Here is a 57,671-nt window from a genome sequence, read left to right on the forward strand (position 1 = left end):
AATCAAACCTAAATGGCTGTGCTGTTGTTGCGCCTACACAAGATATTAACGCCTTAAATGTTTTAGCTGTTGATGTATTAAATCAAAATAATATAACCCCGCGCTTTATTCAGCGTGATTCAAACTATACATTGCTATTAACAGATCAATTAATAGACAGCGATGTGCTGAGTTTATTGCACGAAAAGCTCATTAACAAAGGCCAAGAGATTGCATTAGTGGTAGCGGGCTTAGGTAATGTAGGTGATGAATTTTTAGCTCAGCTAAATGATCAATTTAAGCGTATTTCAGGTGATTATAGTTTAAAGCTGGTGGGCTTAATTCGTTCAAGGCATATGTTATTTAATGCCAGTGGTATTAATGTATCGCAGTGGAAAACCCAGTGGCAACACGAAGCGCGTACTTACCAGCAAAGTGATTTATTAGCGGCGCTTGGTGAGCTTGATTATGAGCATAAAGTGGTGATTGATATTACCGCAAGTGAGCAATTTAGCCAGCTATATACTGATTTTGTAACGCGGGACTGCCATTTAATTAGCGCAAATAAATATGCGGGTACAGCGCCGTCAGCTTGGTATAATGCACTGCGTGAAAGTATAAATGAGCGAAACCTACACTGGCGTTATAACACAAGTGTAGGGGCAGGTTTACCTGTTAACTTTGCACTTGCAGATTTACAAAACAGCGGTGATAAAATTACGCGAATAGAAGGGATTTTTTCGGGGACGCTTTCTTGGTTATGCAGTAAGTACGATGGCTCGGTCGCGCTTTCTGATTTGGTGCTACAAGCACAGCAAATGGGTTTTACAGAGCCCGATCCGCGTGAGGATTTATCGGGGCGCGATATGCAACGAAAGCTGCTTATATTAGCTCGTGAGCTTGGTATTGAGTTAAACCTTGAAGATATAAGTTTAGAGGCGCTAATGCCTGCTGAGTTAGCGCAAGGCACCTGGGATGACTTTTTAGCGAGCAAAGAGAGCCTTAATTCTTTTATTAAGAACCACGCTGATGCTGCAAGTGCTCAAAACGCAGTGCTTAGGTACACAGGTTTACTCGCATTAGAGCAAGGCAAGGTAACTGCTAAAGTAGGTATTACTTACGCGCCACAAGGTGATGCACTTGCTAATTTAACGCCAGGCGATAATATTTTTGTAATTAACAGCCAATGGTATAACGAAAACGCATTAGTTATTCAAGGACCAGGCGCAGGTAAAGAAGTAACCGCCGCTGGGGTGCACTCTGATTTATACTGGCTAGTTAAAAACTTAAAATAAAACTATGAAAATAAAAAAGGCAGCTTATATAAGCTGCCTTTTTTATTTAGATTCAAGCTGTAATTAAAACAACTCTTCCTCTGTTTTTGTATCTTCTTCAAAAATGTCAGTAGGCTGCGACAGTACATACTTTGTTGGCGCAGTGCCTTTTTCAAAATATTCAAAACGACTAGTGTAATCGTTTTTATGGCTCAGTAAGCCAGTTTTTAAATCAATACGAATAGAAACTAGCCCCTCAGGTGGTTCTATTGGTGCCTCAGGCTTGCCCTCAAGTGCTACTTTCATAAAATCAACCCATGCAGGTTGCGCTGTTTTAGCACCTGACTCAGCTCCTGAAATTTGGCCGCTGTCTAGGTTGTTGTTGTATGTTGAGCGTCCTAATGAATTACCCGGGTTATCAAAACCAACCCACACTGAGGTGACTACATTTCGATTAAAGCCACTAAACCAGGTATCAACAGAGTCGTTAGTAGTACCTGTTTTACCAGATAGATCGCGGCGGTTTAATGCCTGAGCACGCCAACCTGTACCACTCCAGCCCGTTTTATGGGTCCAGCTACCACCACCCCACACAGCACTGTGCATTGCATCAGCAATTAAAAATGCATTTTGCTTAGAGATAACACGTGGCGCACATTGCAAAGCGGGCGCAGATTCAATATCTACATCACTTTGCGAGCTGTTATCTGCATAGCTGTTTGAAGGTGTAACGTTTAAGGCATCTGCTTCATCGCAGGCAAGGGCAGGGTTTGCTTTAAATAGTACATTGCCATACGCATCTTGAATCTCAGAAATAAAGTAAGGTTCAATTAAGTGGCCTCCATTTGCAAACGAGCTCATGCCGCGGGCAAGCTCTAGTGGCGTAATAGATGCGCTACCTAGAGCTAGAGATTCACTGCGATTTATATCAGCGTCTTTAAAGCCAAATTTTAGTAGATGATCAGCTGTGCGCTGCAAGCCTACACCTCGTAATAAGCGAACTGAAATTACGTTTTTAGATTGCGCTAGGGCACGACGAATTCTAATTGGACCGTTGTAAACAGCTGGGCTGTTTTTTGGACGCCAAGCGACACCTAGGCTTTTATCCCACTGGTTTATTGGCGCATCGTTTAAAATAGAAGCTAACGTATAACCGCGCTCAAGAGCTGCAGAGTATATAAATGGCTTAATATTTGAGCCCACTTGGCGCTTAGCTTGTACTGCTCGATTATATTGGCTTTGCTCAAAGCTATAGCCGCCAACAATGGCTTTTATGCGGCCATCTTGTGGATCAAGTGAAACAAGTGCACTTGCAGCTTCAGGTATTTGGCTTAATAAGTATGAATCGTCTTTATTTTTGCGCACCCATACTTGCATGCCAGGGGTTAAAATATCGGTAGCGGATTTTGGCGCAAAGCTTTGGCGATAACGCGTAATATATTTGCGAGCCCACTTTAAATTATCCCAATCAAGGGTCGTCAGCTGACCATTTTTTAAAATAACTTCAGCAGTTTTATCATCAACCTTTAAAACTACCGCAGCGTTTAAATCGCCAAGCTCTTTAACTGGTTTGAGTTTTTCTATTATTTGCTGCTGTGTTAGAGCTGGTTGAGTTTCTGGGTCCCATAAAACGTCAACAGGGCCCCTAAAACCATGGCGCATATCGTAATTGTGTAGATTATTAACTAAGGCCGTTTGTGCTGCTTTTTGAACTTTTGACTCAACCGAAGTAAATATTTTAAACCCTGAGTTATAAGCTTTATCTACACCATAGCGTGCGACCATTTCAGCGCGAACCATTTCAGATATGTATGGTGCATATAAATCTATTTCAGCACCATGAAAATAAGCAGTAATAGGCTGGCTTGACGCTTCGTCGTATTGGCTTTGCGTTATATAGTTCTCAGTTAGCAAGCGACCTAATACAACATTACGGCGTGCTTTAGCACGAACAGGGTTTCTTATTGGGTTAAGTGCAGAAGGGGCTTTAGGTAAACCTGCAATCATAGCCATTTGTGCAAGGGTTAGGTCTTTTAGCTCTTTACCGTAATAAACCTGTGCGGCGGCGCCGATACCAAATGCGCGGTTACCTAGTTCTATTTTATTAAGATAAAGCTCTAGTATTTCGTCTTTGGTTAATACATTTTCGATATGCAGGGCGATAAATATTTCTTTAACTTTTCGAATATATGCTTTTTCGCGAGTTAAGAAAAAGTTACGAGCTAGCTGCATGGTAATAGTACTGGCACCTTGCTTTTTTTCACCTGTTGAAATTAATACAATAGCAGATCGCACAATACCAATTGGGTCTATACCTATGTGGTCATAAAAGCGGTTATCTTCTGTTGCTAAAAAAGCATCAATTAGAGTTTGTGGTATTTCGTCTATAGTTGCTGGAATGCGTCGCTTTTCGCCAAATTGGTTAATTAAAAGTCCATCTTTAGTGAACACTTGCATAGGAGTTTGTAATTGCACGTCTTTTAAAACTTGCACACTTGGGATATCAGGTTTAACGTAATAATAAAGGCTGATTAATGTTATCAGACCAATTAACGTGCAAATGATAAAAAATTGTAATGTTCGTTTTAATAAAATCACTTATATTTCCCTAAATGGACTCCCAATTGCGAGTTTAGACTGCTAGTATATATTGATTAAAAAATGAATAATATTTTTTACTATAAAAATTATAACTTGTTTATTATTAAAACAAAGGCCAAGTTGCAAACATGCTAAGTCAACTATTTCAAAAGCCATCTTCTGCGATGGTAGGAATCGATATTGGATCGCACTCTATCAAAGCAGTGCTTTTAAGTGAAATTGAAACGGGATTTCGACTAGAAGCACTTGCAATTGAGCCTATGCCAAAAGGCGCTATGAGCGAGCGCTCAATCCAAGATATTGAAGCGATTGGTAACATAATTACAAAATTAAAAAGAAGGTTACCAAAATCGTTAAAATCGGCAGCCGTTGCTGTATCGGGCCAAACCGTTATTACTAAAGTTATTTTTATGGATGTTTCATTAAGTGACGCTGAATTAGAGTCACAAATAGAAATAGAAGCCGACAGCCTTATCCCGTATCCCCTTGATGAAGTCAGCCTAGATTTTGAAAAACTTTCAACTAATGAAGCCGACCCTAGCAAAATGAACGTGTTACTTTCTGCTGCTCGAACAGAAAGCGTTGAAGCGCGCGTTGGTGCATTAGAAGCTGCCAATTTAAACGCGAAGGTAGTAGACGTTGAAAGTTATGCCTTAAGCAGAGCGATGGATGTTTACTATCAACAATTACCCAGTGATGCGTTTAACAAATGTGTGGCTGTGGTAGATATTGGCGCTGTATTAACGCTAGTAAGTGTGGTGCAGGCGGGTGAAACGATATATACCCGTGACCAAGTGTTTGGAGGCGATCAGTACACTAACAGTATTGTATCGTACTATAATAAAGGCTTTGATGAGGCCGAAATAGGCAAAACAACAGGTGACCTGCCACCCAACTACACCTTTGAAGTTTTAGCTCCTTTTCAAACGTCATTACTGCAACAAGTGCGCCGTGCGGTACAAATGTTTTTGACCACAACGGGTAAAGACCAAGTGGATTATATAGTGCTAACAGGTGGGACTTCGATGATCGACGGGCTCGATCGTTTATTAATAGAAGAGCTGGGTATACATGCTGTTGTAGCTGAACCATTTGCAAATATGGAAATTTCACCAAAAGTAGATAGAAATATAATGCAGCGAAATAGAACACAGTTTGCAATTGCTACTGGTTTGGCATTAAGGAGCTTTTCATCATGCCACATATAAATCTACTGCCTTGGCGCGAGCTGCAACGTGAAGAGTCTAAAAAGAAATTCATCACAATTTTAGTTGCAGTGGTTATTTGTTGCTTTGCAATAATGTACTTACTCAGTTCATTTTATGCAGGCTTAAAAGTTGGTCAAAATTTAAAGAACAACTATCTCAGCTCAGAAATAAGCATGCTTGATAAAAAAATCAGTGATATAAGAGATTTAGATAAAAGAAAAGAAAATTTACAACAACGGATGCATTTGATTGAAGAGCTACAAAGCAGCCGTAATTTGGGCACTCAAATTATGGATGAGGTTGCTAAAATTGTTCCACAAGGCGTTTTCCTAACTAAGTTAGAACGTCGAGGTAGTCAGATTCATGTACTAGGACGCAGTGAATCAAATAATCGTTTATCAACTATGTTACGTCAGGTACAAAACTCTTATTTACTAGAAAGACCCACCATGCAAGGTATTGTTGCAGGGGATCAAGCATCACGGTTACTCAGTGATTTTAATATGGAATTTTACGTAAAACCATTTGATGAAATTGGTGAGGTAAGTTATGAGCCTTGATTTTAAAGCTTTTAATGAAATAGATTGGAATGAAATTGAGTTAGATAATATTGGTGATTGGCCCGTAGCAGTAAAGCTAATTTGTTGTGCTTTTATTGCAGGCTTAGTACTGTTTTTTAGTTACAGCTTATTAGTTTCTGACGAAATAGACAATTACCACAGTGCAGTTGCTAAAGAAGTGGAACTTCGTACAACTTACAGAACCAAGTATGCAGTTGCGAGCAAGTTAGATATTTATCGCCAACAAATGGTGGAAATGGAAGACAAGTTTTCTCAGTTATTAAAGCGCTTACCTACCTCTAACGAAACCCCTGGGCTACTTGACGACTTATCTTATGTTGGTACTACAAGTGGCTTAACCTTTTTAAAAATTGGTTGGTTGCCAGAGGTAGAAAAAGAGTTTTATACAGAGCTTCCCATTAAAATAGAAGTAATTGGTACGTACCATGAGTTTGGGGAATTTGTCGGAAAAGTAGCCCAATTACCACGAATTGTAAGTTTACACGACTTTTCGATTGTATCATCTGGCGAAAAGCAACTAACATTCAGTGTAGTAGCAAAAACATATCGTTATGAAGAAGGGGTTAAAAAGTGAGATTAGTCCCTTTGTTTTCATTAGCAGTTCTGTTTTTGGCTGGGTGTAATGATGATACATCTGAGCAAAAAGAGTTTATTGACCAAGTTAAAGCAAGTACAACAGCAAAAGTGGATGAGATTCCTGAACTTACTAAGTTTGAATATTTTGAATATGATGCGGCTCAATTACGAAGCCCGTTTGTTGCACCGCAACCTGAAATTATTCAAAACAAACTGACACAAATTAAAAACTGCTTGCACCCAGACCCCGACAGAGTAAGACAGCCATTAGAGAAGTACCCGTTAGACAATCTGGCTATGAAAGGGACTATTGGCTCAAATGGTCAAACGTGGGCACTTATTACCGCAGCTGATGAAACGTTACACCGAGTAACGGTAAATAACTACTTAGGTACGTATGATGGCAAGGTTAAAACGGTAAGTAGTGATTTTGTTGAACTAGTAGAATTAATCCCTGATGGGTCTGGTTGTTGGAAAGAGCGGCTGACTAAATTAGAAATGTTAGAGGCGGCAAGCAATGGCGCAAATTAATAATAAAAAAGGTAAATCAAACATGCATAAGGATGTACTTTGGCATCATCGAATTCAATCGGTGTTATTTGTCATGTTGGCTCTTTTTGTTGTAAAAACAGCGACTGCCGCGCCATTACTTTATGATGTACGTTATAACCCTTTACTCAAAGGTGAAACCGAGTTACAGCTAGTTTTTGACGAAGAGCTAACTATACAACCAACAATTCAAGTTCATAATACGCCAGCGCGTATTGAAATGCTTTTTGATGGTGTTGAGTTAGACCAAGGCCTTGAAAATGTACCAGTAGATCACGCCGGTATTACTAGCGTAAGCAGTGTGGTTACCGATCAAGGTCTAAAAGTTACAGTAAATTTAGAGCGTCTAAAAATTTACGAAACACAAGTAAATAATAACCTTGTGTCGCTGCGTGTTTCTGACAACCCGCTTGTTGAGCAAGCAGGTGATGAAGTAAATGATGGCTACGAGACCTCAAGTGCCTACATTAACCGTATTCAATCTATTGATTTTCGCCGTGGAGAAAAAGGTGAAGCAAAGGTACTCGTATTTTTGCAAGATACACAGGCGGCAATAGAGGTTCATGAAAGCGGCGGTAAGATTATTGCTGAATTTCATCATACTGATATTTTAGATGACTTACTTTATGAATTGGACGTACTGGATTTTGGTACCGTTGTAAGTACCATAGAAACGTTCAAAGAAGACAATTTGAGCCGAGTAGTTATTGAGCCAAATTCAGCTTTTACTTTTACTTACCAGCAGATTGATAGCATTTTAACGCTAACAATTGAAAAAGATGAAACGCAAACAGCGTATCTTGATGGCGGTAAAGAGTATCAAGGTCGCCCAATGACGTTAAACTTTCAAGATATTTCGGTGCGTGCAGTACTGCAAATTATAGCTGGGTATAACGAATTTAACTTAGTAACGAGCGACTCAGTGACCGGTAATATAACACTACGTTTAGATGGCGTACCGTGGGATCAGGCACTTGATGTAGTACTGCGTATTAAAGGGTTAGATAAGCGCATGGACGGCTCTATATTAATGGTTGCTCCAGCGGAAGAACTTGCAGCTCGTGAAGCTAAGGATTTATTAGCTAAGCAAAAAGTAGAAGATTTAGAGCCGCTTTACAGTGAGTATATTCGTTTAAATTACGCAAAAGCAGAGAGCTTTGCAGATTTACTAAAAACAGACACAAACAGTATTATTTCTGCCCGTGGCAGCGTATCAGTTGACCAACGTACAAATACGTTGCTAATAAAAGATACCGCTAAAAGCATTGAAAGCATTCGCCGTATGATTGAAACCCTTGATATACCGGTTCAGCAAGTAGTTATTGAATCTCGCATGGTAACCGTAACAGATAACGTAACAGAGGACTTAGGTGTACGTTGGGGGTTTAGCGATCAGCAAGATAGTGATGGCATTTCTGGTTCATTAGAAGGCGCAGAATCTATTTCAAACGGCACTGTTCCTGATTTATCTGATCGTTTAAATGTTAACTTACCTATTACCAACCCAGCGGCGAGCATTGGTTTACATATAGCCAAGTTAGCTAATGGGACATTAATAGATTTAGAGCTAAGCGCACTTGAAGCTGAAAACAAAGGCGAAATTATTGCCAGCCCGCGTATTACCGCTGCCAATCAGCAAAAGGCACGAATTGAGCAAGGTACTGAAATACCTTACACCGAATCAGCCTCAAGCGGCGCGACAACGGTAAGCTTTAAAAAAGCTGTGTTAAGCCTTGAAGTGACTCCGCATATAACACCAGATAACAAAGTAATTTTAGATTTGGTAATCACACAAGATACTCGTGGCGAAACGGTACAAACAGGAACTGGTGAAGCCGTTTCAATTGATACACAGCAAATAGAAACACAAGTGCTTGTAGAGAACGGCCAAACTGTAGTACTTGGTGGTATTTTCCAGCAGCAAATTATAAATACGACCAATAAAGTACCTGTGTTAGGTGATATTCCTTATGTTGGACGCTTATTTAAAAACACCAGTGAGTTTAACGAGAAGCGTGAATTGCTAATTTTCGTGACACCGAAAATACAAATAGACTAAAATTTAGTGGTTTTATGTTAACCAACGAGCCTTTATTGATAATAATTGCTCGTTATGTGGCTTTTTATTGTAATAGACTTGAAATACCCGGCCAATTACTGAGATAATCCCCTCCTTAATTTTGGGGCCAGGTCGTTAGGCGGGGTTTTATTTCAAATTTTAGAGTTCGTTTGTACTAAAAGATATGGCTGAGAAACGTAATATATTTCTAGTTGGCCCCATGGGGGCTGGCAAAAGCACGATTGGTCGTCACATCGCTGACCAATTACACCTTGAATTTGTCGATTCTGATCAAGAAATCGAACGCCGTACCGGTGCAGATATTGCCTGGGTGTTTGATCTTGAAGGTGAAGAAGGCTTTAGACTTCGTGAAGAATCTGTTATTGGCGACTTAACCGAAATGCAAGGTATTGTACTTGCAACCGGTGGTGGTTCAGTAATGAGTAAAGAAGTTCGAAACAAGCTTTCTGCTCGCGGTATCGTTGTATACCTAGAGACACCTATAGAAAAGCAAGTTGCACGCACGCAACGCGATAAGCGTCGCCCATTACTGCAAACTGAAGAAGCACCTCGTAATGTACTAGAGCGCTTAGCAGAAGAACGCGAGCCACTATACAAAGAAGTTGCCGATTTTGTTGTACGCACCGATGAGCAAAGCGCTAAAGTTGTTGCTAACCAAATCATCGAGAAATTAGATTTTTAAAAACCAATAATAAAGGAAATAACAAAGCATGCTTGAATTAACTGTTAATTTGGACGAGCGAAGTTATCCTATTTTTATTGGTCAATCTGCACTTCAAGATAATGGCCGCCTAATTCACCATATTGGTGATTGTCGGCCTATCATCATTACTAACGACACCGTAGCGCCTTTATATTTACAAGGTTTGCTTGATTCGTTGGCTGAACTGAATCCTCTTTCTTTTATCATTCCTGACGGTGAACAATATAAATCACTTGATTGGTTTGAAAAAATATCTGCGTTTTTATTGCAAAATAATTGCGGCCGAGACACCTGCTTAATTGCATTAGGTGGCGGCGTTATTGGCGATTTAACCGGCTTTGTTGCTGCGTGTTATCAACGTGGTGTGCCGTTTATTCAAATACCTACCACGGTATTGTCGCAAGTAGACTCGTCAGTAGGCGGTAAAACAGCAGTAAATCATCCACTAGGTAAAAATATGATTGGGGCTTTTTATCAGCCACAAGCTGTTTTTATTGATACTAATACACTGCACACTTTACCTATGCGAGAATTTGCAGCAGGCATGGCAGAAGTTATTAAGTATGGATTGATTTATGATACCGAGCTATTTGCTTACATTGAGCAAAACGTAGAAAAACTGCAGCAATTAGATGAAGCGAGCTTACAGCATATTATTTATAGATGTTGTGAAATTAAAGCGCTGATAGTTGCACAAGATGAAAAAGAAAATGGATTACGCGCACTACTTAATTTAGGGCATACTTTTGCGCATGCTATTGAAGCGCAAATGGGTTACGGCGTATGGCTACACGGTGAAGCGGTAGCGACCGGTATGGTATTAGCTGCTAAGTTAGCACATACTCGTGGTGACTTATCGCAAAGTGAAGTACAGCGAATTGTAGCACTACTTGAGCTGTATAATCTACCTACTGAAATCCCTAATGAAATGACTTCTGATCAGTTTTTAATGCACATGCGTAAAGACAAGAAGAATAAAAAGGGCACGATTCGCTTTATTTTGCCTACTCAATTTGGTCAATGTGCATTAGTGGGTGATGTGTCAGACGACCAAGTTAGAGCGTTAATCGAGCAATAATGCAGGCGCAAACTTTACCAAGCCGCGCGGCATTGGTGGATAGGATAGCTCTGCAATTTGAATACGGGCAAAACTTAATTGTTTTACTGGGCACCTCAGGCCTTGGTAAAAGTTATATGCTCGAAACCTTCATTACCGATAAATACAACAGCTTTAACAAAGCATTTGTGCAAGTTAGTGCCAACGTTAACGACGTATCGCTAATGAGCGATATTTTAGAGCAAAGCTTTAACTCCCCACTCATAGACCATAACTTAACACTAAGCGAAAACTTTTATCAGCTTTTACAGCAGCAACCCTGTGACGCGTGTTTATGGGTGCTAGACAGTGCTAGGCACTTGTCAGAAGAAATACTTCATGAGCTTGAGCTACTGGCTAAAAATAGCCCTGTAACGCTTTATATAATGCTAGCCTCCCAATCAAAACTGCCCATAAATAATGCGGTTGAAATTTACTTAGAGCCTTTATCTACCCGCGAATCAAAGCAGTTAATGAGCTGGTATTTTCCTGATTTACCGTATGACGAAGACCCTGTATTTACTGCGTTTTTAAATGAAGCAAAAGGGAATCCAAGTTTGTTATTAGCTTGGCAACCTAATGAACATGTTGCTGATGTGGTAAAAAAAGACAAGGTATCGTGGCGAGTACATTTAATCTCATTATTGATTATTATTATGCTGCTAATTATTGGCATGCTTTACAAAAGTGATATGACTCAGTGGTGGCAAGCGTATTATCAGCAAGAGCAAAACCAAGCTGTTAACACTGCGATACCAACCTCTAAAATTATTGCTAAAAACACTGATAATATAAAGCCAAGCCAAAATAACGCAACTAATGACGCCTCATCTGAGCTTCAAAAAAGCAGTGAGGATGTGAATGAACCTACAGTTCACAAAAATGATGTACCAGCAATTATGCAAAGCCTGACCACTGATAAGCAAGTTCGCTCTGAAGTTGAGCAAAGTGCAGTTGATAATAAAGTAGCGTCAAATAACGAAAGTAAACCAGTACCTACTATCACTGAGAACCCTACAAAAGAGGTTGAATCGCCTGATAAGCTAAGCGGAAACGCTTGGTATTTGGCACAGCCAAGTACTAACACTACTGTGCAGTTACTCGCTGTAATAAAATCGCAAATCAGTTCAGAGTTTATCGCTCAACATGGCTTAAGTGAAAGCGCACATGTATATCAAACTAAGCGAAATAATAAATTGTGGTGGGTGGTAACATCGGGTAGCTATGCAAAACTTGCAGATGCTAAAAAAGCGCTTACAGCCTTGCCAAGCGCCGTTAGAAAAAACAAACCTTTTTATAAAAAAATCAGCAAAATAAAGCAAGAAATTGCATTACTTGATCAGTAAACTGATTCACTTTAGTGTAAAATCGCGCTACAGCAGATTGAAGTTAAGAACCAATGCAGCAAAAGAGTAGAGCCTTCCTTAAATGGGCTGGCGGTAAATACAGCCTAGTTGAAGACATAAATGCGCGATTAACCAAGGCCAGCAGGCATGCTGACACCCTGGTAGAACCTTTTGTTGGCGCAGGTTCGGTATTCTTAAATAGTAATTTTAAGCACTATTTATTGAATGACATAAATGCTGATTTAATTAACTTATACAAAGAGTTAAAGCGCTCGCCTGATGAGTTTATCAGCGATGCTAAAAAGCTATTTGTAGATTTAAATAATCACTCTGACGCCTACTACGAATACCGTGTTCAGTTTAACCAAAGTAGCGATGTATATGAGCGCGCCATGCTTTTTTTATACATGAACCGCCACGGTTATAATGGGCTGTGTAGGTATAACTTAAAAGGTATTTTTAATGTACCTTTTGGTAAATATAAAAAGCCTTACTTTCCTGAAAAAGAAATGTACTTTTTTGCAGAAAAAGCCCAAAACGCTACTTTTACCTGCTTAGGTTACGACGACGTTTTTAAGCTAGTACCCAGTAACTCTGTTATTTACTGCGATCCACCTTATGTGCCATTAAGTAAAACGGCTTCGTTTACCTCGTACGCTAAAGGAGGGTTTAATTTAGACGATCAGGCTAACTTAGCTAATTTGGCAGAACAGGCCGCATTTGAAAATAATACTCCTGTGCTTATTTCGAATCACGATACGGTTTGGACGCGTAAAATTTATAGCCAAGCATCGCTTGATAAAATTCAAGTAAAGCGGACTATTAGCCCTAAAGGCGGATCACGAAATAAAGTAGATGAGTTAATGGCTATGTATTTAGCACCATCGCTACAACAGCGTAAATTGCCACCACAAATATAATAAATAGCGCCACAGCTATTAAAATAACTAAAAGTGGAGATCGCTGTTTAAAGTCAGATTGACGTTTTTGCTCTGATTGAACACCAAAAAATGCTGCTAGCACACTTTGCAACGCGCTAATAAAGTGCAGCATTATTTAAAATAAAGGTGTTAACGAAGGAGGGTTTTTAGACTCATCAGAACTAGTTAATAGCTCTAATAAATCAAGGTAATGAAACTGCGCACTTCGGCTATCGCCCGTTAACCACGAAAACCAAGAAGAGTCTTCTTCAACTTTTGCACACGCTATAGCATTTTGTGTATTAACGCTTGTTACCTGATGCTGACAATTACTAACTAAGCTTAAATCTTGCTCAGAACTCGGCGCAAAACTAAATGCCCCAATAATTAATAATGCCACCGCAATTAAGATCCATGTTTTAAATGCACGCATAATATTAGCCTAAAAATTAGTTACTCCTTTAATAATAACAAAAGCTGTATAAATAACAAACTAATATTTACCTATAATAGCTAAAACCCTTTATTAATAAATACTTATATTATCAACACAGAGTTAAAAATGATGTGCCATTTACTTTGTATTACTTGGGAAACGTCAGCAATTACGTTACATTAGAGCCATACTTAACTGATTGACGGATTACTATGTTAAACCCTGAACAAAAATATTTAATAGCGCCTTCAATTTTGTCAGCTGATTTTGCAAAACTAGGTGAGGACGTAGATAAAGTGCTCGCTGCAGGTGCTGATGTAGTGCATTTTGATGTAATGGACAATCACTATGTACCTAACCTCACCATAGGCCCTATGGTGTGTAAAGCGCTTAGAGATTACGGCATTACAGCACCAATAGACGTACATTTAATGGTTAAACCTGTAGATAGTATTATTCCGCAGTTTGCAGAGGCGGGGGCTTCTATTATTACTTTTCACCCCGAGGCCAGCGAGCATATAGACCGTACAATACAGTTAATAAAAGATCACGGTTGTAAGGCCGGTTTAGTATTTAATCCTGCCACTAGCCTTAGCTACCTCGATCATGTCATCGATAAACTAGATACTATTTTACTTATGTCAGTAAACCCGGGCTTTGGCGGGCAAAGTTTTATACCACACACGCTTGAAAAGCTTGCGCAAGCTAAACAGCGTATTGTTGAATCGGGCCGCGATATTCGTTTAGAGGTCGACGGTGGCATTAAAGTCGATAATATAGCTGCAGCGGCACAAGCAGGAGCAGATATGTTTGTAGCAGGTTCTGCAATTTTTAATCAGCCTGATTACAAAGTGGTTATTGATCAAATGCGTGAGCAGTTAGGAAACGTAAAGTAATGAAATATGATGTAGCTTTGTTCGACCTTGACGGCACACTCGTTGACAGCGTTTACGATTTATACCTAGCAGTAAACTTAACCTTGAGCGATTTAGCGTTTCCTATTGTAAGCCAAAGCTTGGTTGAAAGCTGGATAGGCAACGGTATTGAAACCTTAGTGAAGCGTGCGCTCAGCGGCGATATGCAAATTAGCGAGCATTTAGACGAAACGCTTAGTGCAAAAGCCATTGCTTTGTTTTACCAACATTATGGGCAGCTAGTGGGCGAGTATAGTGTGTTATACCAACATGTAGAAACAGGACTCAGTGCTTTGCGCGGCATGCCAAAAGCACTCGTGACTAATAAAGCGCGCATATTTACCGAAATCCTACTTGATAAGCTTTCTCTTACGAGTCACTTTGAAGTGATAGTATGCGGCGACGATATGGCTAAAAAACCATCACCAGCGCCATTACTTTATGCGTGCAACCAGCTGAATGTGGAACCGAGTAAGGCTATTATGATTGGCGATTCAAAAAGCGATATATTAGCAGCACATGCCGCTAAAATAGATGTAATAGCGGTAGATTATGGTTACAACCAAGGTGAAAATTTAAGCGACTTTAATCCGCAGTACCTATGCGAGAATTTCTTAGATATAATACCCACACTTACACAGCGTTAAAATTTTTAATTAACTAAACACTAAAGGAAAATCATGAGTAAACCAGTAGTTTTAAGCGGCATTCAGCCAACCGGTGGTATGACAATAGGCAACTATGTTGGCGCTATTAACCAGTGGCTAAAGCTACAGGAAGACCACGAAAGTTTCTTTATGCTTGTTGATTTACATGCAATTACTGTTCGCCAAGAGCCTGAGCTTCTTCGCTCTCGCGTTTTAGACGGTATAGCTTTATATGCAGCTTGCGGAATCGACCCTGAAAAGTCTGCGCTTTTTGTACAATCACAAGTGCCTGAACACGCACAGTTAGCGTGGGTACTAAATTGTTACGCACAAATGGGCGAGCTTAACCGCATGACCCAGTTTAAAGATAAGTCATCTAAGCATGCTAACAATGTAAACGTCGGTTTATTTTCTTACCCAGTATTGCAAGCAGCCGATATTTTATTGTATCAAGCTGATCAAGTGCCAGTAGGGGACGATCAAAAGCAGCACTTAGAACTAACGCGTGACATAGCTACTCGCTTTAATAACTTGTACGGCGACGTATTTAAATTACCTGAGCCATATATTCCAGAATTTGGCGCACGCGTAATGAGTCTTCAAGATCCGCTTAAAAAGATGTCTAAGTCTGACGAAAACCCAAATGGTTACATCATGTTATTAGATGAACCTAAAAAGATAGAGAAAAAGCTTAAAAAAGCTGTAACCGATTCAGACGAACAAGCGCGTATTTACTTTGATCGTACAGAAAAACCAGGTGTTTCTAACTTACTTACTTTATTAAGCGTAGCCACTAAGCGCTCAATTGAAGATTTAGTGCCAGAGTTTGAAGGTAAAATGTACGGCCACCTGAAAAAAGACACTGCCGATGCGGTAGTAAATATGATTGAGCCAATCCAAGCACGTTTTAAAGAGATAAGAGAAGATCAAAACCTACTTGATAGCATCATGAAATCAGGTGCAGAAAAGGCCAGTGTACGTGCAGAGAAAACTCTTAAATCAGTTTACGATGCACTAGGGTTTATTCCTCGTACATAAGTTGTTTTATTAATATTTGTGAATAAAAAATGCCGCTATATTTAGCGGCATTTTTGTAACTTTTTAGAAGTACTTTTTATTAAGCTATATTAAAGCAATGGCTTTAGGTAATGCCCTGTGTGCGATCGTTCACATTCGGCAACTTCTTCAGGCGTTCCTGCAATGAGTATTTCGCCGCCGCCAGCGCCCCCTTCAGGGCCTAAATCAACCACCCAGTCTGCGGTTTTAACCACATCTAAGTTATGCTCAATGACCACGATGGTATTACCATGATCTCGCAGGCGATGTAATACAACAAGTAGCTGTTCAATATCGGCAAAGTGAAGGCCGGTTGTTGGCTCATCAAGTATATAAAGTGTTTTACCTGTGTCTCGTTTAGAAAGCTCACGAGCTAGTTTTACACGCTGAGCTTCACCACCAGAGAGAGTGGTAGCAGCTTGTCCTAAACGAATATAAGATAAACCTACATCCATTAGCGTTTTAAGCTTACGCGCAATTGCAGGTATTTTATCAAAGTAGTCGTGCGCATCTTCAACGGTCATTTCGAGTACTTGATGGATGTTTTTACCTTTGTATTGTACTTCTAAGGTTTCGCGGTTGTAGCGCGCGCCCTTACATACATCACATGGTACATATACATCAGGTAAAAAGTGCATTTCTACCTTAATTACGCCATCACCTTGGCAGGCTTCACAGCGCCCACCTTTAACGTTAAAGCTAAAGCGACCTACTTTGTACCCGCGAGAACGTGATTCTTGTGTTCCGGCAAATAACTCACGAATGCCCGTAAAAATACCGGTATAAGTTGCAGGATTTGAACGCGGTGTACGGCCAATTGGGCTTTGGTCAATATCAATTACTTTATCAAAATGATCAAGGCCACTAATTGATTTGTAAGGCGCGGCTTCTGCTGTGGTTGCGCCATTTAATTCAGTATGCGCAAGTTTAAATAATGTATCGTTAATGAGTGTTGATTTACCAGAGCCAGATACACCGGTAATACACGTCATTAGTCCAAACGGAATTTTTAAGTCTACGTTTTTAAGATTGTTCCCTGTTGCACCAAATAGCTCAAGCCATTTATCGCCGGTTGGGTTACGCTCTTTAGGTACTTCTATTTTGCGCACGCCTGATAAAAACTGACCAGTTACTGAGTCTTTTGTAGCTAAAATATCGTCACGTGTACCTTGTGCAATAATATGCCCGCCGTGTACACCAGCGCCTGGGCCAATATCAATAATATGATCGGCTGCGCGAATCGCATCTTCATCATGCTCAACCACAATCACGGTGTTACCTAAATCGCGTAAATGTACCAATGTTTGTAATAAACGGTCATTATCGCGCTGGTGTAAACCAATTGATGGCTCATCCAGTACGTACATTACACCTACAAGGCCCGCGCCAATTTGGCTGGCTAAACGAATACGCTGCGCTTCACCACCGGAGAGGGTATCGGCACTGCGCTCAAGTGATAAGTAATTAAGGCCTACATTAATTAAAAACGATAAACGGTCGCGAATTTCTTTTAGAATTTTTTCTGCTATTTGGGCTTTTTGACCGGTAAGTGATAACCCTTCAAAAAAGTCCATCGCTTCGCCAATACTCATAGTAGTAATAGCAGGCAGGTTTGTTTGACCTATAAATACGTGGCGTGCCTCTTGGCGTAAACGCGAGCCATGACAACTAGGGCACGCTTGGCTAGTTTGATATTTAGCGAGCTCTTCGCGCACCGAATTCGACTCAGTTTCACGATAGCGACGGTTTATGTTGTTTAACACACCCTCAAACTCGTGGTTGCGTGTTATTAAATCGCCTCTATCATTACGGTAATTAAAAGCAATTTTTGTTTGCCCTGAGCCCTCTAAAATAATTTTTTGAGATTCTTTAGCCAGCTTTTCAAACGGTACATCTAAATCAAATTTATAATGCTCGGCTACTGCTTGAAGCATTTGAAAATAATAAAAACTGCGCTTATCCCATCCTTTTATAGCACCACCTGCCAAGCTTAGCTCAGGGTTATGTACTACGCGGTTAGGATCAAAGTATTGGCGTACGCCTAAACCATCACAGCTTTGACATGCACCGGCAGGGTTATTAAACGAAAATAAACGTGGCTCTAATTCGGTCATTGCATAGCCACAGGTAGGGCAGGCAAAGTTGGCTGAAAACAGCATTTCTTCAATGCTGCTGTCGTCCATGTAGGCTACATTTGCCACACCGCCAGACATCTCAAGTGCGGTTTCAAATGACTCAGCTAAACGCTGCTGCTGGCCATCTTTTACTTTAAAGCGGTCAACAACCACTTCAATAGTATGTTTTTTGTGAAGTTCAAGCGTTGGCGGATCTGATAAGTCACATACTTCGCCGTCTATGCGGGCACGAATGTAACCTTGGCTTGCAAGCTGCTCAAGTAATTTTACGTGCTCACCTTTACGCTCTTTAACCACTGGGGCTAAAAGCATCAGCTTAGTGCCCTCTGGCAGTGCTAAAACGGTATCAACCATTTGGCTAACTGTTTGAGCTGCCAGCGGTAAGTCGTGAGTTGGGCATCGTGGTTCGCCCACGCGGGCAAACATTAAACGTAAGTAATCGTATATTTCGGTAATGGTACCTACTGTTGAGCGAGGATTGTGCGATGTTGATTTTTGCTCAATAGAAATGGCGGGAGAGAGGCCTTCAATATGATCAACGTCAGGCTTTTCCATTAACGATAAAAATTGCCTTGCGTAGGCAGAAAGTGACTCAACATAACGACGCTGCCCCTCTGCATATAAAGTATCAAATGCCAGTGATGACTTTCCCGAACCAGATAGGCCTGTGATAACAATTAATTTATCACGTGGGATGGTTAGGCTGATGTCTTTTAAATTGTGCGTGCGGGCGCCTCGGACTTCAATGTTTTCCATGCTATCTCGTTTATTACCAAAATTATTTGTCCAGTATCGCATAATACGAAACATTATTAATCAATGATCATCGAAAAAATCCTTACTTATAGGCGATTAATTATTGCCAAGCTTGTGGTAGAATCCCACCCTAAATTTTTCATATCGTAAGATTACGCAGATAATGACCGCATCTTCACTTAATTCACGAGAAAAGCGCGCCGCTGTATCGCTGGCGAGTGTGTTTGCATTTAGAATGCTCGGCTTGTTTATGCTGATGCCTGTATTGGCTATTTATGGCCAATCGCTTGATGGTTTTTCGCCTATGTGGATAGGTTTTGCAATTGGTGCTTATGGTTTAACCCAAGCTGTATTACAAATCCCTATGGGGCGTTTGTCAGATAAAATAGGCCGTAAAAAAGTAATTGTTGGTGGCTTAGTTGTGTTTGCGCTGGGCTCTGTTATTGCTGCACTTGCCGAATCTATTCAAATGGTTACTGTTGGGCGAGCGCTGCAAGGTATGGGCGCGATAGCGAGTGCATTACTTGCTTTTGCCAGCGACTTAAGCCGCGACGAACAACGCCCTAAAGTAATGGCTGTGATTGGTATGAGCATAGGCATGAGCTTTGCCTTTGCGATGTTATTAGGCCCGATTGTTGCTGCGTCGTGGGGTGTTTCAGGCGTTTTCTGGTTAACAGCAATACTGGCTATATTTGGTATTGGCATTATTTTGTTTTTAGTACCCAATGCCGTTAATAAGGCGCCCAAAGGCGATACCTTGGCAAGCTTTAGTGACATTAAAAAACTTATTAAACACCCAGAGTTATCGCGTTTAAATGCAGGTGTGTTACTGCTGCATTTAACGCTAACTACTATTTTTGTGGTACTACCGAGTCAGCTAATAAAAGATGGCTTAGTGGCAAACCACCACTGGTATTTATATATTCCGGTACTGCTTTTAGCGTTTATTTTAATGGTCCCAATTATGATTATTGCCATTAAAAAAGAAAAAGAAAAACAGGCGTTTATTGGCTCAGTAGCCCTGCTTTCTATTAGTATGTTTGCTATGTCTATTTGGGTAAATAGTGTGGTTGGTATTGCCATATGTATGCTGCTTTATTTTGTTGCATTTAATTTTTTAGAAGCCACTATGCCTGCGCTTGTATCGCGTATTGCGCCCGCTAGCCAGAAAGGTTCGGCGATGGGCGGGTATTCGTCTAGCCAGTTTCTAGGGGCTTTTTTAGGTGGTATTTTAGGTGGTTACGTAGCACAAACAACAAGTACGCAAGCTGTGTTTGCGGCAGCGGCACTTGTTGGGTTAATATGGCTTATTATTGCGTGGAAAATGCAAGTCCCACCGAAAAGTAAAGTTATTAGTTTAATGACCAATTTAAGTTCTGAAGAGCAAGCCCAAACACTTGCTTCTCAGCTAGTTGCTTTACCTGGCGTAATAGAAGCAACAGTAGTACGCGACGAAAGCCGCAGCTATTTAAAGATTAATGATAAAGAATTTGACCTAGACCAAGCACGTAAAGTAGCTGGTTTAATCTAACGTTTATAGGAGATGGTTCCATGGCACGCGGTGTGAACAAAGTAATTTTGGTTGGTAATTTAGGACAAGATCCTGAAGTTCGTTACATGCCTAATGGCAATGGTGTAGCAAATATTACCTTAGCAACGTCAGACAGCTATAAAGATAAAAACACTGGCCAAATGGTTGATAAAACTGAATGGCACCGTGTAGTATTTTTTGGCAAACTAGCTGAAATTGTTGGTGAATACTGCCGTAAAGGTTCACAAATTTATGTAGAAGGTAAACTTCAAACACGTAAATGGACTGACCAACAAGGCCAAGAAAAATACACAACTGAAATTGTTGTCGATGGCTTTACTGGGCAAATGCAAATGCTAGGCGCTCGCGGTGGCGATCAGCAAGGTGGTGGCTATCAAGGTAATCAAGGCGGCCAACAAGGTGGCGGTTACCAAAATAATCAGCAAGGTGGTGGCTATGGTCAAAACAACCAAGGTCAAAACAGCCAGCAAGGTGGATACGCACCACAACAACAAGCTGCGCCAGCACAGCGTCCAGCTGCTGCACCTGCTCCACAGCAAAACAACCAATACCAGCAATCAAATAATAGTGGCTTTGCTCCTGGGCAAAATAGCGCACCACAGCAGCAAGGTGGTTTTGCACCTAAGCCGCAAAATGCCCCACAAGGCGGCGCGTCAAACCCAATGGAACCAACAATCGATTTTGATGACGATATTCCTTTTTAGCACACAGTTAAACTAAGAGTGTAAGAATAGAGATCTAAGCATACCATAACCCAGTGTCATTACTGGGTTTTCTTTTTTTACACTTTAATATTGACAAACCTCTAGTTAGATTTAGACTTATAGTAAATAAAAGTGTAAATAAAGGAGTGTTTGTGTATAAATTAGAAACCTTAGTTTTTGATAATGGAGAACGATATCCTGTTTTACTAGAAGAGGATGGAATGCCTCATTTTTACACAACTCTTTATGTTACAACTAAACTACGATCTTCGATGGCAGTAAATACAATTAGCAATAGACTTAAGGCTATTTTGTGCTTGTATCAATGGTTAGAGGAGAAAAAGCGTTGTCTAGTTTCGGAGTTTGAAGAAGGAAGGTTTTTAACGCACGCAGATATTATTGATTTACGAGAGTATCTAAAATTAAATGTTACAGAGCTTAAAAAGCTTGAACAAATTAAACCGCTTACATCGAGTAGGGTTTTAAACCTTCAAAGTTCTTCAAAACTCGTTACTACAGTTGCCTCTGTGAGTCGAAATCACCATTATAATCGAATGACAACAGTAGCAGAGTATCTTCATTTTTTAGCTACAATTACGAATCAATATCGTAATTGTAGGGCTACTGCTACTGAAATTGACGAAATGTTAAAAAGCATAAAAAAAGCTCGTCCTAAAGGTAAAAGTCTAACTGTAAGGGATGAGTCTCTTGCTATGTCTTTGCCTGATGGCTTACTTGATGAATTTATGGAAGTTGCTAATCCGAATCATCCATTAAACCCCTTCAAGAATGAGACAGTAAGAAAAAGAAACTTTCTTATATTCAAACTGATCAGAGAAACAGGTATTAGGCGCGGTGAATTACTATCACTTGAAATGACTCATATTGATTTATATGGAGATAAGGCAAGTATTTGGATTAAACGTAATCATGATGATATTTTTGATCCTCGTAAAAAACAACCCGTCAGTAAGACTAAAGAACGTAAACTGCCTATTAAATCTGAAACTGCAAAATTATTAGATAGTTATATTTTAGAGGATAGAGCCAAAACTCCAAATGCTAACAAGCATCCGTACATATTTGTTACACATCGAAAGTGTTTAACTCAAGGCCAGCCTATAAGTGAAAGTTATTTCGATAACGATATTATCCCTAAAATGAAAAAAGTGGATGAAAGGTTTTCTCAAATCCATGCCCATTTATTCAGACATGAGTGGAATAAAGATTTCTCTAGAAAAGTTGATAAGATTAATGAAATTCGAGCGAAAGCAGCGTCTGAAGGTAAGTCATCTCAAGCCTTAATTGATTCAGCAGAAGAAGCCAAAATGCGTAAACATTTAATGGGTCATAGCTCAGAAAAATCAGGGGATATTTATAATAGGCGTCATATTGTTGAGCAAGCAAATAAGGTGATTCTTGAGGAGCAGGAGATATTACAAGAAAAAATTCACAGCTTAACACCTAGCAAGGAGAGCAAATGAGTAACAATATACAGTCAACTGAGGGTTTAGCTAGAGTTGTAAACCTTGGTCAATTCAGAGAGTCGAAGGATGGTTATACATTCGATATAGCTTCAGATAAATGGGTGTTAAATAAAGACATATCAATCACATTTCAAAGCGAAATATTGTCTATAGAAGAAAAGTTATTAAATGGTTTTCGCTCTACACTAGGGAGGTATGCAGAAGATCTTTCAGCACACCATACTTCAAATATGTACTTTCAATTTCAGCGAATGGTTAGGAGTACAGATCTTAAAGAGTTGAGCGTTACTACAATTCTTAATTGGAAAGCATCATTATCTAAAGAGCACGAATGGTATCTCGGTGCATTAAAAGGCTTTTTAATTTCATGGCATGATTTCGGTTACTACGGTGTGACTTCTGAGATAGTTGAATTATTGGAGTCATTAACTATCACAGGTAATCTTAAAGGTGAATCTGTACTAAATAGATGTCCATATACAGGAGCTTATACAGAGAATGAGGTGCTTGCTATTAATCAAGAGTTAAATGATTTATGGAGAAATGAAACCATTTCATTTGATTGTTATGCATATATAAATTTATTACAAGCCACAGCAAGGCGACCAAAGCAAATAAGAGACTTGAAAGCATGTGATTTATATAAAGAGGGTAATTCTTATTTCTTAAATATACCATGTGCTAAGAAGAGAGGGTTGAAATTTAGAAGTGTTTCTAATCGATTGCCAATAACAGAAGAATTATACCTTATTATATTAAACCTTATTGCCAAACAAAAGTCTGAAATAGAAAGCATTTTCATGCAGAAACTTACGGATGAAGAACAAAAGCTTATCCCGATTTTTGTTGATTTTACTGAGTGCAAAAAATTAAGAGAGCAATTATTAAATTTAGATATACGCCTATTAAAGTCTGAAGTATTACATATGAGGGCTAGAGATCTCGGAGATATTTACTTAAGGCTATTTGAAAAAAAACAAAGAGCTATTTCAGAACGAACAGGTCATATTATTCAAATAACAGCTCGAAGGTTTAGGCATACTCGCGGCACAAATTTAGGAAGAAAAGGTATTGGTGCAAGGATTATTGCTGAAGCTCTTGATCACTCTGATAGTCAAAATGTAAAAGTTTATACAGAAAATACAGCTGATACTGTTCAATATATAGATAAGGCTGTCGGAAAGCAGTTAGCTCCTTTTGCTAAAGCATTTTTGGGTAGAATCATTGAGGATTTGACTGATGGAGAGCGTGGTAACGACCCCACAGCCAAGATTCCTAATAGTAATAATGAAGCTATTGGTGCTTGTGGAACAAATGACTTTTGCGTGAATGGGTTTGCATCTTGTTATGTATGTCAAAAATTTAGACCTTTGGTAGATGCTCCTCACGAAGATGTTCTTGAATCTCTGTATGAAGAAAAAGAAAAACGATTAAAAACTTCTGGCAGTGTACAGTTTGCATCCTCAAGGGATCGATTAATTTTGGCTGTCGAAGAAGTTGTTAGTAAATGCAATAAAATTAAAGCAGCTAGAGGGGAAGAAAAAAATGGATAATATAGTTCAATTTACCCCTAAAGTTGAATCAACTGCTAAACAAAACTTAAATGAATTTATTCACTTATGCAAAAATGAACTAACAGCCTTTGGTACAGGTTGTTGGATAAACAACCTATGGAAGACCCCATACGGAAAGTCTAATCGAAATACAGTTGCTAGGTTTTCAACAAATACAAAACCATATAGTTCATATGCTTACACTCCACTAGGATCTCCTTTTATAGATTTTGCCAAAGCCTACATTCGTTATTTTTATTCTCTTAATCCAGTATCCAATTTACAGCGTTATATGGAAGCATTAAGGGTGATTGAAGAGGCGCTAATAATTACTAAAGGTAGCGCCGACATACTAGAGTTAGATGGTGTTGTTCTTGATGCACTACCCAATGTTTTATCTAAAAGATACTCAGATAAAAGTGCTCTTAATAAAATAGGTTATCAGTTAGAGAAAATTTTAGACTTCTGTCGAAGTAAGCAAATCACCCCATCATTTCCTGAATGGTCTAATCCATATGAAAAGCAAAAAGACTTAACCATATTGTTAGATGATAAAGGTAAAGAGCATAGATCAAAAAAGCTTCCTAGTGATGAAGAGATGTTGCTAGTTGCTCAGCTATTTCATGATGCACCAAATTTGAGTATTGAAGCGGAATATTACACCTCGATTATGGCTCTGCTCATGGTTGCCCCTTCTAGGGGGGTTGAATTAACAAGTCTACCTGTAAATTGTTTAGAGTGGGAAGAAGATAAAGCAGGAATTAAAAAACTTGGGATTAGATGGAAACCAGCTAAGGGTGGTAAAGCTGGTTTGAAGTGGATTCCGACAGTAATGGAAGACGTAGTTGTAGAAGCGGTAAAGCGTTTAGAAAAAATAAGTGAGCCAGCAAGAAGAGCTGCAAAATTTGCTGAAGAGAATCCAAATGTTTTTATGCGTCATGAGCAGTGTTTAACTTCAAGTTCTTTTGGTGACGATAACGCTTTAAATTATTTAGAATTAGCTGCTGCAATAGGGATGGAAATGGATCGCCCATCACAGATGTACAATAAAACAAAATGGTTAGGACAGCTTTATAGAGAAGGTAATGAGCAGATCACATATAATGCTCTCGGCAAATATTTTTACGATTTATATACATCGAAATTAAATAATTGGCCTTACATAGATCAAAGTTCAAAGGTAAAGGCTTCTGAGGCGCTTTTACTACATAGAGAAAATGAATTTCATTCTGACTTTGAGCCTCGAAATTATTCATTCCAACTTCCAACCCTTAATCAAATTAACGATCGTTTTGTGCAAAAAAGTAGTCGTGATGGTAGATCTCTTTGGGCAAAATATAGCATTGAATCCCCTGAAAAAGGTAAGCCAATAGCAATCCCCACACATAATGCTAGGCACTGGTTATCTACTAAAGCTGAGCGAGGGGGAATGGATGAATTGACACTGGCAAATTGGGCGGGAAGAGCAAAAGTATCTGATAATGAACACTATGATCATAGGACTGAAGATGAAAAAAGTGAAACTGCTCGAAATATTTTAATCCCTGAAAATGCTACAGCATTAGATAAAATAAATATTAACTTACCCGTTTCTTATGAGGATATTGGTAAAGATCTTATTGGTGTTGCGATAGTTACTGAGTTTGGTGTCTGCGAACACGATTTTGCAATGATGCCTTGTCAACGTCATGGTGACTGTGAAACGTGTAAAGAGTTAGTTTGCATTAAAGGTTACAGCTCTTCATTAGACCTACTTAAAAAAAGAGAAGAACAGGTAGCAGAGCAGTTTAACAAAGCAGTTGAAAATCATGAAAAAGGTGCTTTTGGGGCGGATCGGTGGGTTAGTGCCCTGGGTTGGAGATTATCACATATTAGAACAAAAATTAGATTATTAGAAAATGATGACTTGCCAGATGGAACACCAATTCGTATACCAGAAGAATTTGATCCTTCGCCAACTAAAGAAATTTTACGAGAAAAAGGATTAGAGCATGATATTAAGCAACCTGAATCTATAACTTTAGATGATGATATCTATGCACTATTGGAGATAAAGTAATGCCTAAAATAATAATTACTGAAGATAGCATTCAGGAAGTGCTTAAAATTATAGATACATGGGAAGGAAAGTTAACGTGGTCTTCTTTATGTGAAAAGGTCGCAGTAGCTTTAGGTAAAGATAAGGTAGAACGTCAATCTCTAGCTGCTTATGAAGTTATACAGAGCAGTTATAGTAGACGGAAAGTAGAGTTACGAGAATCAAAGGATTCAACTGTACAAGTAGAAAAAGATGTAACGAATGAATACCTTAAAAATAAAGTTAAAGAGCTTGAAGCTGAAGTATCTCGACTAACGACAGTTAATAATAGGTTTAAAGAGAGATTTATCTTGTGGCAATACAATGCTTATATTAATGGTATTCGAGTAAGTCGTTTAGATGATGTACCTGAAGTTTTAAATAAACCACTGACAGCTGTAAATAGAGCTAAGTGACAACAATCATTGTAAATACCTCTTAGCTATAAGTTATCAATGGCGATTAAGCTCGTTAAAACGCCTTTAAAGCCATTTTAAGTGGAAGTGTAATAGATGTGTTGTGAAGTGTAGCTAAAAGCCTTTTACAGCCTCTTCAGAGTGTTTTACGAAGTCATTACTCTTGCTCTCTTTGTTCAAATAATTCCGCAGCGATGTTAAGTATAATAAGAATATTTGCAAGATTATTCATGATGCCATCAGGCACAATGGTATTTATCGAGTTAGATTTAGCATGGTCAAACTGTAAAGAAATCACTTGATTCATAATTGACTCGTAATGTTTTGTTGTAGCTATTACAGAATCTAAGTCAAAATTCCATGATGGTGTTATTAATTGGCTTTTGATTTGTTGTTGGCAGCATTTCTCTGTGATGACTTCTATCTCATAGTTTATTCTTTTAACAATTTCATGTTTCTTTTGTTTTGTAATATCCATTAGCAATCCAGAGAATAAGAGCTGTTAATGTAGATATAGCACCCAATTTTAGTTGGGTAAATAGGCAGTTTATCTATTAAAAATGCTTGCTGTAAGTACATAGTAACTAAGTGGGTGATAGTGATACGGAGTTTTAAATAAATGCTAAGTGTATTAATTGAATTTATTTTCTCTGGTTACAGATACAATGTTTAAAGTTAGGGTTTTTGCTATGCAATTAGATTAGACATATGTTGTGAGTTTATAAAGATTGTACTTTTTATGTTCAAAATTGTTGTTACAAGTTTAGTACGAGAGATTTTTAGATAACGCATAAGATAAGTAGTTTTAGAGCCATATTTAAAAAGTATGAGCTATCAAAATAACAGAACAGTCAGTGATACAATGTAGTCGTTGTGATAAATTTACTCAAATATACTGGCTATTTATCGCCTAGAATTGAAAAGAAAGGAGTGAGGCTAAATGCCGATTTTGCAATGGTTAAATAAAGAACAAGCTGTTGTAACAGCGCGAAACTGTCAGTACCGATTACTTGAGCATGTTCCTGAGTTATCTTACGGTGAACAAAATACTGATAACATGCTGATTCAAGGGGACAACCTTGAAGCGTTAAAGGCATTAATTCCTACACATTCGGGTAGAATAAAATGTATTTTTATAGACCCTCCTTATAATACAAAAAGTGCATTTGAGCATTATGATGATAACCTTGAACATAGTAAATGGCTCTCAATGATTTATCCGAGATTAGAGCTATTGCATCAGTTGCTTTCAGAAGATGGTTCGATTTGGATTACATTGAATGATAATGAATCCCATTATTTCAAAGTGATATGTGATGAGATTTTTGGAAGAGCTAACTTTATTTCTAATTCAATTTGGCAAAAAAAGTACGCAGCGTCAAATGATGCCAAAGCGTTAAGTGAAGACCATGATCACATTTTTGTCTATGCAAAATCTAGACAAAGTTGGATACCAAATAAGTTACCTCGGAATATCGAATCAAACAAAGCTTATAAAAATCCCGATAACGACCCGAGAGGGATGTGGCAATCAGATAACTATAAGTGTAATAAAAGCTCTACTGAGAGACCAAACCTTTATTACCCTATCATCCAACCTAATACAGGTGAAGAAATTTGGCCGTCAAAAACAGCTGTATGGAGATATAATCAAGAAACTCACAAGAAACATATAGAAAATAAAATGATATGGTGGGGCAAAGACGGTGGTAATAATACACCTAGGTTTAAAAGGTTTTTGAGTACAATTGATAATACTAGCGTCCCGCAATCGGTATGGCTATGGCAAGATGTCGGTCATACTCAAGACGCTAAAAGGGAAGTCTCAAAGTTAACTCCTGAGTCACCTTTTTCTACTCCAAAACCTGAGAAGTTAATCCAAAGAATAATTCATATTGCATCTAATGAAAATGATTTGGTGCTTGATTCTTTTTTAGGTTCAGCAACTACGGCGGCAGTTGCAAAAAAAATGAATCGAAATTTTATTGGTATTGAGCTAGGTGAACATGCTGTAACTCACTGCCAGCCAAGATTGCAAAAAGTGGTAGATGGTGAAAGCGGTGGCATTTCTAAAGATGTTAATTGGCAAGGTGGCGGTGGCTTTAAGTTCTATCGCCTAGGTGAAGTAATATTTAATGAAAATGGCTCATTAAAAAATGGTATTAGCTTTAATGCACTTGCAGCACACATTTGGTATGGCGATACCAGAAGATCATTAGAACAAAAGGAAAAGTCACCACTTCTAGGAGTAAACAATGGTATTGCTTATTACCTGCTTTACAACGGAATTTTAGGTGACAAACGACCTGATGGCGGCAATGTTTTAACATCTAAGGTTTTGGCTATGCTTCCAGAGCATCCATTAGATGCAAAAGGCGGTAAAAAAGTCATCTATGGTGAAACGAGCCGTATGGGAGCTGCCCGTTTAAAAAGTGAGAATATCATATTTAAGCAAATACCTTATGATGTAAGAGGGAGATAAGGATGTTTCAGTTAAAAAGTTATCAACAAGGTACATTAGATACATTAGCTAGTTTTTTTAAACACTGCCGAGAAACAAATGATATCGAATCTTCATTTAGTCAGTCATTAAGGGATAATAACTTTACAAACGCACCTTATCGAGCATATAAGTTTGATGATACGCCTTACGTTTGCGTTCGTATTCCTACAGGAGGCGGTAAAACTATATTAGGCACTTATGCTATATCGACTGCGACTAAAGAGTTTTTATCACAGGATTACCCAATAACTCTATGGTTAGTACCAACAACAACTATTCAACAGCAGACAGTATCTGCTTTGAAGAGTAATCCTGCCTATACAGATCATTTGAACAAGGCATTTGCTAATAACGTAAGTGTTTACGATATTGCTGACGTTAATCAAATACGCTCACAAGATATTGGCAACAAAGCCATCATAGTTGTTTCTACCTTAGCTAATTTAAGGGTAACAAAAACAACAGATCGTAAAGTCTATCAGTACCATGAAGATTTTGAACCGCACTTTGCTAAATTAACCAGTAATCACCCTGCATTTGAAAAGTTAGAAAAAGTAACAGAGGATGATGTATCTGAGAATGGTTTAACCGTAAAAGATATTGGTAAAGTAAAGTATTCATTTGCAAATTTACTCGCTCTCTACAACCCTTTAGTCATAGTAGATGAGGCACATAATGCTAGAACATCATTAACGTTTGATACATTAAGACGCGTACACCCCGCTGCAATAATAGAATTTACTGCGACCCCTAATACAACAGGGACTAATGGCAGTAATATTATTTATCATGTTTCAGCAGCACAGTTAAAAGCGGAAGAAATGATTAAATTACCAATTATTTTAACTGAGCATGTAAATGGGTGGGAAGAGGCAGTTAGAGATGCGGTTTTAACCAGAGAAAGACTAGCTGTTCAGGCGCAAAAAGACACTGATTATATTCGCCCGATTGTATTATTACAGGCCGAAAATAAAAACGGTAAAGTCACTGTTGAAGTTATTAAAAAGTGCCTAATAGAGCAGCATCATATTGATGAAAGTAAAATAGCTATTGCAACGGGAACACAGCGCGAACTAGATGGGTTAGATCTTTTTCAGCCAGACTGCCCAATTGAATTTGTTATAACTATTGAAGCATTAAAAGAAGGTTGGGATTGTTCGTTTGCTTATGTATTTTGCTCAGTAAAACAAGTTTCATCGAGTAAAGATGCTGAGCAGCTTCTTGGTCGAGTTTTAAGAATGCCATATGCAAAGCGAAGAGTCATTGAAGATTTAAATAGAGCCTATGCACATTTATCAACAAATAGTTTAGCTCAAGCTGCTAAAGAGCTTGCTGATAAGTTAATTTCAATGGGTTTCGAAGAGCTAGAAGTAGCAACGTTTCTTCGTCAGCAAGATGCTAACCAAGGGGAGTTGTTTGGCACAAATCATGAAACTAATACTATCCCAACAAAACCAGTAACGACACTAATGGTTGAAGTGAAAGAAGTTATTGATACCACATCACTAACTGAAGAAGATCGAAGCAATATCAAGGTCTCTGAGGTTGAAGGGCGAAAAGTTGTTACTGTCACTGGTAGTGTATCTGAAAACTTAAAAGCGGCAATAACAAAAGTATCGACTGAACCTAAGAAGTCTATTGAAAGCTCAATTAAAATACATAACCAAAGTGTTTATGCTGCTCAATCACCGTCTGAAAACGGGGCTGTATTTGCCGCATTACCTAGACTATGTGTTATGAGTCAGGGCGAACTAGAGTTAGCTGAAAAAGAAGTGTTTCTGGATACTACAGGCTGGAGCTTATTAGATTACCCAGCAATACTAGACTACAAACCCACGGAAGAGACCGTGAGTTTTTCATTAGATATGCAAGGTAAAAAGGTTAAGTACAACTTTGTAGATAATGCACAAACACTCAATTTAAACTTTGCGAATACTGAAGTTTCTCAAGATGAACTGGTAGGCTGGTTAGATCAGGAGTGTCGTCAAAGCGATGTGACACAGAGGGAAATGACGGCTTTCTTATCAAATGTTGTTAACCATTTATTGAAAAAGCCAGATTTGACACTTACAACATTGATTCGAAATAAATACCCTCTAGTCAATGCCATTAGTGATTTGGTTTCCGAATATCGCAAACAAGCAGCCACAAAAGGATATCAACAAGCATTATTTGATGATGATTCTAATGTGTTAACAACTTATGACTTCAGTTATGAGTTTAAGGCTGATAACTATCCTGCTCGTCCTCCTTATTACAATGGTCAATACAATTTTTCTAAGCACTATTATCCTCAGATAGAGGATATGAAATCTAGCGGTGAAGAGTTTGAATGTGCCCAAATTATAGATTTGATGCCTGAAGTTAAACATTGGGTTCGGAATTTAGTAAGGCGTGATGAGGCATCATTTAGCTTGCCATTAGCACACCGTAATTTTTACCCCGATTTTATTGCTGAACTTAATGATGGGCGAATCATAGTTATTGAATATAAGGGTGAAGCTTATAAAACGAATGATGATTCAGCTGAAAAGCGTTTAGTTGGAGATTTATGGGCTAAGCATAGTCAGGGTAATTGTTTGTTCTTAATGGCGGTAAAGAAAGATGAAAATGGTCAAGGAGTTCACCAACAGATCTTAAATGGGATCAGTTAATAGTAACTCAATAGTGTAAATTTAAGAGCTGCTAATCGTGCAAAACAAGCCTTAAATTGACAAAAATTATTTTTTTGTAAAGTAAGCTTTATTAATTTCTCATTAAGTTTATGTGTTATATGGTTTTATTTGTTCTTGCTAGGTGGTTTTTGGATATTAACTGTAAACTACCTTTTTAGATCATGGTTTATTTAAAAGTGTAAGAATAAAGATCTAAATATTTTAAAACCCTGCTATTAGCAGGGTTTTTCTGTTTTTAAGGGGGGTAGTTATTTGATATATACCTGATTGCAATCTACTCTCTACATACCCTTCAACCAATTAGCCTTTGAAAAATATGAAAACCAGTTTTGTTATTATATTTCTTATTTTTCAGCTTGTTGGTTTTAAGTTACATGCGTCAGAATCCGATAATTCAATACAAATTCTGCTGATTAATGCTACAAACCAAGATATGCCTTGGCAAAAAAGTGTTGAGCTAGGCCTTAGAAAAGAGCTATCAAGTAGGAACTACGGCTTCGATTTATTTGTAGAAAATATGGATGTGGGGCGATTTAACGAAGGTGCACAAAAGCACATTGTAGGCACCTATCTTAAGCAAAAATATAAAAACAAGCCTATTGATATTATTATTACTCAGTCACCTTCTGCGGCGGCGTTACTTTCTGAGTTAACTGACTTTTATGCCACTGTTCCAAGAATATATTTAGAGCCGGGAGCGCAATTTACGCTGCCTAAGCATATTAAAGGCTCTATTATTCAAGCTAAATTAGATTACAAGCAAGCTACGTTAAATGCGGTGACCATTGCTAAACCCGAAAAGCTAATTGTTATTTTAGATACAAAAAATGATATTGGCTTAAACTTTTATCAAAGTTTATTACCTATTATATCGGAGCACTTTTCTCATTTAGAGATTGAAAACTGGTTTGATATACCAGCAGAGGAGTTAATTAATAAAGTTCAAGCTGCTCCTAAAAACGCGATTATTCTATTTACCCCTATTTTTCGACGCTACGACAATAAGCGCCAAAGTCCTTACCAATTTGTTAGCATTTTAGCCAAAAATAGCCGTGCACCTATTTTTAGCTATTGGCATGTATTACTGGGCACAGGCGTAGTGGGCGGGTATATGCTCTCTGGTGATAAGATAGGTGAGCGAGCCGCTGATGCCGTTATTTATTATTATAATCATGGCAAGTTGAAGCCCTTAAATGGGGAGAACTTAAGCGCCCACTACTATGATTGGCGACAGCTCAAAGCATTTAATTTTGACACGATAACTTTGCCTAAAGGTTCAAGCGTTTTGTATTACACGCCGACCTATTTTGAGCAAAATAAAACCCTTATATACAGCGCATTTGCCATAATTATTATTTTAAGTAGTTGTTTAGGTTTTGTGCTTTATTTAAATAATAAGCGGGTGGGTTTATTAAATGCGCTGGACTTAGAAAAATTAAAATTAGAGTCGCGGGTAGAGCAAAGAACCGAAGAGCTAGTGATTGCCAAAGAGGAAGCAGAGCATTTAGCCACCGTTAAATCCGACTTTTTAGCCAACATGAGCCATGAGATCAGAACCCCTATGAATGGCATTATAGGTTTAACAGATATTCTCCTTGAAGATAATTTGCCGCAAAAGCATAAGCACTTATTAGATAAAATAAAGTATTCGTCTGATCAGCTTTTAGTTGTAATTAACGATATTTTAGACTTTTCTAAAATTGAGGCGGGACAAATAAATCTAGAAGAATATGCTTTCTCTATTAACTCCGTAGTTGATTACATTACAACCATGTTTGAAAGTCAGGCTATTGATAAAGGTATAGAGTTTTCGGTGGTTGTAAATCCTAAAGTACCTACTAGCTTAATTGGCGATATCGTCAGAATTAACCAAGTGCTTTTAAACCTATGCTCGAATGCAATTAAATTTACACCGTATGGCAAGGTGTTAGTGACTATTGAAGCTGAGCCTTTTACAGAGCAAAGCAATGCGACTTTATTGCACTTTATTGTAAAAGATTCTGGGGTCGGTATAGCAGAGCAAAATCTACCCACTATGTTTGACTCTTTCACGCAAGCAGATAGCTCAACCACCAGAAAGTTTGGTGGTACAGGCTTAGGGTTGAGCATTAGTAAGCGTTTATGTGAATTAATGAATGGTGATATTTCAGTAACTAGTACACAAGGGGTCGGCAGTGAGTTTACGGCAACAATGAAAGTGTTAGTAGATAAGCAGCCTAAACCAGAAAAAGCAAAATGTGGCGTATTTAAAAGTAGTGTTGATGTATTAGTGGTAGATGAGAGCGTATTAGCATTAAATACCATTGATAAACAAATTAAAGCACTAGGCTTAAACTGCACAATTTGTATTTCGGCTGAGCAAGCTATTAAACAAATTAAAAGTAAACACTATAAGGTAGTGATTGCCGATTGGGGATTACATAAAAAAGGTAATGAAAGCTTATTTGTAAAGCTTAACGAGCTTAGTGTAAATAAGCCCGGCGTTGTTATTTTAATGACTCAGCTAAATGCCAACGCCATTTTTGATGAAGCAAAAGCACTAAATATTGATGCGGTTTTACAAAAGCCGCTAAAAGATAAGCTGCTATTTGAAGTAATAAAAAGTAATTTGGATAACACCGCTGCTGCCCCTTCAAAAGGCACAAATACACTCTTATCAGGGTTATCTATTTTAATGGCCGAAGACAATGCAATTAACCAACTAATAGTCACCGATGCACTGGAAAAACGTGGCGGTAAAATTCATATTGTTGAAAATGGGCTTGAATGTATAAACGCATTAAAAACGCAGCGTTTTGATTTGATTTTAATGGATATTCATATGCCTATTATGGATGGGGTAGAAGCGACTAAGCAGATACGCAAACATAGTGAGGCTCATATAGCCAATATCCCCATCATTGCATTAACCGCCAACGTGATGGAAAAAGATATCGCTTTTTATATGTCATTAGGCGTAAATGCGCATGTGGCTAAGCCACTTAAAACCCAAACTTTAATTAGTACAATTTTACAATGTGCTCAAAGCGCAAACCCTTCACTAAATAACGATAACTCTGAATATTAACCCCTAAGCTACTAATTTATTGCCCTCAAAAATGCTTTTAACTTACACCGTTTAAATAAAATACAGTTGACTGTTTTTATTTTATATGTGAAATTTCATATATTCGATTTTTCATATGTTAAAGCTTACCTTTTGGAAGCTATTAAATTTAAGAAGTGGGTCCTATGTCATCTGAAAATAAACTACCCAATGTAGACTTAACACACAGCCATATTCCTACAAGTGAGGACTTTAAGCAGAGCCTTTCTGCTCATAAACCAAAAATCTTATTGTTGTACGGCTCATTAAGAAGCCGCTCGTACAGCAAGTTAGTGATAGAAGAGAGTGCGCGTTTGCTTACGCATTTTGGTGCAGAGGTTAAAATTTTTAATCCTGAGGGTCTTCCACTTACCGATAGTGAAGATGAATCCAACTCTAAAGTGCAAGAGCTTCGCGATTTAATGTTGTGGTCTGAGGGGCAAGTGTGGTGCTCTCCTGAACGCCATGGCTCAATGACAAGTGTATTTAAAAACCAAATAGATTGGGTGCCTTTAAACCTTGGTGGCGTAAGACCTACACAAGGTAAAACGCTTGCTGTGTTGCAAGTGTGTGGTGGGTCGCAATCATTTAATGTGGTTAATCAATTACGTGTACTAGGGCGTTGGATGCGCATGGTAACCATACCTAATCAGTCATCAGTACCAAAAGCATTTTTAGAGTTTGAAGAAAATGGCCGCATGAAACCGTCAGCATTTTACAATCGCATTGTGGATGTTATGGAGGAACTCATAAAATTTACCTTACTTATGCGCGACCAAAAAGAATACTTTGTTGATAGATACTCTGAGCGAGTTGAATCTGCAGAGCAACTTAGTCAACGTGTTAATCAAAAACAGCTATAGGAGGTTAATGTGGGGTTATTTGAGCGCTTTTTATCGGTATGGGTGGCACTGGCGATCGCCGTTGGTATTGTTGCCGGTTATGCTATTCCAGATGCGTTTAGCTTAGTAGCAAGTTTTGAATATGCGCATGTAAATATTGTCATCGCAGTGCTTATTTGGTTAATGATTTACCCAATGATGGTGCAAATTGATTTTTCGTCAATTAAAGATGTAGGTAAAAAGCCAAAAGGCTTAGTACTTACTATTGTTATTAATTGGCTTATAAAGCCTTTTACTATGGCGCTATTAGGTTGGCTATTTTTTAAAGGTATTTTTGCCGATTTTGTTGACCCTCAAACGGCCACTGAATACATAGCTGGAATGATTTTGCTAGGCGTAGCACCGTGTACAGCCATGGTGTTTGTATGGAGCCAATTAACGAAAGGTGATGCTAATTACACCTTAGTGCAGGTATCAATAAACGATATAATTATGATTTTTGCCTTTGCGCCAATTGCCGGGTTATTACTTGGTGTAACCGATATTACGGTGCCGTGGGATACCCTGTTATTGTCGGTCGTTTTGTATGTACTTATTCCGTTGGTAGCAGGTGCCATTACCCGTAAAAAGCTCGATAAAGCCGATGACCATTCGCGTTTAGAGCACTTTTTAAAGGTAATGAAACCCTATTCTATTATTGGTTTACTGGCAACGGTAGCGCTGTTGTTTGGTTTCCAATCACAAACATTAATAGATAATCCTGAAGCAATCGTCCTTATTGCTATTCCGTTATTAATTCAAACGTATGGCATTTTTGCTATAGCTTATATTGCAGCTAAAAAAATGGGGCTAGCACATAATATTGCAGCGCCGGCATGCATGATTGCTACCTCTAATTTTTTTGAGCTAGCGGTTGCGGTTGCTATTTCATTATTTGGTTTGCATTCAGGGGCTGCGCTTGCAACTGTGGTTGGTGTGCTTGTGGAAGTGCCTGTAATGCTTAGCTTAGTGTATTTTGCTAATAAAACCCGTCATTGGTTTAACTAGGAGAACGCCATGGTTGTTATTCACCATAACCCTGAGTGTGGTACTTCGCGTAACGTACTTAACATTATAAAAGCGGCAGGCTATACCCCTACGCTGATTGAGTACATAAAAGAGGGTTGGACAAAGCCACAGCTACAAGTATTGTTTGCTGCAGCAGGGCTTACACCTAAAACAGCGCTTAGAGTCACTAAATCGCCGGCAAAAGAGCTTGGTTTATTAGACGATAGCATTACCGATGAAGCTATTTTAGAGGCTATGTTAACCCATCCAATACTTGTAAATAGACCCATTGTTTGTACGGCTAAAGGCGTGAAACTATGCAGGCCCAGTGAATCAGTGCTATCGCTATTAGCGCAGTGGCCGCAAGGGGAGCTTTATAAAGAAGATGGAGAAATGATATTAAATAGTGAAGGTAAACAGCCATAAAGGTTTACCGGCAGGTTTGCTCTGCGGGATAAAGCTAATAGATGCGCCTTATAATTATTTAATGTTATACAAAACCCCGTTTATACGGGTTTTTTTTGTTTAGCTTATTAATAAATATTTAAACTTAGTTTACCTGCTTGTGCTAATGACTATTTTGAACAACACTTGAGGTAATCGCGCTGCTACAGAGAGCACTATGTATAAAGCTTTAATACCATTTGTTAAGCAAAAAAAGATATTTTACTTGGCTTTAGTCGCGCTAGTATTAATTGTTTTGAATGTGCTGTTATTAAGCACCCTTAATAATAAAATCCATCAAAATGGCAAGCAGCTCACACAGCAAATATATGAGCTGCAAATTAATACACATGCTGATAAAAACGTAGTTGAAGCGCTAGCGCAAAGTAAAGGTTTTATGCTCGCGGCACAGAGTAACACAGCGCATTTTAAATACTTGGTAGATATACAGCGCGATGTATTTAGTTATAAAACACTCAGTATTAGTTTGTATTATTGGCCAGCGTGGGTGGAGCAGGGGCATTTATTTATATTACTTAACTTAATTGTTTTAGGCGCCGTAGGCTGGTGGGTTAAGTGGTGGAAGGTATTAGTGAAAAAACCTACGCCTTTAAAATCAATTCCCTTTAGTGCTACCAACACCGCAACTAAGTTAGCTGCTCAAGTTCCTGCTTTAAATTGTGAAGTAAAATCAATGTATGGTGTTACCTCTGTAAAGCACAGCTTATTTGCAATTGTACAATGCGATTGTGAATTTGATCCAAATACCGACACCCAAGCTAGTTTTAAAGTGATGATAGCAAAGTACTTTAAAGAGCTCCCCAATATATCAATCAATTTATTTAGTGCGAATAACTTAGCTATTACCTTTAACAACATACCAGCGGCTAAGCTGGAGCATTACAGCGAACGCTTACATGAATGTGTTTATCAAATTTGCCTGCGTTATCGCAGTACAGTAAAACGAAAAAATATAAAAGTAGGCATGTGTAATTATCAACTAGGAGCAGATCAGTCCGCTATTTTTAAATTAGCCAAATCAGCCTTGTTACTTTCAGAAGGAAGCTTAATTCAGCATTGGCACCGATTACCACTACAATACGATCAAGGTAATTTAATTTCAGGTAAGGAAGTGATCGAAAACATTAAAAAGAATAAATTTATATTGTTTTTTCAGCCTTTATTTACGCTTACCACAGGCGAAATTTTACAACACGAGGTATTAATTAGAATTAGACAGCAGCCACATGGGTTACTTGCTGCACGGTACTTTATTAATCAAGACTTTAATAACCAAGAAGCATTTGAGTTAGACACCGCTGTATTATTACAGGTTAAAAAGCTTATTTTGGCTGAGCCTACGGCTTTAACCGTAAGTGTGAATTTGCATATAAGTAACTGGTTTAATGATAAGTTTTGGAGCTGGTTTGTAGACAATATGAAAGACTTTACAACAAACCGTAAGTTACAGTTTGAAATGAGTGAAGCGGATTTTATTAAATACCAAGTACAGCTTACACCAGCATTTGAAAAGCTAAATAGCATGCACAGACTATTGGTTATAGATAATTTTCACCACCTAGAGAATATGAACAAAATTGCAGCTCATAAATTGGTAAGCGGAGTAAAGCTTGGGTATGAGCTTGTTCATAATATTGATGAAAAAACACCTCAACAAAAAGAGGTTAAGCGCATCGTTACCCAAAGTAAATTATTGGGTATTCCGGTTTATGCTGTCGGTGTGGAAACTCAAAAAGAGTTACTTATGCTTGCAAAACTTGGTGTAGTAGCTGCGCAAGGTTTTTATTTTTCTGAGCCGCTACAAGAATTTAATCATGCTACTTTTTATTAGGTATAAATGTTAGGTATTAAATAAGACCGCGATATTTTAAACCATTAAGTCCCTGTAAGCCGCCGGTATGTATCGCCATAATATGGCTGCCAGGGGCAAAGTAGTCTTGTTCAATGAGTTGCCATAAGGCGTACATCATTTTACCACTGTATATTGGCTCTAAAGGTAAATTATGTTGCTGGTTCATGGTTTGGCAAAACTGCCACAATTTACTCGTAAACTTACCATAACCGCCATCATGAAACTGAGTAAGTAGCTGCCAATTTGACTGCTGGGCAGCTTTTTTACTAAGCGCGGCAATTTCTTTATTTAAATACTCAGCTTGTTTTAATACTGCAATTCCTAGTAATTGTGTTTCTTCATGGCTACCTTCAATTAAGCCTGCAAGAGTGCCGCCACTGCCTGTTGGGCATACTAGGTAGTCATGCTCAGGTAAACATTGTGCAAGCTGTGCACAACCTGGTATGGCAAACTCATTACTGCCGCCTTCAGGAATAATAAAAGCATCTGGAAAGCGAGTTTGTAGCTCTTTTAGGTAGTCAGGGTCATAGCGCTGTTTATATTCAAGGCGTGTAACTGCATGCAAGTTCATCTCGCACTCTTTAGCAAATTGAAGGGTTGGGTTTTGATTATCTAAATGCGGGCCTCTAATAATACCATGCGTTTTTATATTAAATAATTTTCCTGCCCCTGCACACGCATGAATATGATTTGAAAATGCACCACCAAAGGTTAATAACTGCGTTTTATTACTCTTTTGCATTTGCTGTAAATTGTATTTTAGTTTGCGCCATTTGTTTCCACTTATGAGTGGATGTAGTAAGTCATCTCTTTTTACACTTAAACGTATGTTTCTTTTTTTAAGACAGTCACTATCTATTTGTTGTATAGGGCTTTCTTTTTCAATATTAAATAAATTAAACATTATTTCTCACGTTTAAACTTGCAAACTAATAATCTTGTACGACACTTAGTTAATCTCTTATTAACAATAGTAGCTGTATGAAACAAAAGCTGTTTTCGTTGTTATCTTGGTTAAATCGTAGCTTAGACTCAAACACTGCTATTGGTATTGCTACTTATGCACACAAAGTAACCGCAGTGTGTTTGAAAAAAAATCAAGGGCAGTGGTACGTACACAATTCTCATAGTGTAAATGTAGAAGACCAAACCGATTATACAGCCGCTATTGCCGCTTGCACAAATGAAGTTTGCGCTGAGGTGTGCGCAGTAAACTTAGTGGTTCCGCATTATTTTTATCAAATAGTGCAAATGGATAAGCCTATGCTAAGCGATGAAGAAATTATTCAGTCACTACCCTGGACCACTAAAGACTTGGTTGATATTCCGCCAGAAAATATCGTCGCTGACTTTATCGACTACCCCATTATTCAGCCTATGCAAAGTAGTAAAATGAATGTGTTTATTACTAATAAGCTTCAGCTACTCCCATTTATTGATAGCTTCGAAAAAATAAAACCTGTGCTTAGAGCTATGACATCAGAAGAGATGATTTTAGTTACCCTATTTGGCGAAGATAAAAGCGCGCATATGCTTATCGTTCAGCATGCAGGGCATGAGCCCCGTATTTTAATAATTCGCGATGGGCAGCTGTTACTAGTAAGGCGTTTGAATGGTTTTTTAGGTATCTCAGACAAAGAGCGAACTCAAGGGTTAGTAGAGGCGTTAGGATTAGAAATTCAACGTTCAATGGATTTTTTTGAAAGCCAACTCAAGCAACCACCTATAAGAAGCATCCAGTTACATTGCGATGACTTATCGTCTCTAACGCTCAGAGCCGGTTTAGCCGACTTTTTACAAGTTAAAGTTGTTGATTTTAAACCTAATGTAGATTTAGCACAGGAGCTTGAGCCCAACTTTTATTATGCACTAGGGGCTGCATATCAGTTAACAAGTCCGGATTCAGTAGTATGAAAACACGGATTAATTTTTATCAAAAATCAATCAAGGTTAGGCGCGATCCGGTTCCGTTTAAAGGCATGTTAACGCTATGGCTAGGAACGCTGTTGGTTGTTACTACTACGTGGTTGTTTTACTTATATGAAGAGCACAATAGCAAACAGCTGTTGTCACAAAGCCAAGCTTATTTAAAGCAAACTCAGCAGCAACTCTCAGTGATTAAACAGCGACTAGCCGAAAAGCAAAGTAAAACACACTTAGTTGATGAGTTACAAACCTTACAACAAGAAATTTTACATAAACAGCAAGTGTTTGATTATTTAGCAAATACTTCAACTCAAACCAATACAGATTATGCCAATATTATGCATGATTTAGCGGCATTTCATGAGCCGAATATTTGGCTTAATCAAATCAAATTTGACGGTCAAAAAGTAACGTTTAAAGGGCACACACAACAATCAAAATTTTTACCAATTTGGTTAAGTAATTTAAAGCAATCTAGCTTTTTTAGAGGTAAAGAATTCTCGGTATTAGAAATATCAACCACTGAGGGTGTGAGCGAATTTAGTGTAGCAACTGAGCTTAGTATAAGTGAGGTGCAACAATGAGTGAGCAAGGTGAAAAAAAGGGTTGGCCAATATACGTTAAGTATCAAGCTCGCTTTGCAGCGATGCAGCAGCGAGAAAAGTTTTCTGTGTTGTTCGTCGGTTTATTTTTAATTGTTTATTTAGGTTTATGGTTTGTGGTTTTTCCGCAACAAGACACGGTTAACCGTATTCGGGTTGAGCAAAATGCGTTGTGGCAAGAGCTAAACCAAAATGACGCGCAGCTTTCTATGCTTACGCAAGCTTTAGAGCACGACTACACAAAAGTACTGAGAAACCAAGTTGGTCAAACCCAGCGAGAACTTATTGATATTAATAATAAACTTAGTAGCTTTAGCCAAGGCTTTATTGCTGCAAAAAAAGTACCTGCGGTGTTAAAAGATTTATTGGTAAATACACCAGAGGTGCAAGTACTGAGCTTTAAAGTAAACCCGGCTAAAGCAATTGATGTAGAAAAGCTCGGTGAACACGATACCCAAACGTTGTTTTATGAGCATCAAATGGTGGTTACTTTAAAAGGTCGCTACTTTAGTTTGCAGCAATACTTAGCCGGTTTAAAAACAAGCCAACAAAAACTGTTAATTCAGCAATTCAATTATCAAGTACAAGAATACCCCAATGCTGAACTTACATTACAAATAGCGACAGTGAGTGCCAATGAAAAATTTATCGCTTTATAGCATGGGTATGTTTTGCATTGTTTTTTCAGCTTTTAGTGCTGCTGAAGTGTTACGCGATCCGACTCAGCCAAGCAATATAACAATAACGGGTAAGGGGGGCACTACCACCTCAGACCTTTCATTACAGTCAATTATTAAAACCGAAACGCAATACAAAGCGATTATCTCTGCTCAGGTTTATAAATCTGGGGATGAAATAGGTGAGTTTCGGGTGCTAACAATTAATGCCAATTCAGTCCTGTTAGCAAATGATGATAAGCAAATAAAATTAGAATTATATGACTATGAAATTAAAAAGTAATTTAACAAGGCCATGGTTTGCTCTTATCTTATTACCGTCTCTTTTAACGGCATGCCATAGCTTTAAACCTGGCAAAGAGGTTAGGCCTCATATAGCGACAGAGCTTACCCCTGTAAGCAGTAAGCCTACACGTGTTGCACCCGTTGAAGTACCCACTGAGCTTACACAAAGTTTACTGTCGTCTATTAATAGTGAGCAAAGCTTAACAAATGAGTTAGCGGTAAAGCGTTTTGATGTAGCGGCCAAAGAAGTAGAAGTAAGCGCCTTTTTTAGTGGTTTAACTGCCGATACCCCCTACAGCGTAGCTGTGCACCCACAGGTGAGTGGAGCTATTTCATTAAATTTAAAAAATGTAACTTTTGAAGAAGTTATCGCGGTTATAAAAAGAATGTACCCGCTAGATATTGTTAATGAAGGGCGCATTGTTCAGGTGCTGCCAGCCAAAATGCGAACTGAAACAATCCCAGTAAACTATTTAATGATGCAGCGCCATGGGCAGTCTACAGTGAGTGTGGTTGCTGGTGGGGTTAGTCAATTTTCACAAAATAATAATAACACTAACTCAAGTTCTAATAATTCTAATAGCTCAGGGCAAAATAATCAGTTTGGCAGTGATAATCAAAATACTGAATTAAATGGTTCACGTATTCAAACGATTAATCAAAATGATTTTTGGAAGGAGCTAGAGCTGGCCCTTAAGTCACTTATTGGCTCAAGTGACGGGCGCTATGTTATTGCAAGTCCGCAGGCTAGCTTGGTGACGGTTAACGCCTTGCCTAGTGAAATAAACCAACTTAAAGATTTTTTACGCCAAAGCCAAGAAAACCTCCAACGCCAAGTTATTCTTGAGGCAAAAATTGTCGAAATAACACTTAAAGATGAATACCAGCAGGGGGTTAACTGGGAACGTATATCTCGAGGTTTAGAAGGGGGCGTATCGTTTGCGACTACTGCAGGTAGCATAGGCAATACAATTTCAGCGACGCTTGGTGGTGTTTCGTCTTTAACTATTGAAAAAGGCGATTTTAGTGGCGTTATTAGCTTATTAGAAACGCAAGGCGATTTACAAATGCTCTCGAACCCGCGCGTTACTGCAACAAACAACCAAAAGGCAGTCATTAAAGTAGGCCAAGATGAGTATTTTGTAACGAATGTATCTAGCACAACGGTAACGGGCACCTCAACGACAACTTCACCAGAGATTGATTTAACACCGTTTTTTTCAGGTATTGCATTGGATGTAACGCCACAAATAGATAAATATGGTTCTGTCATTTTGCATGTTCACCCTTCAGTTACCGAAACTGAAGAGCAATTAAAAGTGATCACTTTAGATGATCAACGTTTTGAGCTGCCGCTTGCACAAAGCAATATCCGTGAGTCTGATACCGTTATTCGCGCTCAAAGTGGTGAAATAGTGGTTATTGGCGGGTTAATGCAAACCACTACCGAAGATGAAGAGTCTAAAACACCGGTATTAGGTGATATTCCAATTTTAGGTAATTTCTTTAAAAGCATTAGAAAACGCCAAGAGAAAAAAGAGCTCGTTATTTTAATTAAGCCGACGGTGGTGATGCCCGACACGTGGAAAAAACAACAAAAGCAAAGTCGTGAGCTACTAAATACATGGTATGAGAACTAACTATGTATTTAAGCTTTTTTAATTTAAGTGAAATGCCATTCACATTAACCCCTAACACTGAGTTCTTTTGTGCACTTGAGCCACATCATGAAGCTATGCAAGTGCTAACTACTGCGCTTGAGATGGGCGAGGGGTTTATAAAAGTGACGGGTGAAGTGGGTACCGGAAAAACCTTACTGTGTAGAAAACTCCTCAACCAAATTGAAGAGGATTACTTTGTTGCTTATTTACCTAACTCTTATTTAAGCCCTGAAGAGTTGCGCTGGGCAATTGCGGTAGAGCTAGGTATGGAAGTAGACAAAACTTTGGATCAGCAATCGTTAAGTCAGCAGATCAATCATTACTTATTAGAGCTACAAGAGGATAACGAACGGGTTGTATTGTTAATTGATGAAGCACAATGCTTGAGCTGGGAGACACTAGAAGCACTGCGATTATTTACTAACCTTGAAACCGAAACAGATAAGCTCATTCAAGTTGTTTTATTTGGCCAGCCGGAATTAGACGATAAACTCGCAAATAGTAAGGTTAGGCAATTGCGCCAACGAATTAGTTTTTCGTATTCACTGCGTGCTATGACCGCAAGTGAGGTTATTTATTATATTAACCACCGCTTGCAAGTTGCCGGGTTTAATCAGCCGCCACTGTTTTCTAATCGTTTAGGGCTAAAAATAGCACGTGCAAGCAGAGGGATCCCTCGCTTAGTTAATATTTTATGCCATAAAGTATTACTACAAGCCTATGGTGAAGGGCTTAATATAATCACATCACGACATATTCAGCTCGCAATTGCAGATACAGACGACTGTGCAAAATATCGTAGTAATCAGTATTGGGGCTACAGTGTGTTAGCAATTAGTGTATTTGTAATTGCTGCAATTTGGGTGTGGAGGCAGTGGTTATGAGTGTAATTAACACTATGCTAAAAAATATTGACCAGCGCCAAACAACGCACACGAATGAGCAGGCTGCAAGTGTTGCTATATCACCAGTGAGAGATTACCAAAGTGTGTTGTTTAAAGTATTAAGTGTTTTGCTTGCCTGCGTATTAATTATTGCTGCTTATATATATTTACCTGTTGCTCAGCCGCACAATAATTCAAATAAATTAATAGCTAATCCTGAACCTGGTAGTGAGCTAACAGTTGAAGCTCCTCAAACTAATGATGCCCAAAATGAAGTGGCTAAAGAGCCGGCTATTACACAAAGCATAAATACAGAAGCTCGTGTGCAAACAGAGCAAGTTGCTCGTTTAACGCCGCCTAAAAGTATCTCGGAGCCCGCTGCGTCAAGTAATAAAAGCATACAGCCTACGACTAGCGCTCAGCCTAAATTAAAAGCGGCTATCGAAGTGCCTACACCGGTTATAGCTAAAACAGCGCAAAAGCCGGCTAGTAATAGCCTTGAACGCGATGCGGATAGCCTAAAAAACACACCTTCAGATAACAAAATAGTTAAAGTGGCTAGCAAAAGGCAGAGCAAAGCACAGCTTATAGAGCAGCAGTTAACACAAGCCAAGCAAGCTTTGCAGTTTGCATTATATGATGATGCAATAAATGATTTATCCGCTATTTTAGCAAAAGCGCCTGAGCACATTGAAGCTCGTAATTTATTAGCTGCAACGTATTTTCAGCAGCAAGATGTGCTTATGGCTCAGCAGTTATTAGTGGCGGGGATTAAAATAAAACCAGAGGTTGTTCAGTGGCGGGTGATGCTCAGTAAAATTTTAATTATGCAGCAAGAGTACGAAGGGGTGCTTGCATTACTGGTTAATGAGTTAGAGCCACATGCTAATTTAGAGTTTTGGGTGTTAAAAGGCACAGCAGCACAAAATGCGCAGCAACATCAAGTAGCGTTAAATAGCTTTACCCAGCTTACGCAAATTCAGCCTCAGCAGGCTAAGTGGTGGCTTGCGTTGGCTACTTCTAAAGATGCGCTAGGGGAGTTTATTGATGCAAAACACCTTTATAAAGTTGCGCTTGATTTAGGTGGCTTAAATGCAGCAATGACTCAACATGCATTGCAGCGTTTAGTTGCGCTAAAGGAGGCAGCATGAGACCTAGTTTAAAAATGCGCTTAGGCGACTTGCTTGTTCACGAGCAAATGATTTCTGAAGCACAACTAAGCGAAGCGCTTAATGTTCAGGCTGCCTCAGGGCGTAAACTCGGCGCCACTTTAATTGCGCTTAATTTTATCAGTGAGCCGCAATTATTAAGATTTTTAGCACAGCAATTACAAATTCCGTTTTTAGATATTTCACAGCGTAAAATATCATCAGAAGTATCTAAATTACTCTCAGAGGTATACGCCAGGCGCTACAGAGCGCTTGTAATAGAAGACAATGGTGACTCTGTTTTAGTGGGGATGAGTGACCCCGCAGATTTAAGAGCGCTTGATCAATTAGCGCCCATGCTAGCGCCAAAACGCTTAGAGTTAGCCGTTGTGCAAGAAAGCCAGCTTATGGCTGCCTTTGATAATGTGTATCGACGCACCGAAGATATTACCAACTTTGCCGAAAAGCTACATGAAGAGTATGAGGATGTTGAAGAGTTTGACCTTAACTCTTTAGCTGACGAAACCTCTGATGCAACGGTTGTTAAGCTACTACAATCTATTTTTGAAGATGCCGTACAAGTTCGTGCGTCAGATATTCATATAGAGCCTGATGAAAGGCTACTGCGTATTCGCCAGCGAGTAGATGGTGTATTACAAGAGCACACGTTAAACCAAGTTAAAATTGCCTCTGCGTTAGTGCTCAGGCTTAAATTAATGTCAGGTTTAGACATATCAGAAAAACGTTTACCGCAAGATGGCCGCTTCAATATAAAAGTTCATACTCATAGTATTGATGTGCGTTTATCAACCATGCCAGTGCAATATGGTGAGTCGGTTGTTATGCGACTACTTGACCAGTCAGCTGGGCTTTTATCACTAGATGAAACCGGTATGCCGGTACATATTTTAAAGCGCTTGCGCAGCATTATAAAGCGCCCACATGGCATGGTACTAGTAACAGGCCCTACCGGCTCAGGTAAAACCACCACGTTATACGGCGCTTTAAGTGAGCTTAATCAACAAGAAAGCAAAATTATTACCGTAGAGGATCCTGTTGAATACCGCATTGGCCGTGTAAATCAGGTGCAAATAAACAACAAAATAGGCTTAAGTTTTGCCAGTGTTTTACGCACCACCCTAAGACAAGACCCCGATATTATTATGGTGGGGGAAATGCGTGACCAAGAAACCGTAGATATAGGTTTGAGGGCTGCATTAACAGGTCATTTGGTGCTTTCTACTTTGCATACCAATGATGCGATATCAAGTGCTATGCGCTTAATTGATATGGGAGCGCCGGCTTACCTCGTTGCGAGTTCATTACGCGCCATTATTGCTCAGCGCCTCGTAAGGCGAATTTGTCCAGAATGTAAAATCCCGTACCACCCTGATAAACAAGAGCAAAGCTGGCTCACTTATTTAGGTGAAAACCTAAGCAATACACAATTTTGGCGAGGACAAGGCTGTACCGCTTGTAATCATAGTGGTTACAAAGGCCGAGTAGGTATTTTTGAACTACTAGAAATGAACGATGCCATGATGGACGCACTGCGTAATAACGATACTCAGCAGTTTGCTGAAGCTGCCAAAAATAGCGCTAATTTTGCTCCGCTTTCATTTATGGCTTTAACTTACGCAAAGCAAGGGGTTACGTCGTTAGATGAGGTATTTAAAGTGGCTGAATATGTCCCCGAAATAGTAGGTGATGACGATGCAGCTATATAGTTATAAGGCTAAAGATGCCAAAGGTGCCTTGGTAAAAGGTCGCGTTGAAGCTAATAACCAAGCGGGCGTGGCCGACAGCTTACTAAAACGACAATACATACCTATTTCTATTTCGTTAGTTGAAACAAAAAATAATATTAAATTATTTGATAACTTGTTTAATGAAAAAATTAGCCTTGATGACATGATCATGTTTTCACGGCAAATGTACTCATTACTCAAGGCGGGTATTCCTATTATTAGAGCCATGGTTGGGCTGGCCGATACAACTCAAAATAAAGAGTTTAAAAGTGTTCTTCTTGAGGTTACACGTCAATTAGAGCAAGGCCGTGAGCTCTCTAGTGCGTTAGCTATACACAATAAAATATTTAGTCGCTTAACTATTTCTATGGTGAAAGTAGGTGAAGGATCGGGGCGCTTAGAAGATGCCTTTTATCAACTGGCCATTTACTTTGAAAAAGAGCAAGAAACCCGTAAACGCATTAAAGCGGCTATGCGTTACCCTACTTTTGTAATTTTAGCGCTATTTGTTGCCATGATCATTTTAAACATTTTTGTGATCCCGACATTTGCCAGCATGTTTGAAAAGTTCGATGCCGAACTCCCCCTAATGACACAAATACTTATAGGTACGAGCAACTTTTTTGTTAACTACTGGTGGTTACTTGCGCTTTTGTGTGTGGGCGGGGTAATTGGTTGGCGACGTTATTTAAATACCAGCGCTGGGCGCTTTAAATGGGATCAACATAAGTTAAAAATTCCATTTGTGGGTGATATTTTAAAGCGCACCTTACTTGGCCGCTATAGCCAAAGCTTAGCCATGGTATTGCGCTCGGGTGTGCCGATGACGACAGGGCTCTCATTAACGGCGCACGCTGTAGATAATAGCTACATGGAAAAAGCCATTATTACTATGCGTCAAGATATAGAAAAAGGCGACAGCTTATTGCGGGCTTCTAGAAGCAGTGAGTTATTTTCGCAGCTTGTTTTGCAAATGGTGGCAGTAGGTGAAGAAACGGGCCGTGTTGATGAATTATTACAAGAGGCTGCTGATTTTTATGAGCGAGAAGTTGATTACGACTTACGTAGTTTAACAGCAAAAATAGAGCCTATTTTAACGGTATTTGTTGCCATTATGGTGCTTATTTTAGCGCTAGGTATATTTATGCCAATGTGGAACATGATGTCGGCAATTAAAGGGTAACTAACGTGGGTAGCCTACGAGCGCGCTCAGCAGGTTTTTCGTTATTTGAACTCGTTTTAGTGGTGGCTTTACTGGCAGTTATTATGGTTTTTGCTATACCTCAATACATAGGGATTAAAAATCAAGCACATAGTGCCAGTGTAGATGTAGTTGCTGGTGGTTTTGCCTCAGCGCTTTCAATGGTACGCGGGCAGTGGGAGCTAGAGGGGCGACCTAAAGGCGCTAATTATACAACGCATATTAATTACGGAGGTGTCATTGTTGGCGTTGATGGGGAGAGAGGCACACCAACAAGTGATAAAACAATAAAAGTAGACACGCGCGCGAGTGCAATGAATGCAAAGCAGTGCCAGCAAGTATTAAATGTAATTTTACAAGACGCGCCTTCAAGCACGTTAAGTAATGAGATTTCAACAATAACGAAGGTGAGCTTTTTAGTACGTTACAACGCAAAAAAATCGCAATGTATCTATTATTTAACTCATCACTTAAATACTGAAAACATACCTATTGATGGCGCTGTAATGGCTAAACAAGTAGGTTTTTCGTACTTTCCTATAACGGGCAAAGTGCATACTTTTAAAAACTAAGTAATTAGAAAGAGGCTTACTTATGAAAACGCAGTCAATAAATAAACCAATCAACATGCAAGCGGGTTTTACGCTCGTTGAACTTATCATTGTAATCGTGATTTTAGGGATTTTAGCAGTAACCGCCGCCCCTCGGTTTTTAAACCTACAAGGTGATGCGAATGCTTCCACACTTGAAGGCTTACAAGGCTCAATTCGAAGCGGTATGAACATTGTCAATGGTAAGTCTATTATCGCAAGCAACCATAAAAAAGCGACTGCAACGGTGACTGTTGATACTGGCGATGCAGTAGCTACTGTTTATGGCTACCCTGCGGCGACAGAAGCAGCCTTTGAGGCTTTTTTAGATGTTGACTTTGCGGATGGTAGCGCTGATGCAGATGGCACTGCTGACACTGTTGACTCAAAAGACTTTAATATAGATGCAACCACCACAGCGGGTACCGCTGTTATCTATCCAAATAGTTATGTAGCTGGAGATAACTGCCGTATTGAATATACACAAGCTGCAGATGCAAACGATGGAACTCCACCTGTGTCTGTTACACCTCCAACTGTTACGCTTATTACTAGCGGGTGTTAATTTATATAAATGAATAGCAGTAGTAATCAACGATTGCGTGGCTTCACTCTTGTTGAATTAATTATTACCTTAGTTATTTTGGGCATACTGTCGGTAACGGCAGTGCCCAAATTTCTGGGCAGTTCAACAGAAGATGCATACGCGTATCGAGATAGGCTATTAAATGCTCTGCGCACAGTGCAATTACGCGCTATGCAAAACACCGCAACAACCAGCTGCCACACCCTGTATATATCAACAACATTAGTGGCAGGGCCCGAGCCTGGTGCGTGTACTGGGGGCGCAAGCACCAATAACAGTGAGCACTTAGTAGTACAAATAAATACCCAGCGTAGTGATGTACGTTTTAATGCATTAGATAGTAATGCCAATGTGTTTACACAAATTAGCTTTGATCCATTGGGCCGAGTAGATCAAAACTGCACCGTGCAATGTAAAATTGATATTGATTTGGCTGCTGTTTGTATTAGTGGCGAAGGGCTTATTTATGCCTGCCCTTAAACAGCGTGGCTTTACTTTAATTGAGTTAATTATTGGCATTGTCATGTTTGCTATTGCGCTCAGCATTATTACAGCTCTTATTGCGCCGCAAGCTAAGCAAAGCGCTGCGCCTATTATAGCTTTAAGGGCTTCAGAACTTGGCCAAGCATTAATGAATGAAATGCTTGGGAAGTCATTTGATGAACATAGTGAACGTTCCCCACCATTTAGACGCTGCTCCGAAACCAGTTTAGGCGCACAGCCATGTAGCTTAACTTCTGAGCTAGGCGCAGATAATACTGAAGTACGCTCAAATTTTAACGACGTGGATGATTACATCGCGCTTACAGGCCAGCCAATTAGCGATAGTTTAGGAAATACATTAGTGCCATATGCTGACTTTTCGCTTTCTGTACAAGTCCAATACGACAGCGACTTAAACCAAGCTACTAATAACGATGGCGTTGCCTTTAAACGAATTACCATTGAAGTAACTTCACCCTTAGGTGAGGTGTATGGTTTTAGTGCATACAAAGGTAATTACTAATGTATTACGCTAAAAACAAATATGGGTTTACTTTAGTTGAGTTGTTACTAGTAATGGTCATCATTGGTATTTTAGCGGTAACTTCATTTTCGTTTATTGGCGCTGGATTTAATATTTATAATCAAGGTGTAAAGCGCCAAGAAGCAGTTGCACAAAGTCGCTTTATTTTAACAAGATTAAGTAAAGAGCTTCGCCATGCAACACCTAACTCACTGCGCTTAAGCTGCGATAATGTCAGTAATGGCGCGTGTAGTGCACAGCAATGTTTAGAATTTACGCCTTTTTTATCAGCCACTCATTACACTAATTACTTACCCACTACGGCACCTTTTAATGTTAGCGCTGTAAACTTTGCGCTTAATAACCTTAGTGAGCCACAAGTAAACGATTGGGTTAGCATTTACCCGCTTAGTAGTCGTGATATTTACGATGAGGCCCAAAATAAGCGCTTACAAGTTAGCAGTTACTCTGCTTTAACGAGTGAGCTTGATACATGGCAATTTAGCAAAGCATTTGCACAAGAGTCGCCTAGTAAGCGTCTTTATTTACTAAGCCAACCAGTGAGCTTTTGTATTGAGGGGAGTTCACTTTATCGCTATAGCGGCTACGGCTTTTACACAAGCCAATTAAACGCTGCTAGCTTACAGGTGTTAGCAGGTGTAAAGCGCGACTTAATGAGTAACTATATTTCTAATGATTTAACAGCGAGGCTATTTTTTACCCTAGGGAATATTACATTGGAGCGCAGTGCAGTGGTTAATATATATGCGCAAATGGGGTTTAACGATACTGAACAAATGAGTATCAGCCATGAGGTACATGTCCCCAATGTTCCATAATAGAAAAACAGTAACGCCTGCTAAAAAGCAGCAAGGTAATTTACTCATTATTTCGTTGGTTATTATAGTGGCTCTACTCGCATTAGGGCTTGGACTTTCTAAAGTATTATCAGGGGCGGCGCAGCAAAATACGATTGAATATTATGGAGCCCGCGCTTATATGGCTGCCCAAAGCGGCTTAGAAACGGGTTTAAGCGAAATATTTGCCTTAAATAGTGCAGCGCAAAGGTGCAATGCTGTGACCACTAACCGAGCGTTTCAAACTACTTATTTACAAAATTGCTCTGTGCAAGTTAGTTGTAGTGAATACATAGATTTGCCCGATACCAGTACGCGTTCTGGCACGGTAAATATTTACTACTTACAAAGTGCAGCAACGTGTGCAGCGAATGACTGCGCTGCAGGGGCAGCTTGCCAAAAAGAGTATTGGCAAACACAAAGAACTTTGAGCGTGGAGGCCAAAACATTACCATGAAAAAATACTTTTGGTTGAGCTTATGCTTGTTGAGCCTGTTAGGTAGTTATAGGGTATTTGCTGTATTACCTAAAATTGAAGGGCGCTTTATAGAGCTGCAAGATACATATACCTCACCGGTTTGGACAAAAATAAATTTTCAGCAGCAATATATAACGCCGCCAGCTGTGTTTATGCTTTCGACCAACCAAGGTGGAAACCCAGCCATTGTAAGAATACGCAATGTGACCACTACAGGATTTGAGGCTCTGCCGTTAGAGCCTTCAGGAGAGGATGGTGAGCACATTACAATGGGGGCACATTATTTAGCTGTTGAATACGGCGTACATGAATTTCCCGATGGCACCATTATGGAAGTTGGCAGCACTGATCTAATGTTAGAGCTGCAATATGGTTCTAAATCAGGTTTTGCACCATTAACGCCACAGGGTTATAAATCACTTACTTTTGCACAACCGTTCGCTGTAAGGCCAAATTTTTTTCATTCTTTACAAACCTTAAATAGTTTAGATAGCAACCCACCATCACAAGCGTTAGTCCCCTTTTTGACTGTAGCGGTAGAAACAGGGAGTTTATCAACTACGGGAGTAAACATAGCATTAGAAGCCTCCGAAACGGCTTTGGGTATTATTGAAAATGAAACCGTAGCATACCTAGCAGTAGAGCCTGGCAGTAATCGTTCATTTTTAGATGACAGCGGCGCTGAAGTTAGTTGGGAAAGTTTTTTTACCGGATTTGAAGTGGATGGCTGGAATGATGGATGTAACTTTTTTAGTTTTACTAATGACTTTGATGTAGCCCCATTAGTTGTTGCGAGTAAAAACTCGCGCTTAGAGGAAGATGGTGGCTGGTTACGCAGCTGTAACTTACGAACAGACCGCTTAGGTATCGTTGTTGATGAGGACCGAAACGCGGATAACGAACGTACTCATGTAAAAGAAGAAGCTTCTATTCTTGCCATGACCAGCACCTTTGTTCTAAATGGCAGCGTATTAAGCTGTGACCGATTATTCCCTGGAGCCATTGCTACATACAATAATGGGGAAGTGCAGTTAGTTCAGGGCGTTGAAGTAACAGATAATAATGGCCAGTTTATTACCACAACAAGCTTAATTGCCACGGCGCTGACAAACCCGCCTTTGTGTAATGGGCAAAGTTGTTTAGCCAGTGGTCAAAACTCTTTAGACCCTAATGAGGCCTCTCAAGTCCCCACAGTTACAAATGATGGCAGCTCAACCGGCGATGTCCCCGTGACATTGGCTGGCGATTACTTTTACGACGCATTGCAATTAAGTATGTTAGAAGATACTTATAAAGTAGCAGCCCCAACTCGTATATTTTTAAAAGATACATCATCGTTAATATCTACCTCCTTTTTAAATATTGGTAAAACTAATATCGATGTTGCTAATGGCGCTTACTTGGCAATTTATGTTGATGGAGCTGTCGCTATAGCGGCTGATGCCAATATTGCAGCGTATATTGTTGCTACTGGTGAAGTAAGAATTGCTCAAAATGTCACTTATCAAGGCTCTATTACCTCTGGTACACAAGTGATTACCGAAGGCAGCTCAACTTTTGATGCCTTGACTGTACCAGACAATATTCCGGGGTTTTGCGGCATTTTTACACCTGTATCGCTTGATCATTACCGACTATCGTTAAGTGACAATCAAGGTTTAACATGCGAAGCAAAAGAAATGACCCTCACAGCCTGTGCTAACGATGCGTGCGATTTATTGTTTGATGAACCAACAGCACTTAACCTCTCACCCGATAATAACGGGCAACAGAGCTGGGTAACAGGCGAAAATATTACCTTTACAGGCTCTGCAATTATAGAGCTGGCAAAACGTACAACAGGTACTGCTACGCTTGGTTATAATACCGCAGACCCTTCTGCACCGCTGCGTTGTTATATAGGAGGTAATAACGTGGGGTTAGGTGGCTGTAAGGTGGTTTTTGCTGATGCAGGATTTATTTTTAATAACGAAACGGCCAATACCACAGGTATTCCCACTCAATTATCGGGTAAGCCTTCAGATGTAGGTTTTAATGCCGCTAGGTTATCCATTCAAGCAGTAAAAACAAATACTACCACAGGGGTATGTGAAGCTGCATTTCCTGCAGGTGGGGAGGTAGATTTAGACCTTGCGTATACGTGTAGTGCAGGTGCTAGCTGCTCAGACCCAGTCGCGCTTAGTAATAGCGGCAATACACATAATGTGCAGCAAGCTTATCAAACATTTCCGCTTACATTTGATCAAGACTCCAAGGCGCTTATTGCAATTAACTATCCCGATGCAGGTAAGTTAAGCTTAAATGCTCGAACAAATATAGTGCTAGACCCTGTAACTAACTTATCGGTGAGTTTAACAGGCAGCTCAAACGAATATGTTGTAAAGCCATTTGGCTTAGCGATGCAGGTTGCCAGTGATGGGTATGCAGAAACTGCAAATGATAGCTTATTTAGGCTCACTGGTGAGTCGTTCGATTTAAAAATGAATGCGGTGCAGTGGCTTGCTGGGCAAGATAACAATAGCGACGGTATCCCTGATAACTACAATAGTATTCATAGTAATCCTATTGCTAAACACTTTATTAGCGAAGCGCCTTTAGTTACTAGCAGTTTGCAATTACCAACTCCCGGAAATGAAGGGCAACTAGCAGCATTGGCAACAAATGCGTTTGCTGATACGGGTAGCTTGAGTGAATCTATATCGCAATACGCTTATGACCAGGTTGGCATTATAAACTTATTTTCTGGGTTACAAGATGCTGATTACTTTGGTGTAGGTGATGTAAACGGGCAGCTCAGTAATGTTGGCCGGTTTGCCCCTTCGCACTATCAAGTATTGGGTATCCAAGCTTCTGCACAATGTACACAACTAGGCAGTCATTTAACCTATTTAGATCAGCCCTTCGAACTTGGCTTTACCGTACAAGCACTCAATCAAAATAACCAAGTAATGGTTAATTATAAAAATGGTTTTGAAAAAGCGCAGGTGCAGGTAAACGCTGAGAACAATCAGGCGGGCAATTATATACCGGCAAGCACGTTAACAAGCAGATTGTCTAGTATAGGTAGTAACAGTTGGAATAGTGCATCTGATGGGCAGTGGCAAATGAGCGAGCTAAATACCATACTCACACGGTTAGCTATAAATAACCCCGATGGCCCATTTAGCATGGTCAATTTAATGGCAACAGTATCTAACATAGAAGGAGCTACTTTAATTGACGCGAATGATGAACCTAATACACAAGCAAGCTGTGGTAGTAATTGTAATAGTGTGCGTTTAAACGCTGTACCAATAGATTTTAGGTTTGGTCGTTTAGCATTAGGTAATAATGCAGGCTCTGATTTGGACCCACTACTTGTGCCTATGCAGGCTCAATACTTTAATGGCAGTGGTTTTGTGCTAAATACTGAAGATAACTGCAGCGTGTTTGAACACCCAAAAATAACGCAAATATCACCTTCAACTCCTGTATTGAATTATGACTATGGGTTAGGTGCAGCAGGCACATTAGAAACCGGAAGCTACCCAGCTAACAACGCTATTTATGCCCAGCCTAATGGAGCGGGTACTTTTACATTAGAGTACGAAACTCAAAATTGGCTAAAATGGGACTGGCTTGGCGATAATTCGCAGCTCGATCCACATGCCATTTTACAATTTGGTCGCTTTAGAGGAAATGATCGGGTTATTTACTGGCGTGAAACAAGGGAATAGTTGTAAACTAAGATAATAATTGAACAAAGCTTGTGTTTTGTGCTTCAAGTACATAGCATAAGGCATTGGGTGTATTGATTTTTGGTGGTTGAAAAATGTTCAGCTTGCAAAAGTGAGTACACTCTAATAAATAATAATAACGACCAAATAATTGCCGCTTTTTGGGACTGGAATATATGCGAATTGCTCCTTTATCTCTGTTAATTTCCGCTAGTTTGTTAGCTAGTAGTGCATTTGCACAAGACACTGCAACAGTAACTGGAATTGAATCAGAGATTAGTATTAAACAAACAGAATACGATAACTCGACACAAATACTTGAAAAACACTTAAAAGAAGAAAGTCAGTTACAAAGTCAACTAGAACTACTTCGTTCTCGCTCAACTGAGCTAGATAAAGAGAAAAACCAAGCGCTTGATGCGATGAACGAAATGTACCGACGTTTGATTGATGATCCTACGCTTGATATTAGTGCTGCTCAATCGCGCTATCAAAAAGCCGTAGTTGATCACAAGCAAAACAAAGACGACATCTCAATGCAGTTGGCGGCAATTGCATCTCATCGTAAAGATATAGAGCAAATTCGTGTTGCAAAACATACGCTTTTAAACACCTTAGAAAGCTTAAAAGAGCAATTAACTACAGCAAGAGTAGAGCGTTTACGTAACGAGTTTACCCGCGAAGGTACGCTTGAAGTAAATCATACTATTAACTGTAAGCGCACAGAAACGCTAGCGGCGTGTGAGCAACGTGGACAACAAATGGGCTTACAAAAAGCGACTAAGCGTTTTGTAGACCAAATATTTGCCAACCTAACAGAAGAGCGCATTGTAGAGCCAAAGCGTAATATGGCGGGCGCTCAAGTACAAATTTTAAGTAGCCATGTAGTTAACAGCGCATTTAGCGGCCAAGGTAATTACAACGTTAATTTAAGTGTAACGATGCGTGGTGAAGTAAACAGCAGCCGTTTGTGTAACTTATTAAGCGTTGATAACCGTTATTGTTCTGAATATGGTTCACCATTGGCAACTACATATCAACCTGCTTATGGAACAACCTACTCTGATAGTCAGTTAACATTCAGCAACGCCGCGGATAATACCGACACTGTGTCTGTGTCGCGTTTAAATAAGCAGCCAGTAAGAGATTACTCAGTTAAGGCGGCGCCAACAAAAAAAAGCTACCCAAGTA

Annotated in this window: 49 protein-coding genes (2 of these 49 running past the window's edge); 43 read left to right on the plus strand and 6 right to left on the minus strand. The window is 39.2% G+C overall.

Going from position 1 to position 57,671, the window contains the following annotated elements; genetic code table 11:
• Window positions 1-1,274 carry the 3' portion of a bifunctional aspartate kinase/homoserine dehydrogenase II gene (metL, locus tag PESP_RS01655; protein ID WP_089349071.1) on the plus strand. It extends 1,072 nt beyond the left edge of the window, so the window shows 1,274 of its 2,346 coding nt (coding positions 1,073-2,346); its start codon lies beyond the left edge, outside the window; the stop codon is at window positions 1,272-1,274.
• Window positions 1,275-1,337: 63 nt separating this feature from the next.
• On the opposite strand, the gene PESP_RS01660 is transcribed toward metL, so the two are convergent.
• On the minus strand, window positions 1,338-3,851 hold the full coding sequence (locus tag PESP_RS01660) for a penicillin-binding protein 1A (protein WP_089346484.1): 2,514 nt from the start codon (window positions 3,849-3,851) through the stop codon (window positions 1,338-1,340).
• 131 nt (window positions 3,852-3,982) lie between these two features.
• Between PESP_RS01660 and PESP_RS01665 the strand changes: the two genes are divergently transcribed.
• From PESP_RS01665 to PESP_RS01705, 9 genes are all read left to right on the plus strand, one after another.
• Window positions 3,983-5,062 (plus strand): pilus assembly protein PilM, encoded by a 1,080-nt coding sequence (locus tag PESP_RS01665; RefSeq protein WP_089346485.1) that lies wholly within the window; start codon window positions 3,983-3,985, stop codon window positions 5,060-5,062.
• Window positions 5,050-5,622, plus strand: a complete 573-nt coding sequence (locus PESP_RS01670; RefSeq protein WP_089346486.1) for a PilN domain-containing protein — start codon at window positions 5,050-5,052, stop codon at window positions 5,620-5,622. The genes PESP_RS01665 and PESP_RS01670 overlap by 13 nt, the downstream gene beginning before the upstream one ends.
• Window positions 5,612-6,217 carry a type IV pilus inner membrane component PilO gene (locus PESP_RS01675; RefSeq protein ID WP_089346487.1) on the plus strand — a complete coding sequence of 202 codons (606 nt, stop codon included), beginning with the start codon at window positions 5,612-5,614 and terminating at the stop codon, window positions 6,215-6,217. The genes PESP_RS01670 and PESP_RS01675 overlap by 11 nt, the downstream gene beginning before the upstream one ends.
• Window positions 6,214-6,750, plus strand: a complete 537-nt coding sequence (locus PESP_RS01680; protein ID WP_089346488.1) for a pilus assembly protein PilP — start codon at window positions 6,214-6,216, stop codon at window positions 6,748-6,750. Before PESP_RS01675 ends, PESP_RS01680 begins: the two co-directional genes overlap by 4 nt.
• Window positions 6,737-8,827: a type IV pilus secretin PilQ gene (locus tag PESP_RS01685; protein ID WP_089346489.1), complete on the plus strand. Its 2,091-nt coding sequence runs from the start codon at window positions 6,737-6,739 to the stop codon at window positions 8,825-8,827. The genes PESP_RS01680 and PESP_RS01685 overlap by 14 nt, the downstream gene beginning before the upstream one ends.
• 184 nt (window positions 8,828-9,011) lie before the next feature.
• Window positions 9,012-9,530, plus strand: a complete 519-nt coding sequence (aroK, locus tag PESP_RS01690; RefSeq protein ID WP_004589350.1) for a shikimate kinase AroK — start codon at window positions 9,012-9,014, stop codon at window positions 9,528-9,530.
• A gap of 28 nt (window positions 9,531-9,558) precedes the next feature.
• Window positions 9,559-10,629 (plus strand): 3-dehydroquinate synthase, encoded by a 1,071-nt coding sequence (aroB, locus tag PESP_RS01695; RefSeq protein ID WP_089346490.1) that lies wholly within the window; start codon window positions 9,559-9,561, stop codon window positions 10,627-10,629.
• Window positions 10,629-11,993 carry an SPOR domain-containing protein gene (locus PESP_RS01700; protein ID WP_089346491.1) on the plus strand — a complete coding sequence of 455 codons (1,365 nt, stop codon included), beginning with the start codon at window positions 10,629-10,631 and terminating at the stop codon, window positions 11,991-11,993. Before aroB ends, PESP_RS01700 begins: the two co-directional genes overlap by 1 nt.
• Window positions 11,994-12,046: 53 nt before the next feature.
• Complete coding sequence (locus PESP_RS01705; RefSeq protein ID WP_089346492.1) at window positions 12,047-12,913, plus strand: Dam family site-specific DNA-(adenine-N6)-methyltransferase; 867 nt, start codon at window positions 12,047-12,049, stop codon at window positions 12,911-12,913.
• Here the strand turns inward: PESP_RS01705 and PESP_RS01710 are convergent.
• A complete protein-coding gene (locus PESP_RS01710; RefSeq protein WP_089346493.1) occupies window positions 12,861-13,046 on the minus strand; it encodes a DUF2970 domain-containing protein in 186 nt (61 codons plus the stop codon). The two genes, PESP_RS01705 and PESP_RS01710, sit on opposite strands and share 53 nt — an antisense overlap.
• Window positions 13,047-13,049: 3 nt before the next feature.
• Window positions 13,050-13,346 (minus strand): hypothetical protein, encoded by a 297-nt coding sequence (locus PESP_RS01715; RefSeq protein WP_089346494.1) that lies wholly within the window; start codon window positions 13,344-13,346, stop codon window positions 13,050-13,052.
• Between the two features lie 215 nt (window positions 13,347-13,561).
• Here PESP_RS01715 and rpe point away from each other — a divergent pair, with 215 nt between their 5' ends.
• From rpe to trpS, 3 genes are read left to right on the plus strand one after another with little or no spacing between them, the layout of a single operon-like run.
• The gene (gene rpe, locus PESP_RS01720) at window positions 13,562-14,245 is read left to right on the plus strand and encodes a ribulose-phosphate 3-epimerase (protein ID WP_089346495.1); all 684 of its coding nucleotides are present in this window, start codon (window positions 13,562-13,564) and stop codon (window positions 14,243-14,245) included.
• Window positions 14,245-14,910, plus strand: coding sequence for a phosphoglycolate phosphatase (locus PESP_RS01725; RefSeq protein ID WP_089346496.1), 666 nt, complete (start codon window positions 14,245-14,247; stop codon window positions 14,908-14,910). The genes rpe and PESP_RS01725 overlap by 1 nt, the downstream gene beginning before the upstream one ends.
• A 33-nt stretch (window positions 14,911-14,943) precedes the next feature.
• Window positions 14,944-15,948 (plus strand): tryptophan--tRNA ligase, encoded by a 1,005-nt coding sequence (trpS, locus tag PESP_RS01730; RefSeq protein ID WP_058547601.1) that lies wholly within the window; start codon window positions 14,944-14,946, stop codon window positions 15,946-15,948.
• An 89-nt stretch (window positions 15,949-16,037) separates the two neighbouring features.
• On the opposite strand, the gene uvrA is transcribed toward trpS, so the two are convergent.
• Window positions 16,038-18,857, minus strand: coding sequence for an excinuclease ABC subunit UvrA (uvrA, locus tag PESP_RS01735; protein WP_089349072.1), 2,820 nt, complete (start codon window positions 18,855-18,857; stop codon window positions 16,038-16,040).
• A 163-nt stretch (window positions 18,858-19,020) separates the two neighbouring features.
• Here uvrA and PESP_RS01740 point away from each other — a divergent pair, with 163 nt between their 5' ends.
• The 6 genes from PESP_RS01740 (at window position 19,021) to PESP_RS01765 (ending at window position 26,646) form a co-directional block, all read left to right on the plus strand.
• Window positions 19,021-20,388 (plus strand): MFS transporter, encoded by a 1,368-nt coding sequence (locus PESP_RS01740; protein WP_089346497.1) that lies wholly within the window; start codon window positions 19,021-19,023, stop codon window positions 20,386-20,388.
• Window positions 20,389-20,408: 20 nt separating this feature from the next.
• Window positions 20,409-21,113: a single-stranded DNA-binding protein gene (gene ssb / locus PESP_RS01745; RefSeq protein ID WP_089346498.1), complete on the plus strand. Its 705-nt coding sequence runs from the start codon at window positions 20,409-20,411 to the stop codon at window positions 21,111-21,113.
• A 152-nt stretch (window positions 21,114-21,265) separates the two neighbouring features.
• The gene (locus PESP_RS01750) at window positions 21,266-22,597 is read left to right on the plus strand and encodes a site-specific integrase (protein WP_089349073.1); all 1,332 of its coding nucleotides are present in this window, start codon (window positions 21,266-21,268) and stop codon (window positions 22,595-22,597) included.
• Window positions 22,594-24,153, plus strand: coding sequence for a site-specific integrase (locus PESP_RS01755; RefSeq protein ID WP_174694367.1), 1,560 nt, complete (start codon window positions 22,594-22,596; stop codon window positions 24,151-24,153). The genes PESP_RS01750 and PESP_RS01755 overlap by 4 nt, the downstream gene beginning before the upstream one ends.
• A complete protein-coding gene (locus PESP_RS01760; protein WP_089346499.1) occupies window positions 24,146-26,212 on the plus strand; it encodes an integrase in 2,067 nt (688 codons plus the stop codon). The genes PESP_RS01755 and PESP_RS01760 overlap by 8 nt, the downstream gene beginning before the upstream one ends.
• Complete coding sequence (locus PESP_RS01765) at window positions 26,212-26,646, plus strand: hypothetical protein (protein ID WP_089346500.1); 435 nt, start codon at window positions 26,212-26,214, stop codon at window positions 26,644-26,646. Before PESP_RS01760 ends, PESP_RS01765 begins: the two co-directional genes overlap by 1 nt.
• Window positions 26,647-26,803: 157 nt before the next feature.
• On the opposite strand, the gene PESP_RS01770 is transcribed toward PESP_RS01765, so the two are convergent.
• Window positions 26,804-27,124: a hypothetical protein gene (locus PESP_RS01770; RefSeq protein ID WP_089346501.1), complete on the minus strand. Its 321-nt coding sequence runs from the start codon at window positions 27,122-27,124 to the stop codon at window positions 26,804-26,806.
• Window positions 27,125-27,586: 462 nt separating this feature from the next.
• Here PESP_RS01770 and PESP_RS01775 point away from each other — a divergent pair, with 462 nt between their 5' ends.
• The 7 genes from PESP_RS01775 to PESP_RS01805 all read left to right on the plus strand — a co-directional run bounded on the left by PESP_RS01775 (window position 27,587) and on the right by PESP_RS01805 (window position 39,094).
• The gene (locus tag PESP_RS01775; protein WP_089346502.1) at window positions 27,587-29,128 is read left to right on the plus strand and encodes a site-specific DNA-methyltransferase; all 1,542 of its coding nucleotides are present in this window, start codon (window positions 27,587-27,589) and stop codon (window positions 29,126-29,128) included.
• A 2-nt stretch (window positions 29,129-29,130) separates the two neighbouring features.
• Window positions 29,131-31,803 (plus strand): DEAD/DEAH box helicase, encoded by a 2,673-nt coding sequence (locus PESP_RS01780; protein ID WP_089346503.1) that lies wholly within the window; start codon window positions 29,131-29,133, stop codon window positions 31,801-31,803.
• Window positions 31,804-32,140: 337 nt separating this feature from the next.
• Window positions 32,141-34,891, plus strand: coding sequence for a response regulator (locus PESP_RS01785; protein ID WP_089346504.1), 2,751 nt, complete (start codon window positions 32,141-32,143; stop codon window positions 34,889-34,891).
• Window positions 34,892-35,055: 164 nt separating this feature from the next.
• The gene (gene arsH, locus PESP_RS01790) at window positions 35,056-35,772 is read left to right on the plus strand and encodes an arsenical resistance protein ArsH (RefSeq protein WP_089346505.1); all 717 of its coding nucleotides are present in this window, start codon (window positions 35,056-35,058) and stop codon (window positions 35,770-35,772) included.
• 9 nt (window positions 35,773-35,781) lie between these two features.
• Window positions 35,782-36,798, plus strand: a complete 1,017-nt coding sequence (gene arsB, locus PESP_RS01795; RefSeq protein WP_089346506.1) for an ACR3 family arsenite efflux transporter — start codon at window positions 35,782-35,784, stop codon at window positions 36,796-36,798.
• Window positions 36,799-36,807: 9 nt separating this feature from the next.
• Window positions 36,808-37,224 carry an arsenate reductase (glutaredoxin) gene (gene arsC, locus PESP_RS01800; protein WP_089346507.1) on the plus strand — a complete coding sequence of 139 codons (417 nt, stop codon included), beginning with the start codon at window positions 36,808-36,810 and terminating at the stop codon, window positions 37,222-37,224.
• A 196-nt stretch (window positions 37,225-37,420) separates the two neighbouring features.
• Window positions 37,421-39,094 carry an EAL domain-containing protein gene (locus PESP_RS01805; protein ID WP_089346508.1) on the plus strand — a complete coding sequence of 558 codons (1,674 nt, stop codon included), beginning with the start codon at window positions 37,421-37,423 and terminating at the stop codon, window positions 39,092-39,094.
• A gap of 16 nt (window positions 39,095-39,110) precedes the next feature.
• On the opposite strand, the gene PESP_RS01810 is transcribed toward PESP_RS01805, so the two are convergent.
• Window positions 39,111-40,019, minus strand: a complete 909-nt coding sequence (locus PESP_RS01810) for a 1-aminocyclopropane-1-carboxylate deaminase/D-cysteine desulfhydrase (protein ID WP_089346509.1) — start codon at window positions 40,017-40,019, stop codon at window positions 39,111-39,113.
• Window positions 40,020-40,096: 77 nt separating this feature from the next.
• Here PESP_RS01810 and PESP_RS01815 point away from each other — a divergent pair, with 77 nt between their 5' ends.
• The 17 genes from PESP_RS01815 to PESP_RS01895 form a co-directional block, all read left to right on the plus strand.
• Window positions 40,097-41,029: an MSHA biogenesis protein MshI gene (locus PESP_RS01815; protein WP_089346510.1), complete on the plus strand. Its 933-nt coding sequence runs from the start codon at window positions 40,097-40,099 to the stop codon at window positions 41,027-41,029.
• Window positions 41,026-41,625 (plus strand): PilN domain-containing protein, encoded by a 600-nt coding sequence (locus PESP_RS01820; RefSeq protein WP_089346511.1) that lies wholly within the window; start codon window positions 41,026-41,028, stop codon window positions 41,623-41,625. Before PESP_RS01815 ends, PESP_RS01820 begins: the two co-directional genes overlap by 4 nt.
• Window positions 41,622-42,302 (plus strand): agglutinin biogenesis protein MshJ, encoded by a 681-nt coding sequence (locus tag PESP_RS01825; protein ID WP_089346512.1) that lies wholly within the window; start codon window positions 41,622-41,624, stop codon window positions 42,300-42,302. Before PESP_RS01820 ends, PESP_RS01825 begins: the two co-directional genes overlap by 4 nt.
• A complete protein-coding gene (locus tag PESP_RS01830) occupies window positions 42,280-42,603 on the plus strand; it encodes an agglutinin biogenesis protein MshK (RefSeq protein ID WP_089346513.1) in 324 nt (107 codons plus the stop codon). The genes PESP_RS01825 and PESP_RS01830 overlap by 23 nt, the downstream gene beginning before the upstream one ends.
• Entirely contained in the window at window positions 42,587-44,245 is a 1,659-nt protein-coding gene (gene mshL, locus PESP_RS01835) for a pilus (MSHA type) biogenesis protein MshL (RefSeq protein WP_089346514.1), read from the plus strand. The genes PESP_RS01830 and mshL overlap by 17 nt, the downstream gene beginning before the upstream one ends.
• Window positions 44,246-44,247: 2 nt before the next feature.
• Window positions 44,248-45,150 carry an ExeA family protein gene (locus PESP_RS01840; protein WP_089346515.1) on the plus strand — a complete coding sequence of 301 codons (903 nt, stop codon included), beginning with the start codon at window positions 44,248-44,250 and terminating at the stop codon, window positions 45,148-45,150.
• On the plus strand, window positions 45,147-46,301 hold the full coding sequence (locus PESP_RS01845; protein WP_089346516.1) for a tetratricopeptide repeat protein: 1,155 nt from the start codon (window positions 45,147-45,149) through the stop codon (window positions 46,299-46,301). Before PESP_RS01840 ends, PESP_RS01845 begins: the two co-directional genes overlap by 4 nt.
• A complete protein-coding gene (locus PESP_RS01850; RefSeq protein ID WP_089346517.1) occupies window positions 46,298-48,025 on the plus strand; it encodes a GspE/PulE family protein in 1,728 nt (575 codons plus the stop codon). Before PESP_RS01845 ends, PESP_RS01850 begins: the two co-directional genes overlap by 4 nt.
• On the plus strand, window positions 48,012-49,229 hold the full coding sequence (locus tag PESP_RS01855; RefSeq protein WP_089346518.1) for a type II secretion system F family protein: 1,218 nt from the start codon (window positions 48,012-48,014) through the stop codon (window positions 49,227-49,229). The genes PESP_RS01850 and PESP_RS01855 overlap by 14 nt, the downstream gene beginning before the upstream one ends.
• Before the next feature lie 5 nt (window positions 49,230-49,234).
• On the plus strand, window positions 49,235-49,819 hold the full coding sequence (locus tag PESP_RS01860) for an agglutinin biogenesis protein MshB (protein ID WP_089346519.1): 585 nt from the start codon (window positions 49,235-49,237) through the stop codon (window positions 49,817-49,819).
• Between the two features lie 22 nt (window positions 49,820-49,841).
• Window positions 49,842-50,402, plus strand: a complete 561-nt coding sequence (locus tag PESP_RS01865) for a prepilin-type N-terminal cleavage/methylation domain-containing protein (protein ID WP_089346520.1) — start codon at window positions 49,842-49,844, stop codon at window positions 50,400-50,402.
• A 9-nt stretch (window positions 50,403-50,411) separates the two neighbouring features.
• Complete coding sequence (locus tag PESP_RS01870; RefSeq protein WP_089346521.1) at window positions 50,412-50,903, plus strand: pilus assembly FimT family protein; 492 nt, start codon at window positions 50,412-50,414, stop codon at window positions 50,901-50,903.
• Window positions 50,890-51,429: a prepilin-type N-terminal cleavage/methylation domain-containing protein gene (locus PESP_RS01875; protein ID WP_089346522.1), complete on the plus strand. Its 540-nt coding sequence runs from the start codon at window positions 50,890-50,892 to the stop codon at window positions 51,427-51,429. Before PESP_RS01870 ends, PESP_RS01875 begins: the two co-directional genes overlap by 14 nt.
• Window positions 51,429-52,268, plus strand: coding sequence for a PulJ/GspJ family protein (locus PESP_RS01880; RefSeq protein ID WP_089346523.1), 840 nt, complete (start codon window positions 51,429-51,431; stop codon window positions 52,266-52,268). The genes PESP_RS01875 and PESP_RS01880 overlap by 1 nt, the downstream gene beginning before the upstream one ends.
• Window positions 52,258-52,743, plus strand: a complete 486-nt coding sequence (locus PESP_RS01885; protein WP_245852121.1) for an agglutinin biogenesis protein MshP — start codon at window positions 52,258-52,260, stop codon at window positions 52,741-52,743. The genes PESP_RS01880 and PESP_RS01885 overlap by 11 nt, the downstream gene beginning before the upstream one ends.
• The gene (locus PESP_RS01890; protein WP_089346525.1) at window positions 52,740-56,480 is read left to right on the plus strand and encodes an H-type lectin domain-containing protein; all 3,741 of its coding nucleotides are present in this window, start codon (window positions 52,740-52,742) and stop codon (window positions 56,478-56,480) included. Before PESP_RS01885 ends, PESP_RS01890 begins: the two co-directional genes overlap by 4 nt.
• 176 nt (window positions 56,481-56,656) lie before the next feature.
• Window positions 56,657-57,671, plus strand: the 5' portion of a protein-coding gene (locus PESP_RS01895; protein ID WP_089346526.1) for an SUMF1/EgtB/PvdO family nonheme iron enzyme. It continues 1,025 nt past the right edge of the window; 1,015 of the gene's 2,040 nt are visible here — the first part of the coding sequence; it begins with the start codon at window positions 56,657-56,659; its stop codon lies beyond the right edge, outside the window.

It is taken from the genome of Pseudoalteromonas espejiana DSM 9414 (assembly GCF_002221525.1).
Lineage (GTDB): Bacteria > Pseudomonadota > Gammaproteobacteria > Enterobacterales > Alteromonadaceae > Pseudoalteromonas > Pseudoalteromonas espejiana.

Bases quoted from the DNA above. Each gene is read 5' to 3' on its own strand.
- trpS (WP_058547601.1), top strand. From the start codon at position 14,944: ATGAGTAAACCAGTAGTTTTAAGCGGCATTCAGCCAACCGGTGGTATG.
- mshL (WP_089346514.1), top strand. From the start codon at position 42,587: ATGAAATTAAAAAGTAATTTAACAAGGCCATGGTTTGCTCTTATCTTA.
- PESP_RS01815 (WP_089346510.1), top strand. From the start codon at position 40,097: ATGAAACAAAAGCTGTTTTCGTTGTTATCTTGGTTAAATCGTAGCTTA.
- PESP_RS01775 (WP_089346502.1), top strand. From the start codon at position 27,587: ATGCCGATTTTGCAATGGTTAAATAAAGAACAAGCTGTTGTAACAGCG.
- PESP_RS01715 (WP_089346494.1), bottom strand. From the start codon at position 13,346: ATGCGTGCATTTAAAACATGGATCTTAATTGCGGTGGCATTATTAATT.
- PESP_RS01785 (WP_089346504.1), top strand. From the start codon at position 32,141: ATGAAAACCAGTTTTGTTATTATATTTCTTATTTTTCAGCTTGTTGGT.
- PESP_RS01820 (WP_089346511.1), top strand. From the start codon at position 41,026: ATGAAAACACGGATTAATTTTTATCAAAAATCAATCAAGGTTAGGCGC.
- PESP_RS01875 (WP_089346522.1), top strand. From the start codon at position 50,890: ATGCCTGCCCTTAAACAGCGTGGCTTTACTTTAATTGAGTTAATTATT.
- PESP_RS01765 (WP_089346500.1), top strand. From the start codon at position 26,212: ATGCCTAAAATAATAATTACTGAAGATAGCATTCAGGAAGTGCTTAAA.
- PESP_RS01725 (WP_089346496.1), top strand. From the start codon at position 14,245: ATGAAATATGATGTAGCTTTGTTCGACCTTGACGGCACACTCGTTGAC.
- PESP_RS01675 (WP_089346487.1), top strand. From the start codon at position 5,612: ATGAGCCTTGATTTTAAAGCTTTTAATGAAATAGATTGGAATGAAATT.
- PESP_RS01880 (WP_089346523.1), top strand. From the start codon at position 51,429: ATGTATTACGCTAAAAACAAATATGGGTTTACTTTAGTTGAGTTGTTA.
- PESP_RS01710 (WP_089346493.1), bottom strand. From the start codon at position 13,046: ATGCTGCACTTTATTAGCGCGTTGCAAAGTGTGCTAGCAGCATTTTTT.
- arsC (WP_089346507.1), top strand. From the start codon at position 36,808: ATGGTTGTTATTCACCATAACCCTGAGTGTGGTACTTCGCGTAACGTA.
- PESP_RS01850 (WP_089346517.1), top strand. From the start codon at position 46,298: ATGAGACCTAGTTTAAAAATGCGCTTAGGCGACTTGCTTGTTCACGAG.
- ssb (WP_089346498.1), top strand. From the start codon at position 20,409: ATGGCACGCGGTGTGAACAAAGTAATTTTGGTTGGTAATTTAGGACAA.
- PESP_RS01740 (WP_089346497.1), top strand. From the start codon at position 19,021: ATGACCGCATCTTCACTTAATTCACGAGAAAAGCGCGCCGCTGTATCG.
- PESP_RS01830 (WP_089346513.1), top strand. From the start codon at position 42,280: ATGAAAAATTTATCGCTTTATAGCATGGGTATGTTTTGCATTGTTTTT.
- PESP_RS01805 (WP_089346508.1), top strand. From the start codon at position 37,421: ATGTATAAAGCTTTAATACCATTTGTTAAGCAAAAAAAGATATTTTAC.
- PESP_RS01890 (WP_089346525.1), top strand. From the start codon at position 52,740: ATGAAAAAATACTTTTGGTTGAGCTTATGCTTGTTGAGCCTGTTAGGT.
- PESP_RS01770 (WP_089346501.1), bottom strand. From the start codon at position 27,124: ATGGATATTACAAAACAAAAGAAACATGAAATTGTTAAAAGAATAAAC.
- rpe (WP_089346495.1), top strand. From the start codon at position 13,562: ATGTTAAACCCTGAACAAAAATATTTAATAGCGCCTTCAATTTTGTCA.
- PESP_RS01685 (WP_089346489.1), top strand. From the start codon at position 6,737: ATGGCGCAAATTAATAATAAAAAAGGTAAATCAAACATGCATAAGGAT.
- PESP_RS01700 (WP_089346491.1), top strand. From the start codon at position 10,629: ATGCAGGCGCAAACTTTACCAAGCCGCGCGGCATTGGTGGATAGGATA.
- PESP_RS01870 (WP_089346521.1), top strand. From the start codon at position 50,412: ATGAATAGCAGTAGTAATCAACGATTGCGTGGCTTCACTCTTGTTGAA.
- arsH (WP_089346505.1), top strand. From the start codon at position 35,056: ATGTCATCTGAAAATAAACTACCCAATGTAGACTTAACACACAGCCAT.
- PESP_RS01845 (WP_089346516.1), top strand. From the start codon at position 45,147: ATGAGTGTAATTAACACTATGCTAAAAAATATTGACCAGCGCCAAACA.
- PESP_RS01885 (WP_245852121.1), top strand. From the start codon at position 52,258: ATGTTCCATAATAGAAAAACAGTAACGCCTGCTAAAAAGCAGCAAGGT.
- PESP_RS01755 (WP_174694367.1), top strand. From the start codon at position 22,594: ATGAGTAACAATATACAGTCAACTGAGGGTTTAGCTAGAGTTGTAAAC.
- PESP_RS01840 (WP_089346515.1), top strand. From the start codon at position 44,248: ATGTATTTAAGCTTTTTTAATTTAAGTGAAATGCCATTCACATTAACC.
- PESP_RS01865 (WP_089346520.1), top strand. From the start codon at position 49,842: ATGAAAACGCAGTCAATAAATAAACCAATCAACATGCAAGCGGGTTTT.
- PESP_RS01825 (WP_089346512.1), top strand. From the start codon at position 41,622: ATGAGTGAGCAAGGTGAAAAAAAGGGTTGGCCAATATACGTTAAGTAT.
- PESP_RS01780 (WP_089346503.1), top strand. From the start codon at position 29,131: ATGTTTCAGTTAAAAAGTTATCAACAAGGTACATTAGATACATTAGCT.
- PESP_RS01705 (WP_089346492.1), top strand. From the start codon at position 12,047: ATGCAGCAAAAGAGTAGAGCCTTCCTTAAATGGGCTGGCGGTAAATAC.
- PESP_RS01810 (WP_089346509.1), bottom strand. From the start codon at position 40,019: ATGTTTAATTTATTTAATATTGAAAAAGAAAGCCCTATACAACAAATA.
- aroB (WP_089346490.1), top strand. From the start codon at position 9,559: ATGCTTGAATTAACTGTTAATTTGGACGAGCGAAGTTATCCTATTTTT.
- PESP_RS01760 (WP_089346499.1), top strand. From the start codon at position 24,146: ATGGATAATATAGTTCAATTTACCCCTAAAGTTGAATCAACTGCTAAA.
- uvrA (WP_089349072.1), bottom strand. From the start codon at position 18,857: ATGGAAAACATTGAAGTCCGAGGCGCCCGCACGCACAATTTAAAAGAC.
- aroK (WP_004589350.1), top strand. From the start codon at position 9,012: ATGGCTGAGAAACGTAATATATTTCTAGTTGGCCCCATGGGGGCTGGC.
- PESP_RS01665 (WP_089346485.1), top strand. From the start codon at position 3,983: ATGCTAAGTCAACTATTTCAAAAGCCATCTTCTGCGATGGTAGGAATC.
- PESP_RS01855 (WP_089346518.1), top strand. From the start codon at position 48,012: ATGCAGCTATATAGTTATAAGGCTAAAGATGCCAAAGGTGCCTTGGTA.
- PESP_RS01670 (WP_089346486.1), top strand. From the start codon at position 5,050: ATGCCACATATAAATCTACTGCCTTGGCGCGAGCTGCAACGTGAAGAG.